At 67.9% G+C, this 54,443-nt stretch carries 60 protein-coding genes (1 of these 60 running past the window's edge); 22 read left to right on the top strand and 38 right to left on the bottom strand.

Annotated features, from left to right (window positions below; all coding sequences use genetic code 11):
• Together KEG57_RS41140 and KEG57_RS41135 are read right to left on the bottom strand one after the other, a co-directional pair.
• A protein-coding gene (locus KEG57_RS41140; RefSeq protein WP_272426523.1) for an Hsp33 family molecular chaperone HslO crosses the window boundary here: on the bottom strand, positions 1-636 show its 5' portion. The gene continues 252 nt to the left of window position 1, outside the view; the window shows 636 of its 888 coding nt (coding positions 1-636); its start codon is at positions 634-636; the stop codon falls past the left edge of the window.
• The gene (locus tag KEG57_RS41135) at positions 636-2,702 is read right to left on the bottom strand and encodes a M3 family metallopeptidase (RefSeq protein WP_272459519.1); all 2,067 of its coding nucleotides are present in this window, start codon (positions 2,700-2,702) and stop codon (positions 636-638) included. The genes KEG57_RS41140 and KEG57_RS41135 overlap by 1 nt, the downstream gene beginning before the upstream one ends.
• Positions 2,703-2,966: 264 nt before the next feature.
• Here KEG57_RS41135 and KEG57_RS55915 point away from each other — a divergent pair, with 264 nt between their 5' ends.
• Positions 2,967-3,512, top strand: coding sequence for a DUF350 domain-containing protein (locus KEG57_RS55915; protein ID WP_272459518.1), 546 nt, complete (start codon positions 2,967-2,969; stop codon positions 3,510-3,512).
• Positions 3,509-4,429, top strand: coding sequence for a transglutaminase-like domain-containing protein (locus tag KEG57_RS41125; RefSeq protein WP_272459517.1), 921 nt, complete (start codon positions 3,509-3,511; stop codon positions 4,427-4,429). The genes KEG57_RS55915 and KEG57_RS41125 overlap by 4 nt, the downstream gene beginning before the upstream one ends.
• 6 nt (positions 4,430-4,435) lie before the next feature.
• Here the strand turns inward: KEG57_RS41125 and KEG57_RS41120 are convergent, their stop codons facing one another.
• A complete protein-coding gene (locus tag KEG57_RS41120; RefSeq protein WP_272426516.1) occupies positions 4,436-5,689 on the bottom strand; it encodes a hypothetical protein in 1,254 nt (417 codons plus the stop codon).
• A 396-nt stretch (positions 5,690-6,085) separates the two neighbouring features.
• Between KEG57_RS41120 and KEG57_RS41115 the strand changes: the two genes are divergently transcribed.
• The 4 genes from KEG57_RS41115 to KEG57_RS41100 all read left to right on the top strand — a co-directional run bounded on the left by KEG57_RS41115 (position 6,086) and on the right by KEG57_RS41100 (position 11,065).
• Positions 6,086-7,963 (top strand): MATE family efflux transporter, encoded by a 1,878-nt coding sequence (locus KEG57_RS41115; RefSeq protein WP_272426514.1) that lies wholly within the window; start codon positions 6,086-6,088, stop codon positions 7,961-7,963.
• 120 nt (positions 7,964-8,083) lie between these two features.
• Entirely contained in the window at positions 8,084-9,394 is a 1,311-nt protein-coding gene (locus KEG57_RS41110; RefSeq protein ID WP_272426512.1) for a serpin family protein, read from the top strand.
• A gap of 61 nt (positions 9,395-9,455) precedes the next feature.
• On the top strand, positions 9,456-10,115 hold the full coding sequence (gene msrA / locus KEG57_RS41105; RefSeq protein WP_272426510.1) for a peptide-methionine (S)-S-oxide reductase MsrA: 660 nt from the start codon (positions 9,456-9,458) through the stop codon (positions 10,113-10,115).
• Between the two features lie 62 nt (positions 10,116-10,177).
• Positions 10,178-11,065: a fibro-slime domain-containing protein gene (locus tag KEG57_RS41100; RefSeq protein WP_272426509.1), complete on the top strand. Its 888-nt coding sequence runs from the start codon at positions 10,178-10,180 to the stop codon at positions 11,063-11,065.
• Here KEG57_RS41100 and thiD read toward each other — a convergent pair whose 3' ends face one another.
• The 12 genes from thiD to KEG57_RS41040 all read right to left on the bottom strand — a co-directional run bounded on the left by thiD (position 11,066) and on the right by KEG57_RS41040 (position 20,901).
• Positions 11,066-11,866 (bottom strand): bifunctional hydroxymethylpyrimidine kinase/phosphomethylpyrimidine kinase, encoded by an 801-nt coding sequence (thiD, locus tag KEG57_RS41095; RefSeq protein ID WP_272426508.1) that lies wholly within the window; start codon positions 11,864-11,866, stop codon positions 11,066-11,068.
• Between the two features lie 48 nt (positions 11,867-11,914).
• Entirely contained in the window at positions 11,915-12,952 is a 1,038-nt protein-coding gene (locus KEG57_RS41090; RefSeq protein WP_272426507.1) for a lipase secretion chaperone, read from the bottom strand.
• Positions 12,953-12,977: 25 nt separating this feature from the next.
• Positions 12,978-13,991, bottom strand: coding sequence for an esterase/lipase family protein (locus KEG57_RS41085; protein ID WP_272426506.1), 1,014 nt, complete (start codon positions 13,989-13,991; stop codon positions 12,978-12,980).
• Positions 13,992-14,167: 176 nt separating this feature from the next.
• Positions 14,168-14,935, bottom strand: coding sequence for an energy transducer TonB (locus tag KEG57_RS55910; protein ID WP_272426504.1), 768 nt, complete (start codon positions 14,933-14,935; stop codon positions 14,168-14,170).
• Positions 14,936-14,995: 60 nt separating this feature from the next.
• On the bottom strand, positions 14,996-16,009 hold the full coding sequence (locus KEG57_RS41075) for an energy transducer TonB (RefSeq protein ID WP_272426561.1): 1,014 nt from the start codon (positions 16,007-16,009) through the stop codon (positions 14,996-14,998).
• A gap of 5 nt (positions 16,010-16,014) precedes the next feature.
• Complete coding sequence (locus tag KEG57_RS41070; protein ID WP_272426502.1) at positions 16,015-16,650, bottom strand: RNA polymerase sigma factor; 636 nt, start codon at positions 16,648-16,650, stop codon at positions 16,015-16,017.
• A 222-nt stretch (positions 16,651-16,872) separates the two neighbouring features.
• On the bottom strand, positions 16,873-17,820 hold the full coding sequence (locus KEG57_RS41065; protein WP_272426500.1) for a hypothetical protein: 948 nt from the start codon (positions 17,818-17,820) through the stop codon (positions 16,873-16,875).
• Entirely contained in the window at positions 17,817-18,764 is a 948-nt protein-coding gene (locus tag KEG57_RS41060) for a hypothetical protein (protein ID WP_272426498.1), read from the bottom strand. The genes KEG57_RS41065 and KEG57_RS41060 overlap by 4 nt, the downstream gene beginning before the upstream one ends.
• A gap of 39 nt (positions 18,765-18,803) precedes the next feature.
• The gene (locus tag KEG57_RS41055; protein ID WP_272426496.1) at positions 18,804-19,556 is read right to left on the bottom strand and encodes a 2OG-Fe(II) oxygenase family protein; all 753 of its coding nucleotides are present in this window, start codon (positions 19,554-19,556) and stop codon (positions 18,804-18,806) included.
• Positions 19,557-19,596: 40 nt separating this feature from the next.
• Positions 19,597-19,950 (bottom strand): hypothetical protein, encoded by a 354-nt coding sequence (locus KEG57_RS41050; RefSeq protein WP_272426495.1) that lies wholly within the window; start codon positions 19,948-19,950, stop codon positions 19,597-19,599.
• Positions 19,951-20,111: 161 nt separating this feature from the next.
• Entirely contained in the window at positions 20,112-20,459 is a 348-nt protein-coding gene (locus KEG57_RS41045; RefSeq protein ID WP_272426494.1) for a helix-turn-helix domain-containing protein, read from the bottom strand.
• Between the two features lie 217 nt (positions 20,460-20,676).
• The gene (locus KEG57_RS41040) at positions 20,677-20,901 is read right to left on the bottom strand and encodes a hypothetical protein (protein WP_272426492.1); all 225 of its coding nucleotides are present in this window, start codon (positions 20,899-20,901) and stop codon (positions 20,677-20,679) included.
• Between the two features lie 39 nt (positions 20,902-20,940).
• Between KEG57_RS41040 and KEG57_RS41035 the strand changes: the two genes are divergently transcribed.
• Positions 20,941-22,191 (top strand): hypothetical protein, encoded by a 1,251-nt coding sequence (locus KEG57_RS41035; protein ID WP_272426491.1) that lies wholly within the window; start codon positions 20,941-20,943, stop codon positions 22,189-22,191.
• Between the two features lie 62 nt (positions 22,192-22,253).
• Entirely contained in the window at positions 22,254-23,795 is a 1,542-nt protein-coding gene (locus KEG57_RS41030) for an aldehyde dehydrogenase family protein (protein ID WP_272459516.1), read from the top strand.
• 12 nt (positions 23,796-23,807) lie between these two features.
• Here KEG57_RS41030 and KEG57_RS41025 read toward each other — a convergent pair whose 3' ends face one another.
• On the bottom strand, positions 23,808-24,116 hold the full coding sequence (locus KEG57_RS41025; protein ID WP_272459515.1) for a hypothetical protein: 309 nt from the start codon (positions 24,114-24,116) through the stop codon (positions 23,808-23,810).
• Between the two features lie 223 nt (positions 24,117-24,339).
• The gene (locus tag KEG57_RS41020) at positions 24,340-24,732 is read right to left on the bottom strand and encodes a DNA-binding transcriptional response regulator (RefSeq protein WP_272426487.1); all 393 of its coding nucleotides are present in this window, start codon (positions 24,730-24,732) and stop codon (positions 24,340-24,342) included.
• Between KEG57_RS41020 and KEG57_RS41015 the strand changes: the two genes are divergently transcribed.
• A complete protein-coding gene (locus KEG57_RS41015) occupies positions 24,731-25,456 on the top strand; it encodes a M10 family metallopeptidase domain-containing protein (protein WP_272426486.1) in 726 nt (241 codons plus the stop codon). The genes KEG57_RS41020 and KEG57_RS41015 overlap by 2 nt on opposite strands.
• Before the next feature lie 56 nt (positions 25,457-25,512).
• Here KEG57_RS41015 and KEG57_RS41010 read toward each other — a convergent pair whose 3' ends face one another.
• Positions 25,513-25,710 (bottom strand): hypothetical protein, encoded by a 198-nt coding sequence (locus tag KEG57_RS41010; protein ID WP_272426485.1) that lies wholly within the window; start codon positions 25,708-25,710, stop codon positions 25,513-25,515.
• 151 nt (positions 25,711-25,861) lie between these two features.
• Here KEG57_RS41010 and KEG57_RS41005 point away from each other — a divergent pair, with 151 nt between their 5' ends.
• The 4 genes from KEG57_RS41005 to galE all read left to right on the top strand — a co-directional run bounded on the left by KEG57_RS41005 (position 25,862) and on the right by galE (position 30,162).
• Complete coding sequence (locus KEG57_RS41005; RefSeq protein WP_272426484.1) at positions 25,862-26,407, top strand: hypothetical protein; 546 nt, start codon at positions 25,862-25,864, stop codon at positions 26,405-26,407.
• Between the two features lie 61 nt (positions 26,408-26,468).
• Positions 26,469-27,932, top strand: coding sequence for a hypothetical protein (locus KEG57_RS41000; RefSeq protein WP_272459514.1), 1,464 nt, complete (start codon positions 26,469-26,471; stop codon positions 27,930-27,932).
• 18 nt (positions 27,933-27,950) lie between these two features.
• Complete coding sequence (locus tag KEG57_RS40995) at positions 27,951-29,147, top strand: sodium/glutamate symporter (RefSeq protein ID WP_272426482.1); 1,197 nt, start codon at positions 27,951-27,953, stop codon at positions 29,145-29,147.
• Between the two features lie 16 nt (positions 29,148-29,163).
• Positions 29,164-30,162, top strand: a complete 999-nt coding sequence (gene galE, locus KEG57_RS40990) for a UDP-glucose 4-epimerase GalE (RefSeq protein WP_272426481.1) — start codon at positions 29,164-29,166, stop codon at positions 30,160-30,162.
• Positions 30,163-30,176: 14 nt separating this feature from the next.
• On the opposite strand, the gene KEG57_RS40985 is transcribed toward galE, so the two are convergent.
• The 5 genes from KEG57_RS40985 to KEG57_RS40965 all read right to left on the bottom strand — a co-directional run bounded on the left by KEG57_RS40985 (position 30,177) and on the right by KEG57_RS40965 (position 34,620).
• Positions 30,177-31,586, bottom strand: coding sequence for a glycoside hydrolase family 1 protein (locus KEG57_RS40985; protein ID WP_272426479.1), 1,410 nt, complete (start codon positions 31,584-31,586; stop codon positions 30,177-30,179).
• A 66-nt stretch (positions 31,587-31,652) separates the two neighbouring features.
• Positions 31,653-31,817, bottom strand: coding sequence for a hypothetical protein (locus KEG57_RS40980; protein WP_272426478.1), 165 nt, complete (start codon positions 31,815-31,817; stop codon positions 31,653-31,655).
• A 77-nt stretch (positions 31,818-31,894) separates the two neighbouring features.
• On the bottom strand, positions 31,895-33,064 hold the full coding sequence (galK, locus tag KEG57_RS40975; protein ID WP_272426476.1) for a galactokinase: 1,170 nt from the start codon (positions 33,062-33,064) through the stop codon (positions 31,895-31,897).
• 25 nt (positions 33,065-33,089) lie between these two features.
• Positions 33,090-34,166, bottom strand: a complete 1,077-nt coding sequence (locus tag KEG57_RS40970) for a hypothetical protein (RefSeq protein ID WP_272459513.1) — start codon at positions 34,164-34,166, stop codon at positions 33,090-33,092.
• 118 nt (positions 34,167-34,284) lie between these two features.
• Positions 34,285-34,620: a hypothetical protein gene (locus tag KEG57_RS40965; RefSeq protein WP_272426474.1), complete on the bottom strand. Its 336-nt coding sequence runs from the start codon at positions 34,618-34,620 to the stop codon at positions 34,285-34,287.
• A gap of 50 nt (positions 34,621-34,670) precedes the next feature.
• Here KEG57_RS40965 and KEG57_RS55905 point away from each other — a divergent pair, with 50 nt between their 5' ends.
• Together KEG57_RS55905 and KEG57_RS40955 are read left to right on the top strand one after the other, a co-directional pair.
• Entirely contained in the window at positions 34,671-36,719 is a 2,049-nt protein-coding gene (locus KEG57_RS55905; protein WP_272459512.1) for a c-type cytochrome, read from the top strand.
• A gap of 11 nt (positions 36,720-36,730) precedes the next feature.
• On the top strand, positions 36,731-37,765 hold the full coding sequence (locus KEG57_RS40955; protein WP_272459511.1) for a hypothetical protein: 1,035 nt from the start codon (positions 36,731-36,733) through the stop codon (positions 37,763-37,765).
• 2 nt (positions 37,766-37,767) lie between these two features.
• On the opposite strand, the gene KEG57_RS40950 is transcribed toward KEG57_RS40955, so the two are convergent.
• Together KEG57_RS40950 and KEG57_RS40945 are read right to left on the bottom strand one after the other, a co-directional pair.
• The gene (locus KEG57_RS40950) at positions 37,768-38,259 is read right to left on the bottom strand and encodes an SRPBCC family protein (protein WP_272459510.1); all 492 of its coding nucleotides are present in this window, start codon (positions 38,257-38,259) and stop codon (positions 37,768-37,770) included.
• Positions 38,256-38,591 (bottom strand): ArsR/SmtB family transcription factor, encoded by a 336-nt coding sequence (locus KEG57_RS40945; protein ID WP_272426469.1) that lies wholly within the window; start codon positions 38,589-38,591, stop codon positions 38,256-38,258. The genes KEG57_RS40950 and KEG57_RS40945 overlap by 4 nt, the downstream gene beginning before the upstream one ends.
• 277 nt (positions 38,592-38,868) lie before the next feature.
• Here KEG57_RS40945 and KEG57_RS40940 point away from each other — a divergent pair, with 277 nt between their 5' ends.
• The gene (locus tag KEG57_RS40940) at positions 38,869-41,382 is read left to right on the top strand and encodes a M1 family metallopeptidase (RefSeq protein ID WP_272459509.1); all 2,514 of its coding nucleotides are present in this window, start codon (positions 38,869-38,871) and stop codon (positions 41,380-41,382) included.
• Between the two features lie 27 nt (positions 41,383-41,409).
• Here the strand turns inward: KEG57_RS40940 and KEG57_RS40935 are convergent, their stop codons facing one another.
• The 3 genes from KEG57_RS40935 to KEG57_RS40925 all read right to left on the bottom strand — a co-directional run bounded on the left by KEG57_RS40935 (position 41,410) and on the right by KEG57_RS40925 (position 43,630).
• Positions 41,410-42,516: a M35 family metalloendopeptidase gene (locus KEG57_RS40935; RefSeq protein ID WP_272459508.1), complete on the bottom strand. Its 1,107-nt coding sequence runs from the start codon at positions 42,514-42,516 to the stop codon at positions 41,410-41,412.
• A 194-nt stretch (positions 42,517-42,710) separates the two neighbouring features.
• Positions 42,711-43,115, bottom strand: coding sequence for a SpoIIAA family protein (locus tag KEG57_RS40930; protein WP_272459507.1), 405 nt, complete (start codon positions 43,113-43,115; stop codon positions 42,711-42,713).
• 224 nt (positions 43,116-43,339) lie between these two features.
• Positions 43,340-43,630, bottom strand: a complete 291-nt coding sequence (locus KEG57_RS40925; protein WP_272459506.1) for a hypothetical protein — start codon at positions 43,628-43,630, stop codon at positions 43,340-43,342.
• Between the two features lie 58 nt (positions 43,631-43,688).
• Here KEG57_RS40925 and KEG57_RS40920 point away from each other — a divergent pair, with 58 nt between their 5' ends.
• Positions 43,689-45,392 (top strand): DNA polymerase/3'-5' exonuclease PolX, encoded by a 1,704-nt coding sequence (locus KEG57_RS40920; RefSeq protein ID WP_272459505.1) that lies wholly within the window; start codon positions 43,689-43,691, stop codon positions 45,390-45,392.
• Positions 45,393-45,449: 57 nt separating this feature from the next.
• Positions 45,450-45,812 (top strand): hypothetical protein, encoded by a 363-nt coding sequence (locus KEG57_RS40915; RefSeq protein ID WP_272426459.1) that lies wholly within the window; start codon positions 45,450-45,452, stop codon positions 45,810-45,812.
• Positions 45,813-45,815: 3 nt separating this feature from the next.
• Here KEG57_RS40915 and KEG57_RS40910 read toward each other — a convergent pair whose 3' ends face one another.
• Together KEG57_RS40910 and KEG57_RS40905 are read right to left on the bottom strand one after the other, a co-directional pair.
• Positions 45,816-46,331, bottom strand: a complete 516-nt coding sequence (locus KEG57_RS40910) for a hypothetical protein (RefSeq protein WP_272426457.1) — start codon at positions 46,329-46,331, stop codon at positions 45,816-45,818.
• A gap of 53 nt (positions 46,332-46,384) precedes the next feature.
• Positions 46,385-47,002, bottom strand: a complete 618-nt coding sequence (locus KEG57_RS40905; protein ID WP_272426456.1) for a rhomboid family intramembrane serine protease — start codon at positions 47,000-47,002, stop codon at positions 46,385-46,387.
• Positions 47,003-47,147: 145 nt separating this feature from the next.
• Between KEG57_RS40905 and KEG57_RS40900 the strand changes: the two genes are divergently transcribed.
• Positions 47,148-47,489, top strand: coding sequence for a hypothetical protein (locus KEG57_RS40900; RefSeq protein ID WP_272426454.1), 342 nt, complete (start codon positions 47,148-47,150; stop codon positions 47,487-47,489).
• Positions 47,489-48,703 carry a DUF3570 domain-containing protein gene (locus tag KEG57_RS40895; RefSeq protein WP_272426452.1) on the top strand — a complete coding sequence of 405 codons (1,215 nt, stop codon included), beginning with the start codon at positions 47,489-47,491 and terminating at the stop codon, positions 48,701-48,703. Before KEG57_RS40900 ends, KEG57_RS40895 begins: the two co-directional genes overlap by 1 nt.
• 11 nt (positions 48,704-48,714) lie before the next feature.
• Here KEG57_RS40895 and KEG57_RS40890 read toward each other — a convergent pair whose 3' ends face one another.
• The 3 genes from KEG57_RS40890 to KEG57_RS40880 are packed head-to-tail and all read right to left on the bottom strand — an operon-like array spanning position 48,715 to position 50,327.
• Positions 48,715-49,437, bottom strand: coding sequence for a hypothetical protein (locus KEG57_RS40890; RefSeq protein ID WP_272426451.1), 723 nt, complete (start codon positions 49,435-49,437; stop codon positions 48,715-48,717).
• A 31-nt stretch (positions 49,438-49,468) separates the two neighbouring features.
• The gene (locus KEG57_RS40885; RefSeq protein ID WP_272426450.1) at positions 49,469-49,684 is read right to left on the bottom strand and encodes a DUF4266 domain-containing protein; all 216 of its coding nucleotides are present in this window, start codon (positions 49,682-49,684) and stop codon (positions 49,469-49,471) included.
• A 46-nt stretch (positions 49,685-49,730) separates the two neighbouring features.
• The gene (locus KEG57_RS40880; RefSeq protein WP_272426447.1) at positions 49,731-50,327 is read right to left on the bottom strand and encodes a DUF2271 domain-containing protein; all 597 of its coding nucleotides are present in this window, start codon (positions 50,325-50,327) and stop codon (positions 49,731-49,733) included.
• Between the two features lie 288 nt (positions 50,328-50,615).
• On the opposite strand from KEG57_RS40880, the gene KEG57_RS40875 reads away from it, so the two are divergent.
• A complete protein-coding gene (locus tag KEG57_RS40875) occupies positions 50,616-51,038 on the top strand; it encodes a hypothetical protein (RefSeq protein WP_272426445.1) in 423 nt (140 codons plus the stop codon).
• Positions 51,035-51,541 carry a hypothetical protein gene (locus tag KEG57_RS40870; protein ID WP_272426443.1) on the top strand — a complete coding sequence of 169 codons (507 nt, stop codon included), beginning with the start codon at positions 51,035-51,037 and terminating at the stop codon, positions 51,539-51,541. Before KEG57_RS40875 ends, KEG57_RS40870 begins: the two co-directional genes overlap by 4 nt.
• Here the strand turns inward: KEG57_RS40870 and KEG57_RS40865 are convergent.
• The 5 genes from KEG57_RS40865 to KEG57_RS40845 form a co-directional block, all read right to left on the bottom strand.
• Positions 51,526-51,954, bottom strand: coding sequence for a hypothetical protein (locus KEG57_RS40865; RefSeq protein WP_272426442.1), 429 nt, complete (start codon positions 51,952-51,954; stop codon positions 51,526-51,528). The genes KEG57_RS40870 and KEG57_RS40865 overlap by 16 nt on opposite strands.
• A gap of 63 nt (positions 51,955-52,017) precedes the next feature.
• Positions 52,018-52,608: a hypothetical protein gene (locus tag KEG57_RS40860; protein WP_272426440.1), complete on the bottom strand. Its 591-nt coding sequence runs from the start codon at positions 52,606-52,608 to the stop codon at positions 52,018-52,020.
• 7 nt (positions 52,609-52,615) lie between these two features.
• Entirely contained in the window at positions 52,616-52,996 is a 381-nt protein-coding gene (locus tag KEG57_RS40855; RefSeq protein ID WP_272426439.1) for an MmcQ/YjbR family DNA-binding protein, read from the bottom strand.
• Positions 52,997-53,049: 53 nt separating this feature from the next.
• On the bottom strand, positions 53,050-53,874 hold the full coding sequence (locus tag KEG57_RS40850) for a class I SAM-dependent methyltransferase (protein ID WP_272426437.1): 825 nt from the start codon (positions 53,872-53,874) through the stop codon (positions 53,050-53,052).
• A gap of 104 nt (positions 53,875-53,978) precedes the next feature.
• The gene (locus tag KEG57_RS40845) at positions 53,979-54,302 is read right to left on the bottom strand and encodes a hypothetical protein (RefSeq protein WP_272426435.1); all 324 of its coding nucleotides are present in this window, start codon (positions 54,300-54,302) and stop codon (positions 53,979-53,981) included.
• Positions 54,303-54,443: the final 141 nt, after the last annotated feature.

Raw genomic sequence — 54,443 nt, 5'->3', positions numbered from 1 at the left:
TCCTTTGCGGAGCAGGTCGTCGAGCTTCGGGAAGTCTTCGAGCCTCTGCGTCATGATCATGAGCGGCCCGCGCTCGACCTCCGGCAAGAGCTCGACGATGTAGCCGCCCGCCGCGACGACCTCGTCCCCTTGGAGCAGCGTGGTCACCGCGATCGTGGAGACGATCTGCTCGGAGTGCTGCATGTACGCCATGAGCGCCCCCGAGATCCCGCCGTCCTGCCCCTCGAACGAGACCTCCACGATGCCCTGATGCAGCGCGCCGTTCGGCAACGTCCGCATCATCTTGAGCAGCGCGCCCTTGCCGCCCGTCATGTCCTCGCCCGTCTCCCCGCTGAAGCCGACGAGGCCGCGGCTCGTGCCGTCCGGGTGCGCGTCGGCCACGATGCTGCCCTTGCCGCCCGCGCCCTTCAGGATGCTCTGCACGCGCAGGTTCGGGCTCATCGCCTCGCGGATCAGGATCGCGCCCGTGACGAGCTCGCCGAAGCGGCTCGCCACCGCGCCCTTCGCTCCTTGCGAGGCGATCGCGCCGCGCACCGTCTCGGTCGTGAGCGCTGTGATGACCCGGAACGCGCCATCGTTCGTCATGGCGCGGATGACCTTGTCGCTTCGCTTGTTCGTGACGTTCTGTTCGCTCATCAAACGGCCACCGCCGTCCCGGACGCGATGAGGCCGTCGCGTTCGAGCAGCGCCTCCAGGGTTGGTTCGCGCCCCATGAAGCGCCGGTAAAGGACCATCGGATCCTCGCTGTCGCCTCGGGCGAGGATCTCGGATCGGAAGGCCTCGCCGACCTCCCGGCTGAACAGCCCCTCGCGCTTGAACCGCGAGAACGCGTCGGCGTCGAGCACCTCCGCCCACTTGTACGAGTAATACCCCGCGGCATACCCGACCGGGCTCGAGAAGAGGTGCGAGAACGAGGCGAGCATCGCGTGATCGGAGGGCAGCTTCGCGGGCGAGTGGCGGGAGATGATCTCGCGACCGTACGCGGTGGGATCACCGTCACGCGCTGGATCCCAGTCCACGTGCAGCGCGAGATCGACCTCGGCGAAGCCGAGCTGCCGCATCATCGCGTTCGCCGCGCGGAACGTGCGCGCCGACCGCATGCGCTCGAGCAGCGGCGCCGGGATCGGCTCGTTCGTCTCGTGGTGCCGCGCGAAGAGGTCGAGCGCCTCCTTCTCCCAGCACCAGTTCTCCATGATCTGCGAGGGCAGCTCGACGAAGTCCCACGCCACGTTCGTCCCGGCCAGCGTGCGCACCTCCACGCAGCTCGACGCGTGATGCATGAGGTGGCCGAACTCGTGGAAGAGCGTCTCGACCTCGCGGTGGTTGAGCAGCGCGGGACGATCGCCGATCGGCGGCGTCAGGTTGCCCGCGAGCACCTCCACGTGCGAGGCCGGCGCCTGGGCCTCGGCGACGCCCGTCACGAGGCCCTGCATCCATGCGCCGTCGCGCTTCGACTCGCGTGGCCAGAGGTCCACGTAGAACACCGCGCTCGTGTGCCCCTTCGGCTCCACGATGCGGTACGTCGAGACCGTCTCGTGCCACGCTTTCGTCTCGGGCGAAGGCTCGATGCGCACGCCGTAGAGCGCCGAGGCGATCGCGAAGACGCCTTCGAGCGCCCTCTCCGCGGAGAAATAGGGGCGGAGCGACTCCTCGTCGAAATCGTACCGCGCGCGGCGGAGCTTCTCGGCGTAATACGCGACGTCCCACGGCTCGATCGGCGGCGCGTCCGGGCCCTCGATCTCCTTGCGGAACGCTTCGAGCTCGGCGTTCTCGCGATCAAAGTGCGCCTGCGTCTTTTCACGCAACGTCTGCACGAACGTACGCGCGGCGTGCCCAGACTTCGCCATGCGATCTTCGAGCACGAGGTCGGCAAAACTGTCGAAGCCGAGCAGGCGCGCCTTCTCGCGCCGCAGCACGAGGATCCGCTGCAGGAGCAGCCGGTTGTCCCAGGGCGGCTCGGTCGCGCGCGTGGCGTAGGCGCGGTACATGCGCTCGCGGATCGAGCGATCGTCGAGGTACGTCATCACGGGCAGGTAGCTCGGCGCCTGCATCGTGAAGCGATGGCCCGAGAGGCCTTTCGCCTCCGCGCTCGCCTTCGCCGCGAGCACCGCGCCTTCGGGCAGACCCGCGAGCTTCTCGGGCTCGCCGATCACGAGCTCGAACGCGTTCGTCGAGTCGAGCACGTTCTGCCCGTAACGAAGCGTGAGCTGTGCGAGCTCCACGTCGATCTCGGCGAGCCGCTTCTTCCCCTCGGGATCGAGGTCCGCGCCGCTGCGCTTGAAATCGGCGATCGTCTTGTCGAGCAGCCGCTTGCGTGTCCCCGTGAGCGCCTTCGCCTCGTCCGTCGCGGCGTACGCCTTGAGCGCGTTCCACACGGGCTCCGAGAGCGCGATGCCGCTGAAGAACTCGCTCACCTCGGGTTGCACCGCGGAATACGCGGCGCGGAGCTCCGGCGTCGTCGCGACGGACTCCAGGTGTCCGACCACGCCCATCACGAAATCGAGCGGCTCCGTCACCCGTTCGAGCGCGGTGATCGTGCTGTCGTACGTGCGGGGGGCCGGGTCCGCCGCGAGGGCGTCGAGCCGCGCCTTCGCCTCGGCGAGGAGCGCTTTCACGGCTGGCTGCACGTGCTCGCCGCGTATGCGATCGAAGGGAATTTCGTAGCCGAGGCCGAGCAGCGGATTTTCGTGAGATTCGGGCATGTTCGGTGCTCTCGCGACGCGCGCGCCTCCTCTTGGGACTTCTTCGTCCTTGCTACGTACGATCCCCGCTCGGCTCGCGCAACGCTTGGTGCGTCACATCGCACGAGCTCGCCATGAAACACCTCGTGAGCCGGGGGACGCGAAAGAGCGAGCCCTCGGAGGACACAAGAAGCGAAACTCCAGCGTTTTCCGCGGTGTCCGGCCCAGGGGCCCCGCGCTCGTTCGCCGGTTTCGAGGGCCTTTTGATTCCGCTACGCTCGCGCCGTGAACGTCGCCCTCTTCCTGATCGGGATCGGCAAGGTCCTCTTTGGCATCCTCGTCGGCGCCCTGGGTGTGTGGCTCGGAGCGCGCGTGCTCGGGCGGCTCTTGCGCCTCGGCGAGATCGACGAGGAGTTCGCGAAGGGCAACGCGGCCGTCGCCGTCATCTCGGCCGCGGGCCTGCTCTCGCTCGGGCTCCTCGCGCAGCACGCGGTGTCGGCGACGTTCGCCGCGATGGACCTCATGTACCGCGGCCAGAAGCTCGCGCCGGTGATGCTGAGCAAGTTCGCGTTTTACGGCCTCGCGCACGTCGCGCTCTCGCTCGCCGTGGGCGCTTTGGCGCTCGCCGTGGGCACGTTCCTCTTCGTCCGGCTCACGCGCGGCGTGGACGAGCTCGCCGAGATCCGGAAGGGCAACCTCGCGCCCGCGCTCGTGCTCGGCGCGGTGATGGTGGTGATCGCGCTCGTGGCCGCGCCGGGCCTCGAGACCGCCCTCGACGGCCTCTTGCCGCTGCCCGAGCTCGCGCGTGACGAGGTGATGGCGCCGTCATGAACGGTCGAACCGTCCTCACGTTTGCCGCGGCCGCGTGCGTGTTCGTCGCGGGCTGCTGTTGCAACCTCGGAGACCTCGGCGAGCTGCTTTCGCAAAGCGGCGATGAAGAGCCGTCCGAGGACACGCCGGGCGTCGATCTCGGCGTCGCGGTGTATCCCGAAAAGACGCCGGCATCCGGCGCGACGAAGTATGCGTGGCGGGATCGTCGTCTCGAACCGCCCGTCTATCGCGCCGGCTACGCGCTCGGCGCGGACGAGCAGCGCGACGTCGACGCGGCGCACCGCGAGCTCGCGCAGCGCCTCAAATACCAGGACGCGGGCGACGGCGCGTTCCGATGGGTCCCGCCGCCGGGCTGCGACGCGAGCATGCAGTGCATCTTCGAGTCGCTCGTGGAGCGTAGCAAACCCGACGTCGATCCGCTCGCCGCGCGCTTCAAGGCGCGCATCCAGGAGGCGAAGCTCGGCCCGCTCGACGCCGTCGAGCTCTTGGCCTCGTTCGTCCAGACGATCCCTTACGAGATCCCCAAAGATCGTCCCTTCGGCCTCATGCCGCCGGCGCTCGTGGCCTCGGCGAAAAAAGGCGACTGCGATTCGAAGGCGCTCCTTTTGCACATGCTGCTCGACGCGATCGGCATCGACAGCGTGCTCCTGAACTCGAATGCGCACCGGCACGCGATGCTCGGCGTCGCCGTGCCGGCGCAGGGCGAGAAGATCCGCTACCAGGGCCGCGCGTACGCGTTCGTCGAGACGACCGCGAAGAACGCGCCCGTCGGATGGATCTCGAAGGAGCTCTTGAAACCGAACGACTGGGTCGTCGTGCCCGTGCGAATCCGTTCGCCGGAGAAGGCGCCGAAGAACGAAGCCGCCACGGGCAAAGCCGGGGACGGGCCGAAGCCGAAGTCCACGAAGAAGCGTTGAGCGGGCTTACGAGCCCGAGCCGAGCACGTCCGAGAGCGTGTGCACGGCCGCGATCATCCCTTCCGTCGGGTTTTCGCTGCGCGTGTGCGCATGCTGCACCACGAGGTCGACGAGCGTCACGAGATACGCCGAGGCGTTCGCCTCGTGGAGAGCTTGTTTCAACGCGCCGAACCTCTTGCGTGTCTCGTCCGTCGCGCCCTGCGCCGACAGCGCGGCGAGCATCGCGGCCGCGCGCGCCTCGTCCTTTTCTTTGATCGCGTCGCCCGCGACGTCGATGAGCACGTGGCCGAACGCCGCGAGCCGCGCTTCCGCGAGCTCCGGGGAATCCCCGGCGCCTTGCGCGACGAGCTCCTGCAGCTCCGGGAAAGCGCGCCGCTGGACGAGCGCCAGAAAGAGGCCGTGTCCGTTCGTCTCCCAGTCCGCTTTCGAAGCGAGCCGCTTTCCGATCCACGCGACCACGGGCGAGGTCACGGGCCCCTGATGCAGCGAGGCGAGCGCGGCGCTCATGAGCCGCTCGGCGGAGGCGCCCTGCGCGGCGAGCCAATCGAGCAGCATCGCGCGCTCGTCGCCGTTCGTCCCGGTTTTCACCTTCTCGAACGCGTCCTCGACGGTGAGCCCCGCGAACGGATCTGCGAAGAGCGGGTCGCCTTCGTCACCACCGAGATCAAGGCCGAGCTCATCGCCGAGCGAGTCGCCGCCGAAGAACGATCCGTCCCCTTCTTTCGAGCCCGAAGCATCCGGCGCGCTCGCGTCGTCGAGGTCGAACATCGACGCGAGATCGACGGGTTCGTCCGCGGGGGGTGTGGGGGGCAGAGGAAGGCCCACTTCGTGGGCCGACCGGAGCCCCTCACCGTGGGGAGAGGGCGCGAAGACCGCGGCGGGCGCAGGCGCTCGGGTTTCTCGGCGCTCGATACGCGCCTCGAGCGCGGGCGGGACCTTTCCGCGGACGAGGTTGGCGAGCGTCTCCCATTCCCGATCCTCGAAGGAGAGCCCGGGCGCGTTCAGCACCTCGTGCTCGAACTCGGCGGGTTTGTCCTCGCAGAGCTTCGCGAGCGCGACGAGGATGGGCGTGCGATCCGCGGACACCGTGCGCGCGCGCCAGCGAAGAAGATCTGCGGACGTGAGCTCGTGCGCGTGCTCGGCGAGGAAGCTGTGATCGTCCGGCGTGAGCGAAGCTTGCCGGAGGACGTGCAAGAAGGCCACGGCGCGGGCGCTTCCCCGATGAGCGAGCACGAGGGCATCGATTTCGGCCTTTTTCATGGGAGCCCCCACCTTACCAGGGACGGGCCTTCCCACGCGACGCTCGTATCGTGCTCCGTCGGGTAGGACCTGCGCTCCGGAATGACCACCCTCGGCGCCATGTCGACACGCAGCCGGCAAGAACTATTACATGCATACGAATGCATGCCGCGCTGCGCGAAGGACCAAGGGCGTCCGGGCGCGCTCCGCCCGGGGCGATAAACCGAACGCGCATGATGGGCCAAAAGAATTGCATTCGTCGAAATCGAGTTGACGGGACGCGCGGGGCGGGCTTCCATGAGGTCGATCGCGATTTTTCCCGCTCGGCGATCCGGCCCCGAGGCTCATGGGGAGCCCGGGGCTGTATGTTTTTCAGGGCCGATCATTTCCGCCTCTCGTGACGGCGGCGCGGCGCGCATGGTAGCGTGGTTCCGAGACACGGGGCCCGCATTGGTATCTCCCAAACCTCCGCCGACGAACCTTCTCACGGACCCGATCCCGAAAGCGCTCGTGCGCCTCGCCGTGCCGATGACCCTCAGCATCGTGCTCATGATGCTGGCCGGCATCGCCGATACTTTCTTCGTGGGCCGCCTCGGGCCACGCGAGCTCGCCGTGATGAGCTTCGCGTTCCCCGTGATCGCGCTCGTCATGAGCGTCGCTTTCGGGCTCAACGTCGGTTCCGCGGCGGCGATCTCGCGGGCCGTGGGCGGCGGCGACACGGGCGCCGCGCGCAGGCTTTGCACGCACGCGATGCTGCTCGCGCTGCTCGTCGTCGCCGTGCTCTCGGCGCTCGGGATGCTCTTCGGCGCCGATCTTTTTCGCGCGCTCGGCGCAGACGAGCCAGTCGTCGCGTTGCTCTCGTCGTACATGAACATCTGGTTCGGCGGCGTCGTTTTCCTCGTGGTGCCGATGGTCGGCAACGGCGCAATGCAAGCGACCGGGGATTCGAAGACGCCGGCGAAGATCATGGCCGTCTTCGCGGTCATGAACGTCGCGCTCGATCCGTTGCTCATCTTTGGCGCGGGCCCCATCCCCGCGCTTGGTCTCCGCGGCGCCGCGCTCGCCTCCGTGCTCGCGCGCGGGGTGACGATGTGCATCTCGTTATGGGTGCTCGGCGCGCGGCTCGAGCTCCTCGATCTGCACGTGCCAACCGCGCGTGAGCTCTTCGTTTCGTTCCGGCAGATCCTCTCGGTGGGCCTGCCGGCCGCCGTCTCCAATGCGCTCACGCCGATCTCGACGGCGCTCGTCACCGGATTCATCGCGCGGTACGGCAGCGACGCCGTGGCCGCGTACGGGCTCGGCAGCCGCCTCGACGGCCTGCTCGTGATCCCCTCGATGGCGCTCTCGATGGCGCTCACGCCGTTCATTGGCCAGAACTGGGGCGCGCATCGCGAGGACCGCGTGGCCCAGGCGCTCAGCCTCGCGCAACGTATCGTCGTCGCGTGGGGCGCCGTCGTATGGACCGCGATGCTGATCCTGCGCCGCCCGCTCGCGTCCGTGTTCTCGTCGGATGACGAGGTCCTCGGCATGGCCGACGATTACCTCCTGATCCTACCGCTCGCGTATGGCGCGACGGGGATCGTCGCCGTCACGAGCTCGACGTTCAACGCGATCGACAGGGCCGTGCGCTCCACCGTGATCTCCGCGATGCGCGGCCTCTTTCTCGCTTTGCCGCTCGCCGTGCTCGGAGCGCGGATCGCCGGCGTGCGTGGCCTCTTCGTCGGGCTCGCCACGGCCACCGTGACGTCCGCCGCCGTCGCGGTGCTCTGGGCGCGCGCGGCGCTCGGTCCCAAAGACAACCCCGCCGTCTCCCGCACGTCCGAGGGCATCGTCGGCCTAGAGGGCGCGCGCGAGGCTGCGATCGACGAGTTGCTCGCCGCGCTCGACGGCATCGACGGCGTGGTCGCGTGCGCTCGGCCCATCAATACGATCGGCTTCTACTTGAAGGGCCGCGAGCTCGGCCACGTACACCGCAATGGCCACATCGATCTGCACGTGCCCGGCCCGGTGCACGATCAGCTCCTCACCGAGGGCCGCGCCGTCCATCATCGTTCGCAGCACGGCACATCTTGGATCAGCCACGATCTTTTCGGCGCCGCCGACGCGCGCGAGGCGGTGTGGCTCCTCGAGCTCACCACGATCCTCGCGCGCATCGGCCAGCGCGGTGGCGAGGTCTCGGCCGCGGATCGCGAGGCGCTCGCCACCCTCTCGCCGTCTCCGTCCTTGATGCGGGCGGTCGAACAGAGTTTCGGCGCAGGCGGCGGGGACGTCCCGCGCGCCGCCATTGCAGCGTGAGCCATCGCCACTCCGTGCCAGCCTGAGCCGTTCTCCGACACGGCTGCCGCGCTTTCGGCGCGTGCGTCATGGAAGCGCGGAAAAAGCCCTGCGGCATGCCGATTGCTTTGGGCTCCCAACATGCGAACGCTCCCTCTTTTCTCCCTGCTTCTTTCCCTCTCCGCCCTCGCTTGCAGCTCGTCCGCGCCGCCCGAGCCGCCGGGGGCAAACAACACCGGTGATTGCCACGATCCGGGCACTCCCGGCTGCGTCGTGACCTCCGGCGCGCAGCGGATCACGAACCCGAACGTCCCCAGCGCCGATCTCGGCACGCTCGTCGACGGCAACACGGCGTTCGCGGTCGACATGTACAAGACCCTCCGCAGCGAGCCCGGAAACTTCTTCTATTCTCCGCACTCGATCTCCAGCGCCCTCGCGATGACCTGGGCCGGCGCGCGCGGACAAACCGAAACGGACATGGCGAAGGCGCTGCACTTCAACCTGCCGCAGGCGCAGCTCCATCCGGCGTACAACGCGCTCGACCTCGCGCTCGCGAGCCGCGGCAAGGACGCGAAGGGCTCGGACGGCCAGGGCTTCCGGCTCAACATCGCGAACGCGGTCTGGGGCCAGGTGAATTATCCCTTCGAGACGGCGTTCCTCGATGTGCTCGGCACGAACTACGGCGCCGGCATGAACATCGTCGATTTCGTCGAGGGTACGGATCAGGCCCTCGCGCTGATCAACGGCTGGGTCGAGAAGAAGACCGAGGGCAAGATCAAGGACATCCTCTCGCCCGATTCCATCGACTCGAGCACGCGGCTCGTGCTGACGAACGCCGTGTACTTCAATGCGGCCTGGCGAACGCCGTTCGAGGAGGAGAACACGCAGAACGCCTCGTTCACGACGAGCGACGGCGCGTCGGTCACCGTGCCCATGATGCAGGGCTACGTCGAGGCGCCGTACGTGAAGGGCGCGGGTTACGCGGCCGTCGAGCTGCCGTACGACGGCGACGAGCTCTCGATGGTGCTCGTCCTGCCGGACGATCTCGACGCGTTCGAGGGCGGCCTCGACGCGGCCAAGCTGAGCGAGGTCGTCGGCGGGCTCTCGGAGCACAGCGTCGACACGCGTTTGCCGAAGTTCAAGTTCGAGTCGAAGTTCAGCCTGGTCGACCCGCTGAAGGCGCTCGGCATGGGCATCGCATTCACGGACGGCGCTGATCTCTCGGGCATCAATGGGACGGGCGGGCTCTTCATCTCGGACGTGATTCACCAGTCGTTCGTCTCGGTGAACGAGGCGGGGACCGAGGCCGCGGCGGCGACCGCGGTCATCGTGGGCGAGACGAGCGCGCCCCAGCCTGCGGCGATCACGTTCGACAAGCCCTTCATGTTCTTCATCCGCGACATCGCGACGAAGTCCGTGCTCTTCGTCGGCCGCGTGGCCGATCCGAGCTGATCGAATCCCTGACGGACGGGCGTATCTTGCCGCGCGGAGCCTTCCGCACCAAGATACGCCCATGTTCTTCAAGGTCGACCCGAACAAGCTGCAGATGCCCACGAAGGAGCAGGCGCTCCCCGGGCGGAGCGATCGGATGCACGTGCCCGAGCGGCACTTCGTGAACGGCGCGCGGATCGTGCCCCCGTTCCCCGAGGGCACCGAGCAGGCGATGTTCGGGCTCGGCTGCTTCTGGGGCGCGGAGCGCAAGTTCTGGCAAACGAAGGGCGTGTACTCGACAGCCGTCGGATACGCCGCCGGGTTCACGCCGAACCCCACCTACGAAGAGGTTTGCACCGGCCGCACCGGCCACAACGAGGTCGTGCTCGTCGTCTTCGAGCCCGCGAAGGTTTCGTACGAGGAGCTGCTCGCGGTTTTCTGGGAGAACCACGACCCGACGCAGGGCATGCGCCAGGGCAACGACGTCGGCACGCAGTATCGCTCGGGCATTTATTGCTTCGGCCTCCTGCAAAAGATGGCCGCCGAGCGCTCGCGTGTCGCCTACCAGAAGGCGCTCAAGGCCGCGGGGCACGGGGACATCACGACGGAGATCCTCGAAGCGCCCACGTTCTATTACGCTGAAGATTATCACCAGCAGTACCTCGCGAAGAACCCGGGCGGTTACTGCGGCATCGGCGGCACCGGCGTGAGCTGCCCGGTGGGGCTCGTTTCGGCAGGTTGAGCACGGCGTCCGCGCGTCCTCCGGCGTGACACCGCCTGCGCAGCGCGGTTACCATCCCCTCCATGACGAAGACACGACACGCGGACCGGATCGGGCGCTTTGCGCTCGTTCTTTCGATCATGGGCCTCTTCGGCGCGACGACCGCGTGCGGGGAGAGCGGCACCGGCGCCACGGGCGGCCTCGGAGGGTCGGGCGCCGGCGGGAGCGGCAGCGGCGCTTCAGGTCCAGGCGGCGCGGGCGGCATGGGCCAGGGCGGGGAAGGCGGCGAGCTTTTTCCCTCGGGTGTCGGCGGCGCGGGCGGAGGCACGGGCGGCGGCGGGCCGACCTGCAATCCCATCCTCAAGGCCACCGTGCGCGATTTCCAGGTCGCGCACCCGGATTTCGAGGATTTCCTCGGCGACGATCCGGGCATCGTCACGGACGAGCTGGGGGCGGACGGAAAACCCGTCTACGCGGGCAACCCCACGACGCCGACGACGACGGGCAAGGAGAATTTCGACCAGTGGTTCAACGACGTCGCGGGCGTGAACATTGCGATCCCGGTCGAGATCCCGCTCACGGCCATGGGCGGCGGGACCTACACGTACAACAATTCGGCGTTTTTCCCCATTGACGGCCAGGGTTTCGGCGACGAGTTCAACACCCACAATTACCATTTCACGCTCGAGCTGCGGACGCAGTTCATCTACGAGGGCGGCGAGATCTTCACGTTCACGGGCGACGACGACCTCTTCACGTTCATCAACGGCAAGAAGGTCATCGACCTCGGCGGCGTGCACGGCGCGCAAACCTCGACGGTGAACCTCGACGAGCGCGCGGCCGAGCTCGGGATCCAGAAGGGCAAGACCTATCCGCTCGATTTCTTCTTCGCCGAGCGGCACACGAGCGAATCGAACTTCCGGATCGACACGACCATCGGCTGCTTCTCGGAGCCGCCGATCCCCGAATAGTCAGTCGAACGGACGGACGGTCACCGCGTGATTCAGGGGCCCGTGCCCGTGTCCGAGCCCCGGTGCCTGCGCGATCGCGAGCCGGATGTATCGCCGCGCCCGCGCGATGGCCGCTTCCACGCCGAGCCCCTGCGCGATCCCCGCGGCGATCGCCGACGCCAGCGTGCATCCTGTCCCGTGCGTCGAGGTGGTCTCGATGCGATCGTCCTCGAAGATCCGCTCCCCCGCGGCCGTGACGAGCACGTCCGTGACCTTCGGCCCTTCGAGGTGCCCGCCCTTCACGAGCACCGCCTTCGGCCCGAGCGCGAGCAGCGCCTCGGCCACGCGCCGCATCCCCGCGACGCCGTCGATCGTTTGACCTGAAAGAACCTCCGCCTCCGGCAGGTTCGGCGTGATCAGCGCCGCGCGCGGCAGGAGCCGGCCGATGAGCGCTTCGCGCGCCTCCGGGAGCAGAAGCGGCGCGCCGCCTTTCGCCACCATCACCGGATCGACGACGAGCGGCACGTCCTTCGCGAGGCGCTCGTGCACGTCGGCGACGACGTCGATCACCTCGGCCGAATGGAGCATGCCCGTCTTGATCGCGTCCGCGCCGATGTCCTCCAGCACGAGGCTCATCTGCTGCGCGAGGAACGCGGGCGGGACCGGAAAAACCCCGAAGACGCCGCGCGTGTTCTGCGCGGTGAGCGCCGTGATCGCGGTCGCCCCGAACGCGCCGAGCGCCGTCACGGCCTTCAGATCCGCCTGGATTCCCGCACCGCCGCCCGAGTCCGAGCCGGCCACGATGAGCACACGCCCTTGCATCGAAGGCCCCGCGTACCAGCACGGAACCCGACGCGCAAGGCGCGCCGTTCACTTGTTCGACATGGCGAGCGTCGCCCGCACCCGGCGCTGTTCGAGCGGCGCGAACGAACGATCGAGCAGCGCTTGCTCGGCCGCCTTGAATGCGGCCTCATCCTGCGTCTTCGCGGCGAGCGCGTCGCGCTCCTTCCGGAACGCCTCGATCCGCGCCTTCCACGCCGCGCGCTCGGCGTCGAGCTCGGCCAGCCTGTCGGCCGCCTCCACGCCGAGCGTCTCGACGCGCTTCGTGTACACGTCCTCGTCCGTCGCGCCTTCCGCGCGCATCGCGTCCACCTCGGCGCGCGCGCGGAGCGGCAACGTCGCGGCTTCCCGCGCCTCGCGTGCTCCCTTCGGCAAGCCCGCTTCGAGCGCGGCGATCTTTTGCTCCCGCTCCTCGGCCGTCAGCGTCTCGTCCTGACGAACCCGGCTCGCCTCTGCGGCGACCTCGCCCTCGCGCTCCTCGTCGCCGAAGAGCGCGTCCGCCGTTTCCTCGCCGAAATGCTTGCGCCGGAGCTTTTTCAGCGCTTCGAGCCGCGCCGTCGGATCGGCCTCCTCGGCCTTCGGCAGCTCGAGCCCGCCCTTGTCCTTTCGATACGCGAGGTATTGATCGAGCAGCGCCGCGGCCTGGAGGGCGGCCGGGCCGTCGACGCGCTCGCGAATGGCGGCGAGGATCCGCGCGCGGATCGTCTCGTCGCTCTCCTCGCCCTCGGTGGTGAAGTAGTAATCGAAGAGGCGCAGGATGTCCGGCCCGAGAAGGAGGGAGCCATCGGGCCCGACGCGCAAGGCGCCGTCCTCGTCCGTGCCACGCAGTGAGCGGGCCTTCTCCTGGAATGGGCTCTTCTCGCGGGTATCGACGTTTGCCGCGGCACGTCGATCCGGCGCCGCCGAGGTCTTTCGGTGGGCCGCGCTCTTCGGGCTGCCGCTGCGCGTTTCCGCCGTCGTCTCGACCGCGCGCGTGGGTTCGTCCCCGGCGCGTCTCCACAGGCCGATTCCGGCTGCAAGGGCGAGCGTGACGAGGGCGAACCCCGTGGTGATGCGGCGGCGGTTCACGCGCATCCTCGCTTTCGGATGTTCGTCAGAGGCCGAGGAGCTTCAGGCGGTTCGCGTGGGTGCGGAAGACCGACTTCGGGCTCGTCTGGAACGGCGCCGTGATGCCGAAGAGCTGGTTCACCTCGTCGAGGTGGTTCATCTTGTAATCGTCGCGGATGACGTCGCCGAGGTGCGAGCTGCAGCGGCCGACGAGCCCGTCGTTCGCGTCGTCGTAGATGATGCCCGTGAGGCCCATCGGGTAATCGGAGACGTCGAGCACGTTCGTCACCTTCGAGGTGCCAGACCACGAGAAATACCGGATCCCGTTCACCTCGTGCGCGCCCTCGCCGCACCACGCGGAAGGCAGGCCCGCGCCGTAGGTCGCGTTGTACGTCGCGGCGCCGTCGGACGAGAGCGACTCCAGCGCGGCCACCGAATCCTGCGGGCTCGTCTGGCCCGAGAGCAGGCCGAGGATCGTCCCGAGCGAGTTCGCGAAGAGCGAGAGCACGGCCTCGGAGAAGCCGCCTTCGGTCATGTTGTCGCGGAGGAAATCGGCAAGGTCGGCGCCGTGGTGCGGCGAGCCCACGCTCGTCACGCTCGCGACGAGGTCGGGCCGCACCGTGGCGACGTACCGGATGTCGAGGCCGCCGTGGCTATGGCCGATGAGGTTCACCTTCTTCGCGCCCGTGGCCGCGACGATCTCCTCGACCTGCTGCAGCAGCTCCTCGCCGCGCGCCTCGGTGGACGAGAACGCGGGCACCTGCGTCACGAAGACGCGCGCGCCGCCCGACGCGAGCGACGACTCGATGCCGTGGAAATAGTCCACGACGCCGAACAGCTCGTCGAAGCCCGCCATGCCGTGGCAAAGCACGATGGGGTATTTCGTCTGCGTGTACGTGTCGGTGTAGCCATTGGCCGACGACGTCGACGTCTCCTCGGCCGCCGCGAGCTGGTTCGGCGATTCGCCGCCACATCCGCTCATGAACGCCGACGCGAACATCGCCGCGCCGAACGCCGCCGCCCGACCGAACCGAACCCCCAAGCCATTGTTCCAGCGCATGTTGAGGCCCTCCATCCTATCCGAATGGCACCGTTCATGCCAGAGGATCGAATGACGCGCCGCGCCTGGAACAAGCCATTGAGGCTGCAACAACCCCGCGCGATGGTGATCTGGATTGGGTCACGTGCGATCCAGGGTGGATCCGCCGTGCATCAGTTTCATCGATCCAAGGTGCGTCACCGCAGCTTGAATTTGAACGTGAGGACGTAACGCACGCTGACGGGCCGGCCGCCGTACGTCACCGGGCTGTAGCGCTGCTGCGCGAGCGTCGCGTTCACCGCGGGATCGAGGAACGGGTGTCCTTTGAGGATGCGACAATCCCGCAGCCGGCCCTCCGTGGTGATGACGCATTGCGCAATGACGGTCCCTTCGATCCGCTGGCGCATCGCGTCGCTCGGGTAGGGCGGTTGGGCCGGGCCGGCGACGAGGACCGGGCGGCCCATCTCGGAGGTCCAGCTCAGCGTGGTGCTCGTCGGCGGCGGCTCCGGCGGGGGCGGCGCGATGCCCTTGCCGTTCGGATCCCCGCCGAGCACGCCGTCGGGCTTGCCATTCGGATCACCTCCATTGCCCGTGCCGTCGGGCGCCGTCGCCCCGTCCCCCGCTGCGGCGGCGGGCGGCTCGTTCGTCGGTTCGGGCTCGGTCGGCTCGGTCTTTGGCGGCTCGTTCGTCAGGATCGGCACCTGCGGGCGCTTCGGCCGGGGCGTCTTCGGCGGCGCCGCCTGCGGGGGTTTGGGCGCCGCGGGACCCGGCGAGCCCAGTAAGGCCGCGGGCTTCGGCGGGACCTGAAACACCACGACCGGCTCGTCCTCGTTCGAGGCGGCCTTTTTGGCGGGAATGGCGAACACGATGACCGCCGCCAGCGCGTGCGCGCCAATGGAGAGAATCGCTCCGGTGCCGAGGTGCGGACGAGCGCCCTCGTACCGGCCCATGGCCGATTCGAACACGAATGCCTCCTTTCCAGGACGAACGGGGTGCGTCCCGGAGAAACCTATTTCACGACCGATTCACTTCGGCAGAACGAGATTGACCTTCGAGACGTACCGCACGGAGACGGGCCGCCCGTCCTGCGTCGCCGGCGAGAATCGCCACGTGCGCGCAGCCGCGAGCAGCTCGCCGTCCATGTGCGGCAAAGACCTGAGGAGCCGACAATCCTTCGTCGCGCCCTCCGCCGTGATCTCGCATTGCAAGAGGGCCGTGCCCTCCACACGCGCTTCGAGCGCTTCGCGGGTGTACACGGGATCCCGCCCGCCGATCCGCTTCGGCTGGGACATGGTCCCTTGCTCGAAGGGTCGCACGAGTGCAGCCGTGGCCTCGGGTTTGGCCGGAGGTACCTCGGGCGAGCTCACGCTTTCCACCATGGCGACCGCGGGGGGCGCGGCCTCGGGCGCGCGGGGCTCCTCGGAGGCCGGCGGTTCGGCTTCCGCGGCTACCTTTGGCGGCGACGGCACGGCATTCGGCCCGGGACGCGGCGCGGCCACGGGCGTCGCGGCACGAACGGGCTCCTCGTCGTGGCCTTTCGCCTCCGCGCGAGGCGCGGGCGCGGCGATGCCTGCGCCGAGCTGGAGCTCGGGGTATTGCTGTGGCTCGTCCGCGGGCCCCTTCGATACCCTGGGCCGCTGCATGGGCTGCGCGAGCACGATTCCGAGCACGACCACCTGCGCCGCCGCCACGAGCGCGGCGCCGAGCCGGCCTTTTTGGAAAAACCCGACCGGTCGTCCTGTGGGCCCGAGGACGCTCTGGAAGAGCATATGCGGCGTCGCCTGCGCCGATCGTTTCGCGCCGCCCATTCCCGTCCGCGCCGGCCGAGGCTCGGACCTCTGGGGCCTGTGCGCCGTCGCCATTCGAGGCGCGACGATCTCCCGCGCCGAAATCTCCTGCGCCTTCGCCGTTCGCGACGGCTCGATTCCGAGCGCGGCGAGAGCCCGCGCCTTCGACGCCGCCGGCGCCCGATCGGCCCGCGCCGCGCGCAGGAGCGAAGTCGCCGCGTCGTCCCCATTCTCCTCGAGCAGCCTGCGCATCTCGCTCACGGCCGCCCCCTTCCTTGCGTACCGAGGGCCCGTGCCGAGATCCTCGCAAAGAGCTCCCGCGCGCGCCGGAGCCTCGACGCCACCGTACCCATCGGCAGATCGAGCGCCCCGCTGATCTCCTGCATCGTGAGCTCTTCGAGCTCGAACAAAACGAGAACGGTCCTGAGATCCTCCGGCATGGCCGCGAGCACCTCGTCGAGCAGGGCCCGCAGGCGCCTTTGCTCGACGATCTCGTCTGGCCGAGGCCCGGCGTCGGCGCGCGCCTCCGCCGCCTCGTCCCCCTCGGGGACCTCGCGCCGTCTCCGCTGCGAGCGCTTGGCGTGCGAGGCGACGTGCACGGCCGTACCCATCAAAAACGCCTTCTCGCGTCCCGGCTCAATCACCCCGAGCTTGCCCGAGGCCACGACGAACACCTGCTGCGCGCAATCATCGAGCTCCGCCGCGGGCACCCCGAGCCGCCGGAGCGCCACGTACACGGCGTCGAAATGCGCGTCGACCATCTCCCGGAGCCGCGCCTTCTCCGCGCCGGCCTCGCCGCCCCTGGCCCACGACGCCTCGACTGCGCGAGGCTCGTCCGCCTCGCAGACCTCGGCGCCCGCGAAGAGGATGTCCAGGTCGGAGACGAGGGTCACGGGCGCACCCTCCGCTTCGAACGGAGCCCTCGGGCCGCGCGAGACGCGGCGAACGCAGGCAGGACGTGGGCAAGAGCGGGGGCCACGTCTCTACCATGCCCGGTCCGGGGCAGGTTGATCACGAAAAATGAACGGGGCGGGTGGATGCCAGAAAATGTGCGGGAGACGACGGCTACCTCGAAGCGGACACCTGCTCCCGCAGCCAGGCGCGCCCGCTCACCGTTACTTCTTCGATTCCGGCTCCCCCGGCTTGGGCAAACTCGCGGGGTCGTAGATCCCATCACGTTCGATCTTCCCCCACCGCTCCTCGAGTGATTTCACCCAGCCCGGGTCGTGGATCTCTCCGAGCTTCTTCTTCCACGCGCCTTCGAGGAAGCTCGTGCTGAAGGGATCTCCTCGGTCCTCGGGAATGCCCACCTCCGTCTTGCAGACCTGCATCTCGTAGCCCCCGGGGGAGGGCTCCGCCTGCTTCAGGCAGAGGTCGTATTTGTTCTTCCAGTTGCTGACCTCCAGCCTCTGGACGAGCAAAGCCTCGGCCTGCTTGAGCAGCGGGTGGACGCGTTTGTATTCGGCGTCGACGAGCGCCTTCGCCTCGCCGGCCTCGGGACTCGCGGGGAAGTGCTTGGCGATTTTCTTGCCGAGATCGACACAGGAGCCCGTCCCGTCCGGCTTGCACGCAGCCTTCACCTCGGCGAGCAGGAGCGCCGGGCCATTCTTCGTCAGCCACTCCTTCGCCTTGTCCGCGACCGGCGAGCTTTGCCCGGCGAGCTCCTCCATCTTGGCCCGCGCTGCGGCCTGGTCCGTCGAGGCATTCGCCTCCTCGAACGCGGCGGCGCTGCTCATCGCCCGCGTCTTCGAAAGCGCCTCGAACGCGCGTTTCGCCGGCGCATCCGAGACCGTCGCGGAGAGCTCCTTGGCTTTCGCGGTTTGCCCCTCGGTGACCAGCGTGATCGCCTCCCGGACCGTGAGGGCCTCGATGCGTTGCTTCGCCACGGGGCAAAACGGCGAGCTCTCGGCGGCTTTGCAAACCTCCGCATACAGCGCCTTGGCCTCCGGGATCTTGCCGGCCGCCTCGGCCTCTCTCGCCTTCGACATCGGCTCCTTGGCCGCGTCGCAGCCCGCGAGCGCGAGGGCGAGCGCGGCGATGCGAAAAGCAATGGAGCGGCTCATTTTGCACCTCCCGCCGACTTCTTCGGATCCTCGCCCGTCGCGAGCGCCCCCTTCTGGCGCGCCTCGTACTTCGCAATGACGACGGGATCGCCGAGCGTCGCGAGCCGCCTGCGAAAGAGCGAGTCCTCGGTCTGCCGCGCGTCGAACCGCTCGTAGGCGGATTTCCCGTCGGCGTAGATGTCCTCCTCGCAGGCGCGGATGCGCTGGAACTCGGCCTCGATCTCGCTCGCCTTCTCCGCCAGACAAAGGTTGACGGCCAGCTCCTTCTTGCCCCGCTGCGCGAAGACCGCGATGAACCGGTCGAGCTCGGCGCGGGCTTTCTCCGTGCGCTTCTGCTCGGCGTCGTGGGCGGCTTTTGCCTCGTCGAAGCCGGCAGGCTGCTGGGGCAGCGCGGAGAGCTTCTCGAACGTCTCCGCGCACGACCCCTGATGCTCCGGGCCACACGCGGCTTTCACCTGCGCCACGAGCAGTCCCGGTCGCTCCTTCTCGATCCATGCCTTTGCCAGCGCCGCCACAGGCGTGCTTCCCGCGGCGAGCGCATTCATCGCCTCGAACGCGCGGGCCTTGTCCGTATCCGCGGCGGCCTGCTCGAAGCGAATGCCTTCCGTCAGGTCCTCCTTGCCGAGGCGCGCCTCGATGTCCTTGGCGGTGGGTTCGTCCGCGAGGGCGAGAGCGCGGACGAGCAGGCGCTCGGCCTTGCCGAATTCGTTCTTTTCGACGGCCTTCGTCGCGGCCGTCACGAGCGCGCCCGCGGCCCGGGCGCTGCTCTGCTGGCATTCCGGGCTCGTCGGCCCCTCGGCGCAGACGAGCTCGAACGTTTGCGCGGCGTCTTCGAAGTTCGCTTGGGCTTCGAGGTTTTCCGCCTCCTTGAAGGACGGCGGCGGGCCCGAGCATCCGCCGAGGGCGAGCAGCGGAACGACCAGGAGACATGTACGTACGAGCACGGTGCGAGTAGAGCCGCGCCCGCTTTGCCTGTCAATCTCTCAGGCCGCCTCGCACCGCGGGCACCACGTCGTGGGGCCTTCGTGGGGCGCGCGGTGAACGCGACGGTGTCTCACGCTGCGCGCCCAGACGATGAGATTCACGCGCCTGCCGGAGCGTAACGGATTCACGCCGTGCCGGTGCGCGCCCGCGTGCAGGATCGCCCGGCCAGCCGTGGGCTCCCATTGCCAGACCTCGGTGTCGTTCGCCGGGTCCTCTCGATGGGCGTCGCAACGAACGCCGCGGAAGTACACCTCGGCCCCTTCGAACGAGAGCCCCAGACACGCGTTGAGCGTCACCTCGCTATCGTCCACGTGAAACCCGAGGTCGGTATCGCCGTTCTCCGCGTACTCCACGACGAACGAATGCTGGTGATCCAGGCTCGAACCGCCATGCTCCGGAAACGCCCACTTCGTGAGCGGCGAAAGCCACGTGTAGAGCAGCTCGTCCATCGGCCCTTCGAGCCCGAGCTCCGCGAGCACGACGCCCTGGTTGTTCATGCTGTTCGGCCGAACCGGGCCCACGCGACGGTGGCGGCACCAGTGCTCGAATGCGTGGATTTCGCGGAGAAGGGCCTCTCTGTATTCGGCCGACAGAAGCGGGAATTCGATCACGCCGGGATGAGGCCGCGTGGCGAGCGCTTCGAAGGCCTCATGCGTCCCGGTCTGCACGGCGCGAACGAAGGCAGGATCGAGGCACCGCTCGGTCATGTCGGAAAGCCATGTCTGCCGTAGCGAATAGGAGGGGCGCGTCATCGGAAACGCGATCGTACCACGATGCGCTCCCGCGTGCGGCTCAGTCGCGCAGCAGCGAAGGCACGGCGGCGAGGAGGTAGGCCGCGGACGTGCCCGCCATGATGGATTGCGCGATCACCGCCGCAGGCCGCTCGATCGGCTCTCCGCGGAGCAGCGCCGGCAGCTTGCCGAGCCCGCGCGCCGAGCCGGCGAGGCCGAGGCCCGCCACGGCCGTCGCGCCCACGAGCGCGGCCTTCCGGGACGAACCACGACGGGCGAGCAGGCCGAGCCCCAGCGCCGCCGCGCCCACGCCCGCGGGGATCAGCGCCGTCTTGTGCTCCCTGCCTGTCGCGACGAACCCCCCGATGCCGAGCGCGGTCAAGAGACCGCCGTACCCGATCGTCCAGCCTGTCATGACGTCGAATCCTCCTTCGGCCGGGACGCGCGGCTGCCGCGCATCCCGCGCGAACCATTCATGACACGCCGCGCGGCGTCGCGCTCGATACGTCGGGGGCAGGGAGGGAGAAGGAAGGGGGAGACCCCGGTGAGCCGCTCGGTCCCGGGGGGGCTGAATCGTCAGGCGCGCTTCTTCGGCGCGGCGGGGGCGCGGCCCTCGATCTCCTTGCGCAGCTTCTTCCACTCGGCCTTCGGCAACTTGCGGACGGCGTCGGCGATGCGGGCCCGCTCGTCCTCCGTCGGGAAGGCGAGGATGTACAGGGGCGGGATATCGAGCGCGCGGGCGATGCGATCGACCGTCTCGATCGTGATTGCCGCGAAGCCGTGCTCGATGTTCGAGAGGTGGCCCTTCGAGATCGAGCTCGCCTCGCCAAGCGCGGGCAGGGACATGTTGCGCTCGAGGCGCAGCTCGCGGATGCGCGCGCCGACCTTGGAGGAGAAGGGGCTGGGTTCGGTTCGTCGGGGCATGGGATCACCTCTCGGCAGCGAGGATTCCCCCTTACCACAACATGCGCGGAAGACAAACCACCCAGTTCGTCCGACCCGTAGATTTTGGAGAGGACGTCCGAGAACCAGCCTACACCCAGGGTGACGCGGGAACGTTTGGCCCCCCCGCACATAGGTGTTGATTGTTCCCGGGAAAACTGGCAGAGTCCCGCCCGGGCAAGATCCGGACCACATGGGTTCAGAGCCCGACGTGCATCACGGGCAAGAACGGCAGCCCGTCCTGCTTCGAGAGGTTCGCGGCGCCGGTGACGTGGTTGACCGCGCCGAACTGGAGCCCGCCGACGAAATGCTCGACGTCGTTCCAGGCGCCGAGCTGCCCGAGGCCGTACGCGCCCGGGAGGGGCAGGACGTTCTCTGACCGACCCTCCGTGCCTCGCTCTTGCGGCCCCGACGAATCCGGCATACGCCGTGGATATCCGAACGCTTTGCCGGAGGTGCACGCTTGATTTCGTCTCGATCCTTCGTCGCCATTTCATTCGCGGTCGTCCCGTTCGTCTTCTTCGCCTGCGCCAAGGGAAGCTCCCTTCCCGGCGGCGGCGGCGGTGCAGGAGGCGAGGGGGGCGACGAGTGGAGCGGTCCCGCGCAATCCTCGAGCAGCAGCGGAGGGATGGGCGGCAGCGGCGGCATGGGGGCGTCCTCGTCGAGCGCGAGCAGCGGAGCGAGCTCGTCCTCGGGCGGCAGCGGCGGCGGCGGGAGCGGGCCTTTGCCCATCGTGCTCCTGCGTATCGGCGACGGCGTGACCACGCTCTCTTCCGCGGCGGCGCCGGTCTCCCTCGAATGGAGGCTCACGGACGGCTCGGCCACGCCGGGCGCGCCGGGGACGACCAGCATGCCGCAGGTGATCTCGGGCTCGAATTACCAGCTCACGTTGTCGGGGACGGCGTCCTCCGAAGGACACCTGTCGCTCTCGGCGAATGGCAAATACGTCTTCCTCGCCGGGTATGCCGCCGACGTGGGCACGCTGAACGTGAGCACACAGATCGTGTCGCGCGTCGTCGGCCGGGTCGACGCGTCCGGCAACGTGAACACCTCGACCTTGCTCACGGGCGCGTTCAACGGCAGCAACGTGCGCGGCGCGACGTCCTCGGACGGCACGTCGATCTGGGTCTCGGGCAACAGCACCACGACCGGCGGCATTCATTACACGACGCTCGGCTCGAGCTCGCCCACGCAGATCCTCTCGAATCCGCTCAATACGCGCTGCGTGCACGCCTCTGGCGGCCAGCTCTACGCGACGTCCGGCGCGGGCACGTTCGTCAACGTCTTCACGGTCGGCGCGGGCCTGCCCACGTCGACCGGACAAACCGCGACGTCGCTCCCGGGCCTGCCCACCCTCGGCGCGAGCCCGTACGGGTTTGTCGTGCTGGATCTTTCGGCCGCCATTGCCGGTCCGGACACGCTGTACGTCGCGGACGATCGCAGCCCGGCGAACGGCGGCGGAATTCAGAAATGGACGTTCGACGGCGCCTCGTGGTCGCTCGCGGCGACGTGGAACGACGGCACGGCGGGCGTGCGCGGCCTCGCGGCGACGCCCTGGGGGGGCGGCGTGCGGATCGTCGCGACGACTGCGGAGAACAACGAAAACCGGGTCCTCACGCTTTTCGACGACGGCTCGGCGTTCCCCGAGATCGTCATCGCCACGATCGCGCCGCTGAATACCGTCTTCCGCGGCGTCGCGTTCGCCCCGCAATAAAAGAGACGCGCCGGGGCGCCGGGCCTTGACAAGGGCCCGGACGCCCGGGACCCTTCTGCGCGATGTCTACCCTCCTCGCGCACGGGCCGTCGAATCTCCTCGAAGGCCGCTGGGTCCCGCTCCCCGGCGACGCCATCGCCTCGCGAAACCCCACGCGTCCGGCCGAGATCGTCTGGCAAGGCAGCCCCGACCCCGCGCATGCCGACGAGGCCGTCGCGGCGGCGCGGCGCGCCTTGCCCGCCTGGGCCGCGCTCCCCGCCGAGCGGCGTTTCGCGGCCCTCCGCCGCTTCCGTGACCTCTGCAAGGCGCGCGCGGCCGATATGGCTCGCCTCATCACCGACGAGACGGGCAAAGCGCTCTGGGACGCGCGCGCCGAGGCCGATCTGCTCGCCGCCAAGGTCGACATCACGCTCGACGCCTCCGAGCACGGCGGTCTCCGGCGCGTCTCGGGCTTCGAGATTCCGCTCTCGGCCTCGCGCACGGGGCGCGCCTGGTTCCGGCCGCACGGCGTCATGGTCGTGCTCGGCCCCTTCAATTTCCCGGCGCACCTGCCGAACGGGCACATCATCCCCGCGCTCGCGCTCGGCAACACCGTCGTGTTCAAGCCGAGCGACAAGGTCCCGGCGGTCGGACAAACCCTCGCGGCGTGGCTCGCCGAGGCGCTCGACGCCGAGGGCGCGCCACCCGGCGTCGTGAACCTCGTGCACGGCGGCGCGAGCGTCGCGTCGCGCCTCGTCGCGAACCCTGACATCGACGGCGTGCTCTTCACGGGCTCGTGGCCCGTCGGCCGGCGCATCCTCGAAGCGAGCCTCGATTGGCCGGGCCGCGTCCTCGCCCTGGAGATGGGCGGCAATGCCCCCTCCGTCGTCCTGCCCGACGCGGATCTGCGGCAGGCGGCGATCGAGGTCGCGCGCTCGGCGTTCGTCTCGACGGGGCAACGCTGCACGTGCACGCGGCGACTCGTCGTGCACAGCGCCGTGGCCGAGCGGTTCGTCCGGACGATCGTGGAGATGGCGTCGCGGCTCCGCGTCGGGGATCCGCTTGGGGATCCGCAGCCGTTCATGGGGCCGATCATCTCGGCGGAGGCGCGCGCGGCCGTGCTCGCGGCGCAGGATCGATTCGCGGACGGCGGCGCCGAGGTCCGTCTCCCGGCGCGCGCCCTCGAATCCCCGGCGGGCGGCCATTTCCTCTCGCCGGGGATCGTCCGTGTCGATCGGTTCACGCTCTCCGAGGACGGGCCCGGCGCGGACGTCGAGGTCTTCGGGCCGCTGCTCCGCTACGTCGTCGTCGATTCGGTGGACGAGGCGATCGCGCAGGCGAATGCCACGCGCTTCGGGCTCGCGGCCTCGATCTTCACGAAGGACCCGGACGTCATCGACCGATTCCTTGCCGAGGCGCGCGCCGGCTGCGTGAACGTCAACACGGGCACCGCGGGCGCGAGCAGCAAGCTCCCGTTCGGCGGGATTGGTTTGTCCGGGAACCATCGGCCCGCGGGGGCCTTCAGCCTGGACTATTGCGCGTATCCGGTGGCGGGGATGATCGAGAGCGGCGCCGCTGCGCCGCTGCCGATCGGGATGACGTTCGAGGAGAGCTGGCTCGGATAGGGAGCGCGCGGCTCAGTTCACGTTCGGATCCGGCGTGGCGTTCGCCTCGGCCTCGGCCGCCTGCGCCTCGGCGGGCGCATCGGGCGCCTTCTTGGGCAACTTCTCCTCGAGCGTCGCGAGCCGCTCGGCCGCGCGCTCGAGGGCGCGCGCGCTCGTCGTGAGCGCCGTGCGCCCGTACCCGAGGCCGAAGCCCGCCCATTTCACGGAAGCATCGACCAGCACGTCGTACACCTCGCGCGCCTTCTGCTCGACGCGGGCCGACGCGGCCTTCACGTCCTTCAGGCTCGGGATCTTCGTCTCGTTCTGGGTTTGCGTCGTCATAAGGGATGCCTCCTGTTCGTCTGGAAAGCCCTCGTCCGGCAGGGCCATGGCGGTGCGTCCGGCCCTCGAAGGGCCGTGCGAATCGCGCCGCAATGCATTGCCCTCCGAGCTCGGAAGCCCGCCCCGGACATCGTTCGGATGTGTCCGCTTTATTATGACGCGTCGTGTTACCTGTCAAGACGCGCTGCGTTGATTTTCCAGGTTGGGCCTGGATCGGGGTGGGTCAGGCGGCTCGGCGGGCGGAGGCGGCGCGCGTCACGGCGGAGACGAGGGCATCGACCGCGTGCGGGCAGCTCCGGAAGTCGATCGCCTCGCGGAGCAGCGGCTCGTGGTCGTGCGCCGCCGTTGTCGTGAGGACGAACGCGGGGCGCGAGCCGACCTTGGTTTTGCGCAGGAACGTGAGGAACGGGACGCTCTCGTCATGCGGAGACACGTCGTACACGACGACGCGTGGATCGTGCCGGGCGAAGAGCGCGAGTGCCTCCTCGGGCGCCGCGACGAGCGAGCCCAGCGCGGCCGTGACCACGCGGAGGCCCGTCGCCTCGATCTCCTCGGCGAGCGACCTCGCCACTGCTTCGTCTTCGTGAATGATGGCCACGACGTCAGGTTGCTGCATGAACGCGATCCGAGGCAGGGCGCGTGCCTGCTCGGGCCGCGTCGCGCTCGCACGCTCGCAGCGTCCGCCCGGATCGATTATGCTGATCGAGCTCGCCATGCTTTCCCGTCGCGCCATCCTCGGTTCGGGTCTTGGTTTCGCCGGTTCGTTCCTGCTTTCGCGGACCTCGCTCGCGAAGAAGACCGAAAAAGAGCCGATCCCCGCGCTCCCGCTCTCGTTCGCCGTCGCCGAGGAGGACAGCGTCGCGGTCCAAAACGAGACGTGGATCGCAGAGCAGATCGCCGAGGCCACGCGGCTTTTCACGCCGATCGGCGTCACGCTGCGCAAGGTTTCCGCGCGTGCTCTCCCGCAGGCGCTCGCCAGGCTCGAGACGCGCGCCGACAGGGACGCGCTCGCCGCGCACCTCGAGGCAAAGCGGATCAACGTGATGATCGTGGCATCCCTGCGAGACGTGGACGATCCGAAGCTCTTCCGGATGGGCGTGCACTGGCGGCACAGAAAGACACCGGCGAAGCATTGGGTGATCGTCGCGGCGAGCGCACGACCGAGCACGCTGGCACACGAGCTGGGCCATTTCTTCGGGCTCGGCCACAGCGACGTGACCGACAACGTGATGAGTTATTCGCGTACCGGCGTTCCCCCCTTCTTCGACGCCAAGCAGACCGAGCGGATCGAGAGCATGGCGCGGATGTACCTGGGGTCGAAGCTCCTCGAACCCGCGTGAGCCGCGCGCGCGGGCGCGCTTCGATTCTCTCGCCACGGCGGTCGGGATCGTTTACCCTACGGATCGTCCGGCCGATCGCGCCGGGGTTCTGGCATGCAAACGCCCCCACGTCGCACGACCCCACCGCCGCCGTCCGTCGCGCCCGAGCGTCCGAGTGAGCGCGCGCCCGCCGGTCCCCCGATCAGCAGCGGCTTCGGGCGGCCGAGCTGGCCGCCGCCGCCGTCGAGCGAAGGCGCGCCTCGCTTGACGGACACCTGGGGGCCGAATTCTTCGGAGCGCCCCTCCTCGCGCCCCTCGACGCGCCCGCCGACCGGGACCGGAGATCTGCGCACCTGGTACCTGGATCTCCCATCTCCGCCCGGGGAAGGAACCTTTCGGGCCAAAGGGATCGCGTATCGCGGCCTCATGCACCTCGTGACGTGCCGCGTCGAAGGAGGCCTCCCGGCGTTCGCTGCGGCATTGCCGACGCCCGCGTTGCAAAGCTTCTTTGGCCAGCCGTTTCTCGCGAGCAGCTTTTACGACATGTTTCCGCTCGTGGCGGGCAGCGGCGTGCTCGCCTCGCTCGCGCGTTCCCCGCTCGACGCGTTCGCGCACCAGCAGGGGCGCGCGCAGGCCTCGTACGACGTGGAGCACCAGTACCGGGCCTTGCTCCAGGGCCGATCGACCGACGACGTGCACTCGCGCCTCCGCCCGCTCGCCGGACGATATTATGATTTCGGCGAATGGGACGTCGAGCGGGCGGGACTGAATCGGCTCCGCGTCGTCGAGCGGGCGCTGCCCATCTGGATCATGCCGTGGTTCGTCCCGATGCAGATCGGCTACTTCTCGGGCCTCATGGCGGCGATGGGCAAGCCGGGCACGACCGTGACGATGCAATCGTTCCGCCGCGAGGGGCTCGCGGGGTCGATGCAGCTCGTCGTCCTGGAGCTCGAGGTCGTAATGCGCGACTGATCGGGCGTTTCGCCCGGCGATCGGGGCTTCTCGCGGCGGCCGCGCCGTGGTACGCCGGGCCATGCGGTCCTTCCTCGGTGCTTCCTCGATATGCCTCCTCGGCGCGCTCGGCTGCGGCGGCGGCGGCGAAACCCCCAAACCGACGATTTTCGACGTCACCGGCACGATCGTCGATCTCCACCTGACCGACGGTGGGGACGTGACGAACGTCCGTGATCCCGGGCAATTCGAGATTGCCGCGATCGTGCCCGGGGACGACGGCGCGCCGCGGGAGCTCATCGCCGAGGTGGCGGAGGACGGCACGTTCCGCATTCGTGACCTGCCCGAGGGGCCGTACGATCTGCGCTTCATCGAGCTCTTCGGCACGGGGACGCGGCCGCCGCGGTTCATCATGAACGCCCCGCGTACGATCGACCTCGGCCGCGTCTACGTGGGCCGTCCCGATGCCGAGCCGATCGGGGCGACGGACACGACGGCGCTCGAGCTCACGTTCGATGGATTGAATCCGTGGGGGGAAGGGTCGAGCATCGAGGTATTCTCCCTCGGCGCGGGCACGACCGGGACGCTCCCCCCGGCAGACGGCATGCAGCCCGCCATGGACACCACGCAGATCACCGATTTCCGCGTGGCCACCTCGGAGCTCGTCGTGCCGAACCTCGTCGCGGCCGAGGCGGGGGATCAGGCTTATTTCACGCAAATGGTCGGCATTGCCGGCGCCGGCGCGCCTTATCGCTCGGTGCGCAGGGCCTTCGGGCCGACGTCGTTCACGCTCGCCGACGGCGCGGCCACGCCCGTCGAGGGCACGTTCGTGGCTGCGCCTCCGAAAAAGCTCGCCGTCTCTTTCGACGATGCGGCCTTCCAGGCCCTTGCCGCGAGTGTGCATCCGGAAGCGACGATTGCAGGCAAGGACGTTCGCGTCGGCGTGGAGCCGGGCGGCGCGGGTCGAACGTCCGTCTCCCCCACGCCCGATTTGCTCTTGCTCTCCGCGCTCCCTGCGGCGCAGCCTCCTTCCGAGCTCGTGTACGGCAATCCCTTCCCCGCGGGCTGGTCCGAGATCGCCGCCGTCGAGGTCTCGTATGCCGTGACGCACGTCATGCCCACGGGAATCCCGAAGACCACGGCCGTCGCCATGGGCCGCACGGGTCCCGTCTCCTCGTTCTCCGGCGCGATTGCGCCGACGCTCGGCCCTCCGCTCGACATTCGCGTGAACGATCAGCCTGCGTATGGCGAGCTCCTCGGCATTGGCAAGACGCCCACGGTGACCTGGAGCGCGCCTTCGCTCGGCAAAGCCGCGGCGTACGTCATCACGCTGAGGCGGCTCGACCCCGGAGGACAACTCACGCGGACCATGGCTTCCTTCTCGACGACGGAGCCCGTGCTGCGGATTCCGGACGGCTTGCTCGACGTCGGATATTATTATTACCTCCGCATCGGCGTGCGGGAGGAGTTCGACAGCGCGGCGCCGCTCCGGGTCCAGGAGAGCCGCGTGTATGCCGAGGCGCTCACGGGCGTCCTCTCGCCCTGAGGCGCGCGCAGGTCCGCCATGGATGTCCCTACCTTTCAAGTTTCGTCCATTCAGGTCCTCGGCCTCGCCTGCTTCGGGCTCGTCCTCGGCCGCGGCATCCGGCGGGCCGTGCCCATCCTCGAACGGCTCAGCATTCCCGCGTCGATCCTCGGCGGCCTCGTCTATGCGATTGTCGGGCTTGCCTTGCGGGATCGCGTCTGCAATTTCAAGTTCGACCTCGCCTTGCGCGACATCCTCATGATCGCGTTTTTCACGACCGTGGGGATGACGGCGAGCCTCCGGCTGCTCGCGCTCGGCGGCAAGCGCGTCGCCATTTTCCTCGGCGCTGCGGTCCTCGGCTTGCTCGCGCAGATGGGCTGGGGCGCCGGGGCGGCGAAGGTGATGGGTTTGCCGCCGCTGCTCGGCGTCATTCCGGGCGCCGTATCGCTCACGGGCGGGCCCGCGACGGCGCTCGCGTTCGGCCCCGTTTTCGAGCAGGCGGGCGTCCCGGGCGCGACCGCGATTGGCCTCGCGTCGGCCGTCTTCGGGATCATCGTGAGTGGCCTGCTCGGCGGGTTCGTCGGCAGCTTCTTGATTCGACGCCACAGCTTGCGCTCGGGTGAGAGCGACGCCATGCCGGCGCCCGAGATCGACATCGACGCGGGGCCGTCCGAGAAACACGGCGATTACCTCGTGCACATCATCGTGCTCGGCGTGGCGATGGCGCTCGGTTCGCTGCTCTCCGCGCAGTTCGCGGCCTGGAAGCTCACGCTTCCGGCGTACATCGGCGCGATGATCGTGGCCGGCGTGGTGCGCAACCTCGACGATCGTCTGCAATTCGCGGGCATCGATCAAAAGAAGATGGAGGACATCGGCGCCGTCGCGCTCGAGCTCTTCATTGTGATGGCGCTGCTCACGCTGGAGCTCTGGCAGCTCCGGACGCTCGCGTTGCCGGTGCTGCTCATCCTGGTCGGCCAGGTGGTGCTCACGATCGGGCTCTGCTGGACGGCCATTTACTGGATGATGGGCCGGAGCTACACCTCGGCGGTCATGGCGGGCGGGTATTGCGGGTTCATGCTCGGCACGACGGCGAACTCGCTCGCCTGCATGAACGAGATCGTACGCAAATCGGGCCCGGCGCCGCAGGCGTTTTTCGCGGTGAGCATCGTGGGGGCCTTCCTCATCGATTTCATCAATGCGCTCCTCGTCACGCAGGCCTTGAACGTGCTCCGCTGAGCGCGCGCCGAATCCCATGACCACCGAACAGAGGACCATTCTCGTCACCGGCGGCGCCGGGTACATCGGCTCGCACGCGGCCCTCGCCCTCGCGGAGCGCGGCCACCGGCCCCTCGTGCTCGACAACCTGAGCAAAGGCCACCGCGAGCCGATCGAGCGAGCGCTCGGTGCGCCCGTCATCCAGGCCGATACGCGGGACCGCGCCGCGCTCGACGCGATCTTTTCGCGCGAACGGATCGACGCCGTCATGCATTTCGCGGCGTTCATCGAGGTCGGCGAGTCCGTCGCGAATCCGCTCGCGTATTACGAGAACAACGTTCACGGCACGGTCACCTTGCTCCAGGCCATGCAGGCGGCCGGCGTCTCGAAGTTCGTCTTCTCCTCGACGTGCGCGACGTACGGCGTGCCAGAGGTCATTCCGATTCCCGAGGATCACCCGCAGAACCCGCTGAACCCGTATGGCCGGTCCAAGCTCGTCGTGGAGAAAATCCTCGCGGAGTGCGAGACTGCGTGGGGCCTCAGGTCCGTGAGCTTTCGTTATTTCAATGCTGCCGGCGCGCATCCGAGCGGCCTCCTCGGCGAGGATCACGACCCCGAGACGCACCTGATTCCGCTCGTCCTTTCCGTGGCCCTCGGCAAACGTCCGTCGATCCGGATCTTCGGCGAAGATTACGACACGCCGGATGGAACGTGCCTCCGTGATTACATCCACGTATCGGATCTGGCGGACGCGCACGTCCTCGGGGTCGATTATCTTCTCGGCGGCGGGGCGAGCACGGTCGTGAATCTGGGCAATGGGCGTGGTTTTTCCGTGAAGGAGGTCATCGCGGCGGCGACACGCGTCACGGGCCGCGCGATCGCCGTGGAGAAGGCCGAGCGCAGGCCTGGGGATTCACCGGCGCTCGTCGGATCGAGCGAGCGCGCGCGCAAGCTGCTCGGCTGGTCCCCGCGGTTCCCGGATCTCGAAACGATCATCGCCCATGCATGGGCGTGGCATCAGAAGAAACACGGCTGACGTTTCGGCGTTTCCTAACCGGCTTCGGGCCGGAGCCCGAGCCCGCGCGCGATGTCCTGGAACGTCTCGACCGCGGGCGTGGGCGTGCGGCGTTTGTCGGGGCTATCGAAGTCGACACGGAAGAGGCCGAAGCGGGGCTCGTAGCCCTCGGCCCATTCGAAGTTGTCGAGGAGCGACCAGTGGAAATACCCCCGCACATCGACGCCCTCGCGCGCGGCGCGCACGAGCGCCTCGAAATGGGAGCGCAGGAACGAGGGGCGGACCTTGCCGCCCTTGTCCGCGATGCCGTTCTCCGTGACGTACACCGGCAAGCCGAGCGCGCCATACCGCTTGAGCACCTGGTAGAGGCCCTCCGGGTAGATGTCCCAGCCGAGGTCGCTGACGGGCCGATCGGCGGGGACGTATTGCTTGGAGAGCGAAGGATCCCTGAGGTCGGCCCGCACGTGGTCGCGGCCGTAGTAATTGATGCCCATGTAATCGAAGGAGCCGAGCAGGCCCGGGACCGCTTCGTCGATGTCGACGACGCCCGGGATACCGAGCTCGATGCGGCCCGTGAACGGCGCGGACGCGATGGCCGCGTTGAAGAAATGGTCCGTGAAGCCGGCGATCAGCCGATCGAGCGGAGAGCGCGTCGCCGGCTGGAAGATCCGGACGTGGTGCGCGACGCCGATCCGCGTGGCGTGCCCGTCGCCGTCCGCGTCTGTGGTATCCACCTCGCGGATCGCCTCGGTCATGCGCGCGTGGGCCTTGAGCATACGGGCCAGCACCTGCGCGGCGATTCGTGAATCCGTGAGCCCGGGAGGAAAGACCCCCTTCACGTACGACATCGTCGCGAGCACGTTGGGCTCGTTGATCGTGCACCAGAGATCGACCGCCGATCCGAGTTTTTTCGCGACCCTGCGCGAGAATGCCGCGAGGAGCTCGATCGTCCGATCCTTCATCCATCCGCCCTGCGTCGCGACCCAGCGTGGCAAGGTGAAATGGTGGAGCGTGACCATCGGCTCGATTCCGGCCGCGCGGAGGGCGAGCGCCCAGGCGAGGTATCGATCCGCGGCCTCCTCGTTCCAGGCGCCTTCCGTGGGCTCGAGGCGGCTCCATTCGACGCTGAATCGATACGCATTCGCGCCGAGCCGGCGTAGGAGGGTGATGTCCTCTTCGATGCGATTCCACGAATCACACGCGGCGCCCGAGACCGTGCGGTCCTTGACATGGGGCTCGCCGTCACGAAATGCTCCCCGCTCCCAGTCGGTCCAGTCGTTGTCGAGACCGCCCTCGATCTGGTGCGAGGCCGTGGCCGTGCCGAGCAAAAACCGCGCAGGCAAGGCCGAGCGCAGCGAGGAAAGCGCGTCCTCCGCGCCGAGGATGCACGGGGGCGGGTGCGGATCTTTCGTGAGCGCGGCGCGAGCGAGGCGGGCGAGCTTCATGAGGCCGGCGGCTTTATAAGCCGGCGGTCCGCGGACGGGAAGGTCCTTTGCAAGGGGCCCGTCGGCTCAGCCAGCCGAGCCGTTGCCTTTCGTGCTGCCGCCGCCGCCGCCCACGGAGGCTTTTCGGGGGCCCGTCTTGTCCTTGGAAGCCGTGCCCTTCGTAGTCGTCTTGCCAGCCGATTTCCCACCCTTCGCGCCTGCTGCGGTCTTGGTGGTTTTTTTGGTCGCCATGACGTCCCTCCTTCATTCACGAGCGGAGCGGAAATCCGGGAGACTGTCAAGAGCGACGGGGATGGGATTACGATTGATCACCCGTCGAGCTCGCGCGCGCCAGCCCCGCCGCGCGTGACGAGGAAACTGGGCTCGACGCCGAAGCGGCGCTGGTAGGCGTCACGGACCGCGGCCATGACCGCGTCGAGCGCGGATTCGTCGACGAGGGACACGGTCGAACCGCCGAACCCGCCGCCGGTCATGCGAGCGCCGTAAACGCCCGGCTGGGCGACGGCGAGGTCGACGAGCGCGTCGAGCTCCGGACAGCTCACCTCGTAGTCATGCTGCAAGGATCGGTGCGACGCGAGGAACGAGGCGCCGACGGCCGCGATGTCGCCGAGGCGGAGCGCGTCCGCGGCGGATTGCGTGCGGGCATTCTCGGTGACGACGTGACGCACGCGGCGGAGAATGGGCTCGGGGAGGAGCGAGGCGTGTTCCGCGAAGGCCGCTTCCGTGACGTCGCGGAGAGCGCGGATATCGGGCAGGGCGCTCTGGAGGAGCGCGACGCCGCGCTCGCATTCGGCGCGGCGCGTGTTGTACTCAGACGTGGCGAGGGCGTGTTTTTTGCGGGTATCGGTGACGAGGATCGCGACGGGGCCGCTGGGCAAGGGGACGGCCTCGGCCGCGAGCGACCGGCAATCGACGAGCAACGCCGATCCCGCGCGAGCGCACGCGGAGACGCGCTGGTCCATGATGCCGCACCGCGTGCCCACGAAGGTATGCTCGGCGGCTTGACCGGCGAGGGCGAGGGCCACGCGGTCGACCGTCGCGCCCGCAAGCGAGAGCAAGGCAAAACCGGTCCCGATTTCGAGCGCCGCCGACGACGAGAGACCTGCGCCCCACGGTACGTCGCCCGCGACGAGGAGATCCGCGCCGCGGATCCGCTGGATCCTCGCATCGACCATGTGCGCGACGCCTTCGATGTAATCGACCCACTGGCCGGAGTTTCCGGTCCCCGGCCGATCGAGGTCGATCTCGGCGGTCTGGTCGAGATCCTGGCTGTACACACGAATGCGGCGATCGTCGCGGGGCGCGGCGATGAGGGTGATGCCGAGCTCGAGGGCGACCGGCAGGACGAACCCGTCGTTGTAATCAGTATGCTCGCCGATGAGGTTGACGCGGCCGGGGGCGAAGAATGCCCGGGGCGCGGGAGTTCGGGCGCCAAAGCGGGCGTGGAACCTGGACCGGAGGTTGGCTGTGTCTCTCATGCGCGCGCCAGGCCCGAGTTGCGGCTCAGGTCTTCGATTTGTGCAAGTTGAAATCGGCGCCCACGACGAGGATCCAGGAGAAGGCGTATTGCCACATCGGGTCGATGAGATTCGTGCCGAGCTGCGCGATGGCAAAAGGCGACATGCGATCCGAGAGGAACTTCTTCGGCCATCGACCGAAGGCGACCGCATGCAGCGTGAGCTGCTCGAGGCCCGTGCCGAGCACGCGCTGATACCGACCACTCAAGCCGAGCATGAGCTCGCCGGGCTTGGGGACGGGGGCCGTGTACGCCACGAGGACCTCGTGCGCGTGGCTGAAATCCTGGAGCTTGCGTAAGGTGAACGTGAAATTGTCGTGATAAACGTCGTCCGCGTCCGCGCCCGGGGCGGTGTAGTAATTCCAGTCGCCCGTGAAATTGTATTGAAAGGCGATCGGCCCGACCTTGCCTTGCAGGGTAGGGAGGACGCGGAGACGGAAGCCTCCGTGATTGATGGCGGGGCGGAAATGGGCCGGGTTATCCATTCCCTCGCCGTCCTCCTGGTTGACCCAGTCGACGGCCGTGAGGCGACCGCGCCGGATCTGCCCCGCGGCGAGGCGCTCGCGGCCGAGCGGGGTCATGACGCGCATGCCGCCGTTGAACGGCTCCTTGATGAAATAATCGAAGGCACCCTGGACCTGGAGCCGGAAGAAGGCAATCGGCGTGATGTCGATGAAAGGCCCGACGGTGTTGTTGACGAAGCCGTACACGTCACGCACGCCGACCGTGACGTTCGTCGAATCCCACAGGACCCCTTTCTTTTGCACGAGCGGAATTTTGTATCCAAGCGTCGCGCCGATGGCCGAGCGGGTGTAGTGCATACCCCACGGGACGTAGAAGACGCTGAGGTCCAGCGATCGTGGGCGGCGCTCGTCGGGCGGCGCGGGCGCTTCCGCGGGCTTCGTCTCCGCAGGTTTGTCCGGGGCAGGTTTGTCCAGGGCAGGTTTGTCCGAGGCCTCCGGCGCGTCGTCCTTTCGACGCGGCTCGTCGGCGACGTCGGCGCGCGCGGGCAGGGAGAGCGAGAGCAGGAGGAGCGCCGTGAGGCCGCGGAGGAGGGTTCGCATGACGTCGCGCCGTGCGGCCCCGCGCGAGGTGTTTTCGACTGCGCCGGGCTTGCTCGGAGGAGCATATCGGGAGTCGCACGGGGTGTATACATCCCGCGCGTCGCCCGGCGCGCGAGGCTCAGGGGTCGGCGCGGCGACAGGTGACGTCGACGATTTCGCGCGACCAGCCCACGGACGAGCTCGCCTGGATCCGGCGGAACTCGGCGACGGCGCGGACACGCGCGTCGTCTTCGTCGGCGGCCTCGATACGGAACGTGCCGCGGAAGGTCCGGGCCTCCTGGCCCGCGTGCTCGGCGAAGGTCGGCTCCTTGTACGATATGACGATCTCGTAGAGAGCGCCGCGTGGGGCGGGCGCGCTCTGGGAAGTGCGCTCGGCCCGCTCGCGCTCCAGCGTATCGGGGAGGACCCGCCGCGTGCTCGGGGCGTCGTCCATCACGTCGTTCGGCGTCGTCACGAGGAGCATCCTAGCAGAGGGGACGCGCTCGCCCCAAGAGGGTTTCGCGCGTGGTCCTTGACGCACAAGGGAGGCAGCGCGAAAAAATCTCGCTGGTCACGCGGACACGAAAGGCCGCGATCGAGATGAACCGTCACTTTCCCTGGAACCCCGCGGCGCTTGTCGCGTTTCTCGCCTCGCTCGGGCTCGTCGGAAGTAGTAGTTGCACCTCCAAAGATCGTAGTGGCGAGAACGTCGGCGTCGCGCCGAGCGCATCCGCGACGTTGGCTGCGTCCGTGGCCCCGGTTGCGTCGAGCGGACCGCCGCGTTGCGCGGCGCGTTCCCCGCGGCGCTTCGAGCGCGCGGCGGCCGGCGGCGCGAGCTCGGCGGTGACGCTCGTGCGCGCAGGAGACAAGACGCTCGCGCTCGTCGCGGATCACGACGAGCGGGCGCTCCACGTGGTGGACACGGGCTCGATGCGACAGGTGTCCGTGACGCCGCTCGAAGGCCGGCCGGGGCACGTGGTCGCGCTCGAAGGAGGCCTCGTCGCCGTGGGCCTGCGCGACACGTCGCGCGTGCTTTTGCTCGAACCCGCCGACGAGGCGCTCGCAAAACCCTTCGAGGAGCGGTGCGCGGTGGACGTGGCGGCCGAGCCGTGGGCGTTCGCGGAGGAGGGCGGATCGCTGCTCGTGACGAGCGGGTTCGGCGGGACGCTCACGGTGCTCGCGACGGCCGATCTCGCGGTTTCGCATGTGGTGCCGCTGCCCCGCGAGCCACGCGCGGTGATCGTGGCGAACGCAGGCGGGACGGCGTTCGTCACGCACGCCGTGGGGGGCGTCGTGTCGGTGGTGGACCTCAAAGACGCGGCAAAGGCGCCCGAGTCGATCTCGCTGCACGCGGGGCGGCGCGTGGGCGCGGATGGAACGTTCGACGACAAAACACCTCGCGCGGCCTCGCAAGGATATGCGCTCGCGCGCGTGATCGGGATGCGCAGCGACGGGACGCGTGACGCGCTCCGGATCTTCGCGCCGCACACGAGCGTGGATCCAGGCGCGCCGGCTGTCGGTATGACGATCGGATACGGCGGGTCCGGCCAGGGGCCGCGGACGATGGCGCAGCTCGTGAGCGTGGTGGATCCGGGCACGAAGCGATCGATCACGAACCACGTGGCGGGCGTGTTCAACGCGGCGTTCGGGCAGGATTGCATCTTGCCGCGGAGCGCGGCAGCGGACGAAAATGGCCTGTTCGTCGCGTGCCTCGACATCGACGCGGTGATCGAGATGGATCCGTGGGTCGGGGATCCGAGCGTCGCGGAGCGGCGGCGGATCGCGCTGCCCGCGGGGCCGAGCTCGCTCGTGCTCTCCGACGAGGGAAAACGAGTCTTCGTCTGGTCGGAGATGGATCGAGCGCTCTCGCGTATCGAGCGTGAATCGTTCGGCGTGACGAGCGTGCCGCTCTGGCGTCGATCGGGCGTGACGCGGGACCCGAAGATCGAGCGAGGTCGGCGGCTGTTTCATACGACGCGGGACGCGCGGCTCGGCATGGGCCGCGGCTGCGCGAGCTGTCATCCGGAGGGGCGCGAGGACGGGCTCGCGTGGACGAGCCCCGACGGGCTCCGGCAAACGCCGATGCTCGCGGGGCGCATCGCGGGCACGGGGCCTTATGGATGGTTCGGGGAGCACGGGGCGGTGCGCGACCACTTGAACGAGACGTTCACGCGGCTCGGCGGGACCGGACTCTCCCCGCATTCGGAGGAGGATCACGAGGCGCTGCTCGCGTACGTGTCGTCGCTGCCGCCGCCGCCGCAAACGAAGCCGAAGGAACCGGACCTCGCGGAGCGCGGGAAGCAGGTCTACGTGGCCTATGGCTGCAATGGCTGCCACAAGGACGGGGGCACGGACGGGAAGTCACATGACGTGGGCAGCGGGCAAAAAGGCGAACGCCGCGTCGATTTCGATACGCCGTCGCTGCTCGGCGTGCGCGCGACCGCGCCGTATTACCACGACGGGCGATACTCGACGCTCGACGAGATGCTTTCGGCGAAGGATCAACGCATGTTCCCCGGCACGCTGAGCGGCGCGGACAAGAAGGCGCTGCTCGCCTACCTGGAGACGTTGTGATGGGGTTCGGAATGCGAAACGTGGCTTCGTTCGTGCTCGGGGCGGTGCTGCTTTCCACCCAGGGAGGGCCCGCGCGCGCGGCCGACGAGCCAGCGCCGCCGCCGGGCTGGGAGGCGCCTCCTCCGCTCGCCACGAAGCCGGCAAAGGCCCCGAAGGCGGCCGCGTGTTGCCAGTACGATCCGATCTGTTGCTCCCGACAAACTTCGATCGATCAGGCGAGGATCCGCCGCGTCGTGCGGGTGCTCGAGGTGCGTGTCGCCGACCTGCCGAAGGAGGACGCGCAGGAAGCGCCGAAGGACGGTCCAGGGATCGCGGGCGTGCGGCAGCTCCACATCGTGGACGGGAATGGCAGGGCCTTTCCGTGGCTCGACGGGCCCGTGGGCGAAATTCGCTTGATGCCACCGGGGCAATGCGGCGAGTTCAAGATCGGCAAGGAAGACTGGCCCTCTCCTTTCTACGCCGAGCCGGAGTTCCAGGGCATGGGCAGCGGGCGGGTGCTCGCGCGCTTCAAGGACAAACCGGCCGACAAGGGGCGCAGCCTGCTCACGGGGCTGCTTTCGTATCTGTCCTTCGATCGCGCCGACGGCGACGGGATCGTCGTGGAGCGTGTGGAAGGAACCCTCGAAGGGACGCCCGACCTCCACGTGACGCGCAGGGCGCGTGTCGTGGCCGCGCCGATCCTGCCGGGCCGCGTGAATGCATACCAGGACAAACAGGGGGACGAGACGCGGGTCGTGTTCGTCTTGCCGGAGGTGCTCCTCGGGTTCGAAGCGAAGGAGACGAAGGTCGCGGGCGGATTTTTGCTCCTGCGCGGCGAGACGACGGAGACGTTCACCACGTACACGATTCCGGTGGGGCCCGGACGCAGCGGGGTCGGGACGTTCGTGATCATGAGCCGCTGGCTGCGGCGGTGGTTTCCCCCGAAAAACCAGGAAAAACTGCCGCCGGCGCAGCCGGGAGCCGTCGCGGTGAGCCAGACGTCGGTCGAGCCGGAGCCCCGCGCAAGGGTCTTTTTGTACGAGCCGGAGCCCGATATCTTCGAGTAGGTTCAGGCCCCGGATGCGAGCAGCGCGTCCAGCGCGCGATAACTTTCCTCGAGGCCCGTCGTCATGCCGGAGGAGAGCATTCCGTCACGCTCCTCGGTCGTGTGGAACAGCGACGTCGTCACGAGCCTGGTTCGGCCGTCGCCGAGATCCTCGAGCGTCATGGTTTCGATCACCACGTAGCCCGGCATCCCGTCCCATTCGAAGGTCTGCACGAGTCGCTCCGGCGGGGATACTTCGCGAAATCGCCCTTCGAACCCGTGGACGCCGTCGGGCGTATGCTCGACGAAGCGCCAATGCCCTCCACGCTCGACCTCCAAGCGCTCGATGACGAGCCGATTGCCGCGTCCCCACCATTGCGCGACGAGCTTCGGATCGGTCATCGCCTGCCAAACCCGCTCCCTCGGGGCGTTGAAGACGCGCTCCGTGCGGACCTCGCGGTCGCTCGGGGTCGTGACGGAAAGCGGATGGGGCCGTACTTGCGAGGTGCTCATCATTTCGTCTCCTTCGTGCGCTCCAAAAACTCTCCGAGCCGATCGAGCCGCGCTTCCAGCATCTGGCGGTAGGAGGCAATCCAGGCAGCCTCGTCCTCCAATCGGCGCGGCCCGAGCCGACAGGTCCTCACGCGCCCGCGCTTCTCCGTCGTCACCAGCTTGGCGTCTTCGAGCACGTGCACGTGCTTTTTCATGCCGGTCAGGGTCATGTCGAAGACACCGGCCAGCTCGCTGATGGACGCATCGCCACGCCCGAGCCGCTCGAGGATCCCCCGGCGGGTCGCGTCCGACAGGGCTCCGAACGTCGCGTCGAGTTGCGCCGAACACTGAACCATGTGGTTCACTGTACCCGTTCTGGCGGAGAGTGCAAGCAGATCGTGCGCACCTCTTCAGGGACCCCCTGCCTTGCGCAGATCGCGCAAGCAGGGTTCTCAGTTCGGGCAAGCTTGCACGAACCGGCCGCGCGCCGCCCCGCTCGTTCCTGCGCGATAGCTCCAAACCAGGTCCTGGCACGCTTTCTGCAGTCGTGCGCGCGCGTGATGAGCAGCGCCCCGACCGGTCGCACATCGGCGCCCGGGGTGGCGTCGTTCCTTGCCCCTTCGAGGAGAATCAATGAGCTTCACAAGATGGCCCTCGCATTCCGGCTTGCGCTGGGCGTCGTGTTTTCTCCTTTCGTCGTCGCTCGCAGCCGGATGCTCGACAGCGCCAGAACCGCCCGGCCCCGAGACCGCCGAGGTCGATGTCCAGCGTTACGAATTGAAAGGTGATTACGACTGGGTTCGTGGCCGCCTCGCCGCGACGGTCGATATCACTCTCTCACCCTTGCCCGAGGGGACGAAGACGATCTCGCTCGACAGCGCCGTGGCCGAGGTGAAAGCCGTGCGGCTCGCGGGCGGTGGAGCCCTGCCTTTCTCGGCGAATGCGAGCGCGGAGCAGCTCCAAGTGGATGTGTCCGCGGTACCCGGTCTCGGAACGGATGCGGACATCACTCTCCAAGTCGATTACGAGGCCGCGCCGAGCGACTCCTTGGTTCCCGTGATCGAGGATCGCAAGGGGGATCCCTTGAACGTGCGCGCGGTCTTCACGATGTCGGAGCCGGCCTTCGCGAGGCGCTGGATGCCTTGTCATGACACACCGTCAGATCGAGCGGTCTTCTCCATCTCCATGCGCATGGACGGCGCGGAGAAGATGATCGCCAACGGCGACCTCGTCTCCGACGAACCGGAAGGAGACGGAACGCACCGAATGAAGTACGAGACCACGTACACGCTGCCCACCTACCTGATGGCCTTCGCGATCAGCGATTTCGAGGTGGAGAGCACGATGAAGGGCGACCTGCCCGTCTCGATCTGGCACCGGCGCGGGCTCCAGGGGCATTACGAGGCGGTGCTCGGGGAGATGGTGGGCATGCTCGACCATTTCGAGGGGTTGCTCGGTCCCTATCCATTCGAGAAGTACGCGGTGGTGCACCTGCCGGCCTTGCCGGCCACCGGCATCGAGAACGCCAGCATTTCGTTCCATTACGAAGGCGCGGGCACGGAGCCGCTCGCCGCCGAGCTCTCGCTGACGGCGCACGAGCTCGCGCACCAGTGGGTCGGGGATCTCGTGACGCTCGAGAGCTGGGACGACCTCTGGATCAAGGAAGGAATGGCGACGCTCCTCGAGCCGGAGGGGCTTCGCGCGCACCTGGACAAGGACGGCCCGTTCACGCTGAACGGCAACGAGTTCTTCGCGACGGAAGGCGAAGCCATCCGCGACACGTCGCTGAAGATCGCGGAAAAATACAACACGGGGCCCTACACCCGCGCGGCGTGGCTCTTGACGCAAATACGAAGCCTCGTGGGCGAGGAAGCCTTCTGGGCGACATGGCGAAACATCCTCGAAAAGCATCGCTTTGGGGCGATCGGGACGGATGACGTCCTCGAGGTATTCGCGGAGGCGTTCGGTCCGGAGGCCACGGCGCGAGTAAGACACGCGATCGATGCCAAGGGGCTTCCCACGCTGACGATTGCGCCTTTGCCCTCGGGAGGCGCCACCGTGACGCTGCACGACCCCGACGGGGCGCTGCTCGTCCCGTTCGATATCGGCTGGGTCGCGGAAGACGGCTCGATGCGGACGGAGACGCTCCCGATCGGAGAGGCTTTCGAGGTGGCACCGAAGAGCGGCGAGTTCCTCGTGCTGGATCCGAAAGACCACCACCTCACCTGGGATTCGTTCCTGGTGGACGATGAATCCATGAATGCCTACTACACGAACGTTCTGCCGCTCCTCGTGCCCACGAGCCCGGCAGCGGAGGTCCGCTTTCTCGAAATCGGATCGGCAGCCCAGGATGAAGTGCTTTTCACGTCGGCATCGTTGCCGGGTGCCACGCCAGAGGGCCTCGGGGCGTTCATTGCAGGGCTCGATTCGGAGTGGACCCAGGCCAATGCCCTGAGCACCGCTTGTTCGGTGGCCAGCGACCCGAGCCTCGACCCGGCGACCGCGGAGGCCTGGGCGACCGCGTTGAACCAGACGCTCCCGGTCCCGCCGCCGCCGTTCGTGCTCGATTTGGTCCAGGTCCAGGGCTATGGCGCGTGCAGCATGTTCGATCCGGTGACCGCCTTCGCAGACGACTGGACGAGCCTAGAGACAGGGCTCGCGTCCGGCGAAATCGATTATCTCCGGCTGAGCTTCCTGACCGCGTTCGACATCCCGGCGCCGCTCGCGATGTCGACGTGGGGACGCGTCGCAAAAGAAGCGAACATGGCCCGGGCGCGCTGGCTCGCGACCATCGAGCTCAGGACGTATCTGAGCGGGCTCGAGCCTGCGGACATCCCCACGTGGCGGGCATTCTTCGTCGAGATGCTGAGCACGACCGAGGACACTGATGTGCTCCAACAAGCCATCCGCGCGGTCGTCACGACGATGGGACCCACGGCGGCCGAGAATGCAGACGCATTGGCTGGCCTCAACGTGCTGCTTCACTCGCCGTGGACGCGGGTGGCACATTTGCGAGCCGTGTGCGCGGCGGTCAAGCTGACGGCGGGTGATGCGATGGCCTGGGCTGCGTTCGCCGAGGGCGTGAAGGACGCCCCGCTCGCTCCGAACGCCGCTGCACGGCTCGCGGACCCCTCCCTCTGCCCATGATGCTGGGAGGGCGCGAGCGCCGCGCGATCACTGGAGGGCGGGGGTGTTCTCGGCGAAGTATTCGTGGCTGTCGGCGTTGTTCAGCGCCTTTGCCGGGTCCGAGATTGCGAGCGACTTCGCGCCGGACTGGCCGTACACCCAGTCGTCCGTGCCGGCGACGGCGTCGAAGTGCGAGAGCTCGTGGATGATCGTGCCGCCCTTCGAGTCCGTGCCAGACAGCGGCGCGCTCCAGAAGACGCTGCAGAGATACACGTTGTACGGCTGGTTCGGATACACGTACGCGTAATACTTCTTCTTGCAGCCGCAATCGAAGTTCAAGGGCTTCGAGTCGACCGCGTCCTTGATGGCCACGAACTGGCTCTTCGCGGTGTTCCAGCCGTTCGTCGAGAACGCGCCGAACCAGGTGGTGTACCGCGGATTCGCGGCGGGCGTGCCGCCTAGGTAGAGGACCGCGCCGTCGGCCATGGTGCTCGCCGCGCCGAGCGCCTGCGTGACCGTGGTTTGCTGGTCCGCAGAGCACTTGCTGAACCCGACGCTCCCGAAGTTCTGCGGGCCCGGGGCGCTGATGAACTGGGGCGACGGCGCGTTCGCGCGGCCCTCGATCCACAGGCTCACCTCGTTGGAATCGAGGGAGACCGCCTGCTTCGTTACGGACGTCAGCATGTCGGCCGCGTACCGGATCGTGTACGTGGCCGACTGCGTCAGATCGTAGAAGCCCGAGAGCGTGGCCGTGCGCGTCACGCTTTTGCCCGGGCCGAGCACGACGTAATCCTCGTCCGACATCGCCGGGCGCTTGTAATGCGGGCCGGTGAACTCCACCGGCTGTCCGCCCCGCATCACGAGGAAGAGATCTTCTTCGAGGTCCTCGCCCGGCGCATACCACGCAGGCAGGTGGATCGAGCGTTTCGTGGTGTTGGTGAGCTTCACCGTGACCGTCACGCTCTCGATCTGGCTCACGGATGCCTTGTCGACGGAAAGCTCGACCGCGATGTCACCCGCGGCAGGATCCATTCCGTCTTCGACCACGACCTCGCTGCCGGCCCCATCCTCCTCGTCCTGGACAACGCACGCGCCGAGCAGCATCGCGCTCGCAGCACCCAAAGCCAGCCACTTGAAAGGAAGCTTCTTGCTCATCGTTGGACCCCTGGACAGGAGGAGCGACCGGCGGTGACAGCCCGACAGGGAGACTCCTCACTGACCATCGACCCTACCATTTTCGTTTTCGAAATGAAATTGGAAATCGCCAAAGGCAGGAAAATAAGCCGTGGGGATGCCGACGGGTGGTCACTCGAGTGACCGAAATGGGCGAGCTCCCGCGATTGCGAAGATCAGCTTTGGTTTTCGGTCGCGATGACGGCGCGTCGCTCTGCGAGCCAGGCGCGGGCCTCGGCTTCGGTCGCGAAATAACGGGTGGGCACCGTGTCGATTCGACGGATGAAGCTGCCGGCGCGCACGACGAGGTCCGCGAGGACGCGGATCGCGAAGTGCGCCCCGAAGACGGCCACGCCGAGCACGGGGACGTCGTGCACCTTCTCCGCCCCCGCCTTGCGTGCGCCCGCGCTGACGGACCCGATGCGCGAGAGATCCACGAGCTTCAGCAGATAAGGACGACCCGCGATGAAGGACTTCTCCAGCGACGTCAGCTCGCGCATCTCCGCCTCACTGATGTCCCCGGCGAACCTCCATACGGCCGTATCTGGCGGCTCGAAAAATACCGTATGCTTCTCCCTCATCGGGTGTCTCACGACACGTTCGAGCGGAGATCGTGCCGAAACCGATAGGTGAAACCAAGCAAAAACGGCGCGCTACGCGTGCTCGTCCGGGCGAGCCGTATTACCTCGAAGCGGCGCGTCAGCGAGAAGACGGATGTACCTTGCTTGCGCTCGGCCCGCTGGGCACGAGCGCAGTCAGGTACATTTGTGAATGTCTTAGAAAGAAAAACTCAGCCTGCGATCATTCAATATCGCCGCCCAGGCGCTGCGGTATCATGCGCGGCCGGACGGCGGGGCGGGGTGGGCATCTCGTCGGAATCGCGCGCGGGTGCCATTTCGAGCGTCGACGGATGCACGAGGACGGGCGAGCGAGAAAGGAGCGCGTACGTGCCGAGCAAACACGTCACGGTCACCACGATGACGGCGAGTGGGTGAGGCTTCGCCTGCAAGAGCGCATGTGGCAAGGGGACCTCCTCGAAGAAAGGATCGCGCTCGGGGGCGCCAGCGTCCACGGAAAAGAACGCGAGGTAGGACATTGATCGTCCCATGCTTGACAGGGCGTCGGTCCTGTGCCCTTTGGTCTTGACTGGAGAGATGAGCACGATGGTGGACAAGCTCGATGTCGCCCGAGCGCTTCGTGAGATCGGGGCCCTGCTCCGATGCAAAGGGGAGAGCTCGTTCAAGGTGCAGGCCTACGAGAATGGCGCCGCCGCGGTCGAGGCGCTTTCCGAGGACCTCGGCCGGCTGGTCGAGGAGGCGCGCCTGACGCAGGTGCCCGGCATTGGCGCGTCGCTCGCTTCCGTCATCACCGAGATCGTCCGTACGGGGCAATCGGAGCTGCTCACGAAGCTCCGCGCGGAGCTGCCGCCCGGCGTGCTCGAGCTTTGCGAGATTCCAGGGCTCAGCCCGAAGAAAATCCAGGTGCTCCACGACGCGCTGGGGATCACGAGCGTGGAGGACCTGCGGCAGGCCTGCCTCGCAGGCCGCGTCCGCTCGGTGAAAGGATTCGGCCCGAAGACGCAGCAGAGCCTGCTCGAGGCCATCGCGCAGCGCGAGACCCGCGTGGAGCAGGTGCTGCTCGTCGACGCGCTCGCCGTGGCGGAGCCGCTGCTCGACCACCTCCGCGCCTTTCCCGCGGTGCAGCGAGCGGATCTCGCGGGCGAGGTGCGTCGTTTTTGCGAGACGGTCTCCGAGGTGCAGCTCGTCGCGGCGAGCGACGAGGCCCATGCGGTGCTCGGTCACGCCGAGCGATTTCCGCGGGTGACGAGGGTGCGCAGCCGAGACGCAGAGCGGGTCGAGCTGTTTCTCGCGGGAGACGTCCGCGCGTCGGTGCACGTGCCGCCGCCCGCCCATTACGCCGCCGCGCTCTTGACGCTGACCGGCGCGCCGGCGCACCTCGCCGAGCTCGGCAAAACGGCCACCGAGCACGGCCTCGAAGACGTGCGCGCGCTCGTGAGCATCGAGAGCGAGGACCAGATTTACCGGGCGCTCGGCCTGAATCCCGTGCCGCCCGAGCTACGCGAGGGAGACGGAGAAATCGAGGCGGCACGGCACGACGATTTCGCCGACCTCGTCACGCAGGCCGACATCCAGGGCATGGTACATTGCCACACCGTCTTTTCGGACGGCAACGATACCATCGAGGACATGGCGCGCGCGGCCGAGGCGATGGGGATGAAATACCTCACGATCACGGATCATTCGCCGACGGCGCATTACGCGAGGGGCGTGGAGCTCGATCGCCTCAAGTCGCAGTGGGACGAGATCGCGCGCGTGCAGGAGCGGGTGAAGATCAAGCTTCTGCGCGGGACGGAGTCGGACATTCTCGCGACGGGCGCGCTCGATTACCCCGACGCCATCCTGGAGCAGCTCGACGTGGTGATCGCCAGCGTCCATTCACGCATGAAGATGGACGAGGCGGCCATGACGCAAAGGCTCGTGGACGCGATGCGGCAGCCGATCTTCAAGATATGGGGCCACCCGCTCGGCCGCCTGCTCTTGCGGCGCGAGCCCTTCGCGTGCCGGGTCGAGGAGGTGCTCGACGTGATCGCCTCGTCGCGAGCCGCGATCGAGGTCAACGGGGACCCGTACCGGCTCGACATGGAGCCGCGCTGGCTGAAGGAGGCGCGGAAGCGGGGGATCCGTTTCGTCATCTCGACGGACGCGCATTCGACGAAAGGCCTTTCGTCCCTGCGTTTTGGTGTGGGTGTGGCGCGGCGAGGCGGGCTCCGCAAGGGCGAGGTGCTCAATGCGCTCGGCCCCGAAGGTTTCGCGACGGCGGTCAGGCCCAGCCATTGAGGGTGGGCGCCGAAGTTGCAGGTGCTCCGGGTACGATCCTCGCACGCGCGTATCGGCATGACCCCGAAAGCGAAGAACGACAGCCGCCCCCCGAGCCCCGCCCGCCCGCGGACGCTTCCGGGACGCGCCCCCGCCTCCAACGCGTGCCCGCTGTTTTTCCGCGTCCTCGTGTACGAGGCGCGCTCGGGCGAGAAGAGCTTCGCCGATTGCGGCCACGAGCTCGGCCGGCAAATCTTCTCCATCGTGGGAAACGAGCTCGGAGAAGACGTGCTCGGTGAGCTCGTCGTGCTCATCATGAAGCGCGACACCCTGGCGATCCTGCAATGGTTGAAGGCCCGCGTGCCCCGCATGATGGACATGATCCCGACGCGCGAATACCGCGCTTTCATGAAGGGATTCATGCAGGCGGTCGTCGAGTAGCCCTCACTTGAGCTCGAGCATGAGCTCGAACTCGCCCGCCTCGTCCATCCATCCGTCGACGACGACGTAATAGGTCGCGCCTGCCTGGACGTCGTCGATCTGATTGACGTCGTTGTCCTCGACCATCGATCCGAGCGAGCAATCGAGCACGTCGCCTGCGCTGCCGGGGCACGCAGTCCACGTGTGCAGCCAGTGGTGCGCGTACTGGGGATGGAGCGTCGCGACGAGCGTGCCCGGCGACGAGGGCCGGACGGGAAAGACGAGCTCCTTGCCGATTCTCTCGCCGGCCATGCACTCGCTGAACATCGGGCTCGCCGTCGTCAGGTCCGTCCCCCGGCTCGTGTCGTCGAAGAGGGACAAGGATTCGCCCTGTGCGATCTCGGTGAGCGACGTGCAAGCGTCCCCCGCGTGCTGGCCCGGCGGGGTCGGGGGCGTGTAATCGTCGATCGCGCAGGCCGAGACCAAAAGGCCGAGCACGAGGCAAGTTCCGAGACGAACGAGGCGGGAAAGGGTCCCCATGGCCCGCGAGCATTCCACCGCGGCGCGGACGATACAAGAGGGAAGTTTGGCACTCAAAAGAAGCTCTTCAGCGTGCGCTCGACGCGCCCCGGCTCGAAGAGGTACGTGAGCAGGGCTCCGTAGACCGCGCCCGAGAAATGGGCGTCGTGGTTGATATCGTCTCCGGCCGTATACGAGTGCCAGGCGCTGTAGGCGAGGTAGGCCACGGCGAACACGATGCCCGGCACCGGAATCGGCAGGAACATGAGCTGGAGCTTGAGCTTGGGGACCAGGAGGACGGCGCTGAACATGACGGCGGCCACCGCGCCGGAGGCCCCGAGCGAGCTGTAATTCGGTTTTCGCATGTAGCGCAGGGTTGTGGGGATGAACCCGACGATCACCGCGGTCACGTACAGCACGAGGTAACGCGTCACGCCGAGCACGCGAATGGTTTGCTCCGTGAAAAAGTAGAGCGAGAACATGTTGAACGCCAGATGCGAGAAATCGGCGTGGACCCATCCCGCGGTGAGCAGGCGATGGATGTGCCCGTTTTTGCGCACCTGGTAGGGAACCAGGATCAGCGCTCGCCGCACCGACTCGGAGACCCACCCGAGCAGGCTCACAATCGCCACGGAAGCAATCAGCAAGACAGGAACGGGCGAGGCGAGGAGACGCGCCGGGAGATCGTTCATGACGGTAGGATATCACGGTCCGAGCGCATCGCGGGCAGGCTCTCGTTGTTGAAAGTCACTTGCATCTTCATGTCCCTTCCGGTAGAAGCTCAGCATGGTGTCAGAGAAACCACGTGATCTAGGCCTTTTCACTGGAGGAGCCCTCGTGATGCTCGGGGCCCTCGCTGTCTCCGTGCCTGCCTGCGCGGGGGTCGATAGCCACGATCAAACGCGAAGAACGGCGGAGGTCGTGGACGAGGGCGCGAACGACGACGACGCGACCACGAATACCGGATCCGGCGCGGGTGGGGCCGGCGGCAGCGGCGCGACCACGTCCAGCAGCTCGACGGGATCGGGCTCATTTCCGCCGCCCGACGACGATGAGGACGACGAGGACGACGAGGACGAGGACGACGAGGACGACGAGGACGAGGACGAGGACGAGGACGACGAGGATGACGAGGACGACGACGACGAGGAAGAAGACGACGAGGACGACGACGATTGATGGTTTTCAAGCATCGTGAGATTGCGCTCCTCAGCGCTCTCCTTGCGTCGATCGTTCTCCTTCCCCTTTCGTATGCGGAGGATCCGAAAGCACCAGCCGCGGCGAAGCGTCGGGCCACGTCGAGCCTCGATGCAAGCGCCAGCGCCGAGACGTCGGTGTACCTCGACGATACCCATGTCGAGGTCGTGACCCCGACGATTGCAGGCACGATCAAAAGCCCAACGGCAGGCTGGTCCTTGAGTGGCCGGTATCTCGTGGATGTCGTGACCGCCGCGTCGGCCGATATCGTGGCCACCGCGTCGCCTCCCTGGACGGAGGTTCGTCACGCCGGATCCCTTGAAGGCGCCTACGAGAAAGGGGATCTCGGGGTGGGCGCGCATGCGTCGATCTCGCGCGAGCCCGATTATCGGTCGCTCTCGGCAGGTCTGCACGGGACGCTCGACCTCGCCCAAAAGAACTATGGGTTATTGCTCGGGTATGCGTTCCGGCACGATACGGCGGGGCGCGCGGGGACTCCGTTCGACGTGTTTGGATGGACTCTCCAGCGGCACGACGTGAACGTCGGGCTCACGATCGTCGTGAACCGCTCGACGATCGGCGCCCTTCAGCTCGACGCGATGTTCGAGCGAGGAAACCAGGCCAAACCCTATCGGTATGTGCCGCTCTTCGCGGCGGAGGACGCAGAGCAGGTCTCCGCGGGCGCGAGCGTCGAGCTCGTGAGCGCGCTTCGCCTGCACGCGCGTCCGCTGGAGGCGCTGCCTCTCGTGCGAGATCGGTTCGCGCTCACCGGGCGCCTCGCGCACCGCCGCGCGGGCGGCACGCTGCGCCTCGAGGAGAGGCTCTACACGGATACGTGGGGAATGGCCGCGAGCACGACGGACGTGCGTTATTCGATCGATATCGGGCGGTTTGTCACGGTATGGCCGCGCCTGCGCTTCCACGCGCAGACCGGCGCCGATTTTTGGCAGCGGGCGACCGTGGTGTCCGTCGCGGAGGACGGAGCGATCACGATCCCCGCGGTCCGGACCGGGGATCGCGAGCTCGGGCCGCTCTGGACGCTGACGGGCGGCGGAGGCGTGTCCGTGAAGCTCGGCGCGAGATTCACCGCGAGCTTCCAGATAGATGGCGTCTTCACGCATTATCTCGACGCGCTGTATCTCACGCGGCGCAATGCATTGTTTTCGGCGCTCGCGTTGCAAGCGGCGTTCGATTGAACGCCGACAGCTCAGAAAGCGTACGAAAACGAGAGCTCGGGCGAGAGAAGCGTGCCGGTCGAGGGAAAGGGCTTTGTGAATTTCAAGGCAGCCGACAGCGCGAGCGAGGGCGAGAATGCGTAGGCCGCCGCGGCCCCGAGGCCAACGAAGCCCGTGCCGGATTTGCGATAGGCGCTGAGCGTCTGCGACGGAGGGTTGTCGAGCTGGCTCGCGGGCGGCGGCTTCGTCGTGTCCTCTTCCACGAAGACCCGGTACTCCGTGTCGAACTGAGCGATACCCCCAAAAACAAAGAGGGAGCCCCGGAACCCCGGCCTGGCAAAGGGCCGGGCGCCGAACGTGTATCCCGCGCGGACCTCGCCGTGAAACGGCAAGAATGCCGGCGCCTCGGCGCCGCTCGGCCGCGGTCCGCCCCCTTGGAGCACCCAGCCGAGGCGCACGCCGAGCGTGACGTTCTCGAAAACCACGCGGTCATAGCCGAGGAGGACCCGCGTCGTCGAGAGCTGGAGGCCGGGGCGTACGTCGCCGCCGCGCATGGCGAGCGGCGTGCCGTGGTATTGCGTGCCCGAGTCCCGGAAGCAGGCGTAATCGCCGTAGAGCTGGTTTTCGGGCGAGCAGACGTCGCTGCCCGCGTGGAGCCCCAGGTCCTGGACGAGCGATAGGGTGAGGCCATTGGCGAGCGAGGGAGCTTTTTTCGAGGGCGTGTCGGCGGCCAGCGCCTCGTTCGGAAAAAACAAGAGCGCTGCGACGAGCAGCCAAGGACGCGCATCAATTGCAGCCGCAGCCGCCCTCGGCGCTCGCCGCCCCGCCGCTCGCGCCTTCATGGACCGCTTGCATGTGGGATTCGCCGGGGCCGGAGATCGGGCCGACGGACATCGTCGGATGCGCGAGGTGCCCGCGCTCGTAAGGCGCGACGTGCGTGCAAGCGGCGAGCCCGTGCAGGAGCCCGAGGAGGCATACGAGCTGCGCGATTCGCAGGACCATGGAGACCTCGTGTCGAAAAGGGATTGGTTCGAGGAATCGACCTTCATCAGGGTGTCCAGGAAAGATGCCTTCCGATGAAGGCCGGTTCGTCCGGCAATGTCATTTCCTGGGCGTCGGGGCCCTTCATGAAATCGACCGCCGTCCAGGGACCGGGATCCTCGCCCGAGTCCGACGAGTTCCATTCCGTGAACTCGACGTGCACGCGATAGGGGCCGTTCGGGACCACGAGGCCCGCCGTGTCCGTGCCATTCCAGGTGGTCACGTGCTCGGCGTGCGATTTTCGCGTGGCTCCGGTCACCGCATCCACCACATTCGTGCCGGAGGCGGCGCCCCAGCGCACGAGGTGCTCCACGCGCTTCGCCGCCCACACTTCGAGCGTCTTCACGAATGTATCCTGCGCATCTGTGATCCACACGGCGCCAATGTTTTTCGGGGCATACTCGCCGTCGAGGGAGACGGTGGTGAATCGATATTCGAGTGTGCTGCTCGCGGGCGCCGCGCCGCCCTTCCCCCCTGCGCCGCCCGTGCCGCCCGTGCCCGTGCTGCTCGCCGCGTCGGCCGCCGCGCCGCCGCTGCCATCTCCGCGATAAGGCACCCAGAATGCGGGGTCGCTCTGGGTCGCGGGGCCACAAGCGAACAACATGGACGGGAGGAGGCGTGCCGCCCACACGAGGGCAAGACGATTCGCATTTCTCGTTGACCTGACCATCGACGCCGGCTACCCTGTTGATGTTGACTTCTACTTTCATCTTCAGCTTAGAGAGATCGCACCCTGGAGACAAGAGGAAAGTTGTTCGTGTTCACGTTGACCCAGAATTCCGCCCCACGTAGGTCGGGCCTTCGCTGGTCCTTCGCAGCGCGATTGGCGGGCGCTTGCTTTTGCGTTGCGGGTCTGGGCTGCACGAACCCGCTCCAGGAGGACGCCATTGCCGTGCTCGGCCCCGAGTCCCCGGCAATCCCTCTCGGCCCATTGCACCGCGCCGGGCAACCCTGCCTCGTATGTCACGACGGCGCCGAGGCGACCGAGCTCACCGTCGCAGGGACGATCTACGAGCGCGCCGATTCGACGAAGCCGGTTCCCGACGTGCTCGTGCACCTCGTCGACGCGCGCGGAACGGCGTACGTGACGGCCACGAATTGCGCCGGGAATTTCTTCGTGCGTCCGGGTGATTTCAGCCCCGAATATCCGATGCGGGTGACCATCGAGCGCGACGGGTTCCGGCAGGAAATGGAGTCGCCGGTGAACGGCGAAGGCTCGTGCGCGGTCTGCCACACGACGAAGCCCGGTCCACGCTCGGCCGGCCGCGTCTTTTTGCTCTCCGTCGCCGCGAATCTGGAGGACCGTTGTCCGTGAGGCGAATGCTCCTGTCTTTGTCTCGACTCGCGCTCCCCGTGCTCGTCGTCGCTTGTGCCCCCGAGGCCGAGCCGGCAGACGTATTGCTCGTCCCGAGCCGCGCCACCTACCCGAGCGTCGGCGGCGCGCTGGAGCACCGCTGCGCGACGCTCGATTGTCATGGAAAATCCGAGCGAAACCTGCGGCTCTACGGGAGCTCCGGGATGCGGCTCGCCGCGGACGACGTGCCGGGGCATGGCGAGACGACCGACGCAGAATACGATGCGAGTTATCGCTCGGTGATTGGCCTCGAGCCCGAGGTGCTCAGCCTGGTCTGCGAGGAGGGAGGCCGCGCGCCGGAGCGGCTCTCGCTGGTTCGGAAAGCGCGCGGCGAGGAGGCGCACAAGGGCGGCGCGCGTATCGTCCCGGGTGATGACGCGGATCGATGCCTGACGAGCTGGTTATCGGCCGCGACGGACAAGGACGCGTGCGCGCGGGCGGCGGAGGATCAGGGATCGGAGTGAGCGCCGAGCAATCGGCGGAGCTCGGGCACGGCAGCGCGGGCCTCGTCGAGGTCACGCACGAAGCGGGTGGGGCTCGCGTGCTTGGGGCGCAGCGCGCGGACCGCGCGAAAAAGGAGATCGGCGATCGTCCGTAACGTCGCATTGGCCCCGATCACCACGATGGCCCGCCGAGGCCCGATGTTGCGGGTCTCAGCGAACGCGCGGCGAGCCTCCATCGACATCCATTCGAGCCGGGAGACGTCGCAGAACACGATGCCATGCGACCATGTTTCGGCGGCCGCGAGTTGCGCCGCGAGGAGGGGCGTCGCCTCCGCCACGTCGATGGTGCCCCGCATGGTGACGTGCAGAATGTCCGGCTGCTCGACCCAAACGTCGGGATGACTCGTCGGGGTGCGCAGGGTAGGAGGCTCCAATTCGTAGGGACTCCGAGGAAACGAGAATCGGCAGAGCAGGATACCGCGAAGAACGGTGTCCCCTCAACCGAATTTTCCCCAGCGTTCGATCGCGGCCTTCAGCCACGCAGGCGCGAAGGCCATCGGCGGCTGCGGCTCGGTGCGCGTCATTTCTTCCGCGCGACGGAGCTGCTCGGCGAGCGGCGGCACATCCCACGCAGCGCGCTCCGCGTCCGTGGTCGTCGGGTCGACGTCCCAGAGTCGATGACGCACGCCATCGGGGACGAACTGCGTCCCGTATTTCTGCGGCCGACCCTCGTACATGCACCAGCGGTCGCAGGAGGCGGCAGCGAGCCAGCGCGCCCGTCTGTATCCGCGCTCGGCCGCTTCACGCGCGAGCTCGTGTGCACGTCGCGCCTCGTCGGGATGATCTCCATGGTTGAATAACCACGCCGCATGAAACAAGTCCTCGGCGGAGGCTGCTCCGCGCGCGCGCAAGAAGGCGAGCGCAGATTCCGCCTGGGCTCGGCGCGCGTGGTCGCGTTCTCGAAGCGCGCGGTAATCGGGTGTATCGACCGGAGGGACTGCGGCGTGCTCGCGGTTGTCATCCGCGTAGAGCGCGGCGAGCGTGCTCGATGGGTCAGGGGCCGGAGAGCTGTGTTCGACTTTGCTCACGGCATCTTTATAGACGAGGACGCCGCTTGCGGAGAGCCGTCTTGCGCGTCGAGCGTGGCGCCGCGAGTCGATGGGCTTCCTCGACGATGGCCGTGATCGCCCCCCAGTCGGGGTCGCGATCGAGCCGCGCGCCGATCCAGCCCTGCCGGCCCACGTAGGGCGGGACGAAGAATCGGGAGGGATCGGAATCGATTACCATGGATTGTGCGTCGGGCGTCGCTTTGCACCAGATCGCGAGGCGCCCGTCGCCGTGGTGGTTGTCCATGAACATGACGAACGTCTTGTCGTGTACGGCAAAGCAGGGGCGTGCGTGCTTCGTGACCTCGGCCGTGCCGGGCAAGGCAAGACAGATCGTGCGGATGCGTTCGAATACGGCTTCGCTCGTCATCGGATGTCCGCCATTATCATGATGGCTCAGAGAAAACAATCGCCAGCCGAGGCCTAAAAGGCATAACGCAGGTGGCGGACGAGGTGCCGATAGAACGGTAGCCGGCCCATGACCCCGTGCATCAAGCTGGAGAACCGGCTTTTCGAGAGCCGTTCGACGAGGTCGGGCATCGTGAGAAACGCGACGCTTTCGACGAGCCGAAGCTTCGGGACGTGCTTTTCGAGGTCGTGTGGATCGTCGATCCCCCAGACGAGCTCGACCTTGGCGCCGCGCACCGTCGCCAGGCGGGAAACCAGGCGTACCATCGCGGCGCTGTAGCCGTCGAATACGACCTGTCCGCTCGGAAACTGCTCGGTGATCCGCTGCAGCACTGCTGCACCGTCTTTTTCATGCAGGTACATGAAAAGGCCCTCGGCGACGACGAGGACGGGCGTGTCTCCCGGAATCGCATCGAGCCAGGCGAGATCCGTCACGGAGGTGCCAATCCGGCGATACCCTTCGCGCTCCGGATAGAGCTTCTCACGCAGGGCGATCACGTCGGGGAAGTCGACGTCGTACCAGCGTACCTCCGGGCCCGGATCGATTCGATACACGCGGGTGTCGAGGCCGCAGCCGAGGTGCAGGACCGTCGAGCTGGGGTATTCTGCCAGGAACGCGCGTGTCCACTGGTCGAAGTGCCGCGCCCGCAGCGGCAAGGTGATTGCGCCACCACTCGGGAGCTTCAGCTCTTCGAAATCGTAGTCGATTCGAGCGACGGCGTCCGCGGCGAATCGATCGCCCAGGATCGTATTCGGGGCCGTGGCGTCGAGCGCCTTGCCGTACAGCGTGGCGAGGTACGTCTCCTTGTCCTTCGTCAGGCGAACCTTTTTCGTGTCCATCCTCGCCTCGGGCTGCGGTGCGCACGATCGCGGTCCGGGGAGTACATCAAGCCCGGTCGCCGCGGTCAAGCGACCGCTCGGCTCGCCGAGTGTCCGCCGCTGTATCAGCGGCCGTCCCCAGCCTCGATGCGCCGCGCCCGTCGCCGCCTCACGAGGGCCACGGCGAGCAGCAAGCCGAGGGCGCCTCCGAGGTACGAACCGATGTGGATGCGCCACACCCGCACGAACGCCGCGGCCCGCGCCGGGCCGGCGGGCATCTCCGCGACCGCGTGTTGATCCCACGGATCGAAGCTCGACGGCGACAATCCCAGGAGCAACGCGGCGAGCGCCGCGGTCACCATCGGAACGGCGACGAAGCCGAGCAATCGGCGAATGGGGAGTCGCTGCGGAAGTCGCTGCGACGGCTCGTTTGCAATACGGAGCGCCATGCCGGCGAGCAAACCTAGTACATCATCCCCAAAGTTCGTAGTGGTTCACGCGATCGGCATGAGCATCCAGCTGAAGGAACCGTGGAGGAGGTCGAGCAGCGGCTCCTGCTCGCGGTGCTGATAGGGCGTGGGCTCCCAGCG

The organism is Polyangium jinanense (assembly GCF_028435365.1).
This window is presented reverse-complemented; position numbering and strand designations above follow the sequence as displayed.

Excerpts from the sequence above, each read along its gene's own strand:
- KEG57_RS40885 (WP_272426450.1), bottom strand. The coding sequence starts at position 49,684 with ATGGTCCTGCGAATCGCGCAGCTCGTATGCCTCCTCGGGCTCCTGCAC.
- galK (WP_272426476.1), bottom strand. The coding sequence starts at position 33,064 with ATGAGAGACACAGCCAACCTCCGGTCCAGGTTCCACGCCCGCTTTGGC.
- KEG57_RS41040 (WP_272426492.1), bottom strand. The coding sequence starts at position 20,901 with ATGCCGGATTCGTCGGGGCCGCAAGAGCGAGGCACGGAGGGTCGGTCA.
- KEG57_RS40845 (WP_272426435.1), bottom strand. The coding sequence starts at position 54,302 with ATGGCGCTCCGTATTGCAAACGAGCCGTCGCAGCGACTTCCGCAGCGA.
- KEG57_RS40880 (WP_272426447.1), bottom strand. The coding sequence starts at position 50,327 with ATGTTGTTCGCTTGTGGCCCCGCGACCCAGAGCGACCCCGCATTCTGG.
- KEG57_RS40850 (WP_272426437.1), bottom strand. The coding sequence starts at position 53,874 with ATGGACACGAAAAAGGTTCGCCTGACGAAGGACAAGGAGACGTACCTC.
- KEG57_RS41015 (WP_272426486.1), top strand. The coding sequence starts at position 24,731 with ATGAACGCGATCCGAGGCAGGGCGCGTGCCTGCTCGGGCCGCGTCGCG.
- KEG57_RS41135 (WP_272459519.1), bottom strand. The coding sequence starts at position 2,702 with ATGCCCGAATCTCACGAAAATCCGCTGCTCGGCCTCGGCTACGAAATT.
- KEG57_RS41055 (WP_272426496.1), bottom strand. The coding sequence starts at position 19,556 with ATGACGCGCCCCTCCTATTCGCTACGGCAGACATGGCTTTCCGACATG.
- KEG57_RS40855 (WP_272426439.1), bottom strand. The coding sequence starts at position 52,996 with ATGACGAGCGAAGCCGTATTCGAACGCATCCGCACGATCTGTCTTGCC.
- KEG57_RS41000 (WP_272459514.1), top strand. The coding sequence starts at position 26,469 with ATGCGGTCCTTCCTCGGTGCTTCCTCGATATGCCTCCTCGGCGCGCTC.
- KEG57_RS40915 (WP_272426459.1), top strand. The coding sequence starts at position 45,450 with ATGACCCCGAAAGCGAAGAACGACAGCCGCCCCCCGAGCCCCGCCCGC.
- galE (WP_272426481.1), top strand. The coding sequence starts at position 29,164 with ATGACCACCGAACAGAGGACCATTCTCGTCACCGGCGGCGCCGGGTAC.
- KEG57_RS40945 (WP_272426469.1), bottom strand. The coding sequence starts at position 38,591 with ATGGTTCAGTGTTCGGCGCAACTCGACGCGACGTTCGGAGCCCTGTCG.
- KEG57_RS41115 (WP_272426514.1), top strand. The coding sequence starts at position 6,086 with ATGGTAGCGTGGTTCCGAGACACGGGGCCCGCATTGGTATCTCCCAAA.
- KEG57_RS41120 (WP_272426516.1), bottom strand. The coding sequence starts at position 5,689 with ATGAAAAAGGCCGAAATCGATGCCCTCGTGCTCGCTCATCGGGGAAGC.
- KEG57_RS41110 (WP_272426512.1), top strand. The coding sequence starts at position 8,084 with ATGCGAACGCTCCCTCTTTTCTCCCTGCTTCTTTCCCTCTCCGCCCTC.
- KEG57_RS41005 (WP_272426484.1), top strand. The coding sequence starts at position 25,862 with ATGCACCTCGTGACGTGCCGCGTCGAAGGAGGCCTCCCGGCGTTCGCT.
- KEG57_RS41030 (WP_272459516.1), top strand. The coding sequence starts at position 22,254 with ATGTCTACCCTCCTCGCGCACGGGCCGTCGAATCTCCTCGAAGGCCGC.
- KEG57_RS41100 (WP_272426509.1), top strand. The coding sequence starts at position 10,178 with ATGACGAAGACACGACACGCGGACCGGATCGGGCGCTTTGCGCTCGTT.
- KEG57_RS40910 (WP_272426457.1), bottom strand. The coding sequence starts at position 46,331 with ATGGGGACCCTTTCCCGCCTCGTTCGTCTCGGAACTTGCCTCGTGCTC.
- KEG57_RS40895 (WP_272426452.1), top strand. The coding sequence starts at position 47,489 with ATGGTTTTCAAGCATCGTGAGATTGCGCTCCTCAGCGCTCTCCTTGCG.
- KEG57_RS40930 (WP_272459507.1), bottom strand. The coding sequence starts at position 43,115 with ATGAGGGAGAAGCATACGGTATTTTTCGAGCCGCCAGATACGGCCGTA.
- KEG57_RS41045 (WP_272426494.1), bottom strand. The coding sequence starts at position 20,459 with ATGCCCCGACGAACCGAACCCAGCCCCTTCTCCTCCAAGGTCGGCGCG.
- KEG57_RS40905 (WP_272426456.1), bottom strand. The coding sequence starts at position 47,002 with ATGAACGATCTCCCGGCGCGTCTCCTCGCCTCGCCCGTTCCTGTCTTG.
- KEG57_RS41075 (WP_272426561.1), bottom strand. The coding sequence starts at position 16,009 with ATGCGCAGGCTGCTCGAGGAGAATGGGGACGACGCGGCGACTTCGCTC.
- KEG57_RS41125 (WP_272459517.1), top strand. The coding sequence starts at position 3,509 with ATGAACGGTCGAACCGTCCTCACGTTTGCCGCGGCCGCGTGCGTGTTC.
- KEG57_RS41020 (WP_272426487.1), bottom strand. The coding sequence starts at position 24,732 with ATGCAGCAACCTGACGTCGTGGCCATCATTCACGAAGACGAAGCAGTG.
- KEG57_RS40980 (WP_272426478.1), bottom strand. The coding sequence starts at position 31,817 with ATGGCGACCAAAAAAACCACCAAGACCGCAGCAGGCGCGAAGGGTGGG.
- KEG57_RS41025 (WP_272459515.1), bottom strand. The coding sequence starts at position 24,116 with ATGACGACGCAAACCCAGAACGAGACGAAGATCCCGAGCCTGAAGGAC.
- KEG57_RS40935 (WP_272459508.1), bottom strand. The coding sequence starts at position 42,516 with ATGAGCAAGAAGCTTCCTTTCAAGTGGCTGGCTTTGGGTGCTGCGAGC.
- KEG57_RS40925 (WP_272459506.1), bottom strand. The coding sequence starts at position 43,630 with ATGTCCTACCTCGCGTTCTTTTCCGTGGACGCTGGCGCCCCCGAGCGC.
- KEG57_RS41085 (WP_272426506.1), bottom strand. The coding sequence starts at position 13,991 with ATGCGCTGGAACAATGGCTTGGGGGTTCGGTTCGGTCGGGCGGCGGCG.
- KEG57_RS41065 (WP_272426500.1), bottom strand. The coding sequence starts at position 17,820 with ATGAGCCGCTCCATTGCTTTTCGCATCGCCGCGCTCGCCCTCGCGCTC.
- KEG57_RS40995 (WP_272426482.1), top strand. The coding sequence starts at position 27,951 with ATGGATGTCCCTACCTTTCAAGTTTCGTCCATTCAGGTCCTCGGCCTC.
- KEG57_RS41050 (WP_272426495.1), bottom strand. The coding sequence starts at position 19,950 with ATGACAGGCTGGACGATCGGGTACGGCGGTCTCTTGACCGCGCTCGGC.
- KEG57_RS40955 (WP_272459511.1), top strand. The coding sequence starts at position 36,731 with ATGCGAAACGTGGCTTCGTTCGTGCTCGGGGCGGTGCTGCTTTCCACC.
- KEG57_RS40985 (WP_272426479.1), bottom strand. The coding sequence starts at position 31,586 with ATGAAGCTCGCCCGCCTCGCTCGCGCCGCGCTCACGAAAGATCCGCAC.
- KEG57_RS40940 (WP_272459509.1), top strand. The coding sequence starts at position 38,869 with ATGAGCTTCACAAGATGGCCCTCGCATTCCGGCTTGCGCTGGGCGTCG.
- KEG57_RS40920 (WP_272459505.1), top strand. The coding sequence starts at position 43,689 with ATGAGCACGATGGTGGACAAGCTCGATGTCGCCCGAGCGCTTCGTGAG.
- KEG57_RS40970 (WP_272459513.1), bottom strand. The coding sequence starts at position 34,166 with ATGCGAACCCTCCTCCGCGGCCTCACGGCGCTCCTCCTGCTCTCGCTC.
- thiD (WP_272426508.1), bottom strand. The coding sequence starts at position 11,866 with ATGCAAGGGCGTGTGCTCATCGTGGCCGGCTCGGACTCGGGCGGCGGT.
- msrA (WP_272426510.1), top strand. The coding sequence starts at position 9,456 with ATGTTCTTCAAGGTCGACCCGAACAAGCTGCAGATGCCCACGAAGGAG.
- KEG57_RS40950 (WP_272459510.1), bottom strand. The coding sequence starts at position 38,259 with ATGATGAGCACCTCGCAAGTACGGCCCCATCCGCTTTCCGTCACGACC.